46 protein-coding genes and 1 pseudogene (1 of these 47 only partly in view) are annotated in these 56673 nt (G+C 73.6%); 16 read left to right on the forward strand and 31 right to left on the reverse strand.

The features are described 5' to 3' along the window. Positions 1–143 precede the first annotated feature (143 nt). The gene (locus ACZ46W_RS04420; protein ID WP_366132100.1) at positions 144–443 is read left to right on the forward strand and encodes a hypothetical protein; all 300 of its coding nucleotides are present in this window, start codon (positions 144–146) and stop codon (positions 441–443) included. A 58-nt stretch (positions 444–501) separates the two neighbouring features. Here the strand turns inward: ACZ46W_RS04420 and ACZ46W_RS04425 are convergent, their stop codons facing one another. Then, positions 502–1176, reverse strand: a complete 675-nt coding sequence (locus tag ACZ46W_RS04425) for a helix-turn-helix domain-containing protein (protein ID WP_468331100.1) — start codon at positions 1174–1176, stop codon at positions 502–504. 183 nt (positions 1177–1359) lie between these two features. Between ACZ46W_RS04425 and ACZ46W_RS04430 the strand changes: the two genes are divergently transcribed. Then, positions 1360–2550, forward strand: coding sequence for a cytochrome P450 (locus ACZ46W_RS04430; RefSeq protein ID WP_468331103.1), 1191 nt, complete (start codon positions 1360–1362; stop codon positions 2548–2550). Between the two features lie 135 nt (positions 2551–2685). Next, a complete protein-coding gene (gene helR, locus ACZ46W_RS04435) occupies positions 2686–4872 on the forward strand; it encodes an RNA polymerase recycling motor ATPase HelR (protein WP_468331106.1) in 2187 nt (728 codons plus the stop codon). Positions 4873–4891: 19 nt separating this feature from the next. On the opposite strand, the gene ACZ46W_RS04440 is transcribed toward helR, so the two are convergent. The 5 genes from ACZ46W_RS04440 to ACZ46W_RS04460 all read right to left on the reverse strand — a co-directional run bounded on the left by ACZ46W_RS04440 (position 4892) and on the right by ACZ46W_RS04460 (position 12018). Continuing rightward, positions 4892–6301 (reverse strand): FAD-dependent oxidoreductase, encoded by a 1410-nt coding sequence (locus tag ACZ46W_RS04440; protein WP_468331109.1) that lies wholly within the window; start codon positions 6299–6301, stop codon positions 4892–4894. A gap of 30 nt (positions 6302–6331) precedes the next feature. Further along, positions 6332–7504, reverse strand: coding sequence for a polysaccharide pyruvyl transferase family protein (locus tag ACZ46W_RS04445; RefSeq protein ID WP_468331112.1), 1173 nt, complete (start codon positions 7502–7504; stop codon positions 6332–6334). Positions 7505–7571: 67 nt separating this feature from the next. Further along, a complete protein-coding gene (locus ACZ46W_RS04450) occupies positions 7572–8291 on the reverse strand; it encodes an alpha/beta fold hydrolase (RefSeq protein ID WP_468331115.1) in 720 nt (239 codons plus the stop codon). Between the two features lie 24 nt (positions 8292–8315). Beyond that, positions 8316–11246 carry an NACHT domain-containing protein gene (locus ACZ46W_RS04455; RefSeq protein WP_468331117.1) on the reverse strand — a complete coding sequence of 977 codons (2931 nt, stop codon included), beginning with the start codon at positions 11244–11246 and terminating at the stop codon, positions 8316–8318. 127 nt (positions 11247–11373) lie between these two features. Next, entirely contained in the window at positions 11374–12018 is a 645-nt protein-coding gene (locus ACZ46W_RS04460) for a TetR/AcrR family transcriptional regulator (protein WP_468331120.1), read from the reverse strand. Between the two features lie 91 nt (positions 12019–12109). On the opposite strand from ACZ46W_RS04460, the gene ACZ46W_RS04465 reads away from it, so the two are divergent. The 4 genes from ACZ46W_RS04465 (at position 12110) to ACZ46W_RS04480 (ending at position 16633) form a co-directional block, all read left to right on the forward strand. Next, the gene (locus ACZ46W_RS04465; protein WP_468331123.1) at positions 12110–12592 is read left to right on the forward strand and encodes a hypothetical protein; all 483 of its coding nucleotides are present in this window, start codon (positions 12110–12112) and stop codon (positions 12590–12592) included. Between the two features lie 140 nt (positions 12593–12732). Further along, a complete protein-coding gene (locus tag ACZ46W_RS04470; protein ID WP_468331126.1) occupies positions 12733–13533 on the forward strand; it encodes an ABC transporter ATP-binding protein in 801 nt (266 codons plus the stop codon). Between the two features lie 23 nt (positions 13534–13556). Then, positions 13557–14546, forward strand: a complete 990-nt coding sequence (locus tag ACZ46W_RS04475) for an ABC transporter substrate-binding protein (protein WP_468331128.1) — start codon at positions 13557–13559, stop codon at positions 14544–14546. Further along, a complete protein-coding gene (locus ACZ46W_RS04480) occupies positions 14546–16633 on the forward strand; it encodes an iron ABC transporter permease (protein ID WP_468331131.1) in 2088 nt (695 codons plus the stop codon). The genes ACZ46W_RS04475 and ACZ46W_RS04480 overlap by 1 nt, the downstream gene beginning before the upstream one ends. A 15-nt stretch (positions 16634–16648) precedes the next feature. On the opposite strand, the gene ACZ46W_RS04485 is transcribed toward ACZ46W_RS04480, so the two are convergent. Continuing rightward, on the reverse strand, positions 16649–18988 hold the full coding sequence (locus ACZ46W_RS04485; RefSeq protein WP_468331134.1) for a phosphoketolase: 2340 nt from the start codon (positions 18986–18988) through the stop codon (positions 16649–16651). Positions 18989–19008: 20 nt separating this feature from the next. Then, positions 19009–20310, reverse strand: coding sequence for a zinc-dependent alcohol dehydrogenase (locus tag ACZ46W_RS04490; RefSeq protein WP_468331137.1), 1302 nt, complete (start codon positions 20308–20310; stop codon positions 19009–19011). A gap of 146 nt (positions 20311–20456) precedes the next feature. On the opposite strand from ACZ46W_RS04490, the gene ACZ46W_RS04495 reads away from it, so the two are divergent. After that, positions 20457–21107 (forward strand): phosphoribosyltransferase, encoded by a 651-nt coding sequence (locus ACZ46W_RS04495; RefSeq protein WP_468331140.1) that lies wholly within the window; start codon positions 20457–20459, stop codon positions 21105–21107. An 18-nt stretch (positions 21108–21125) separates the two neighbouring features. On the opposite strand, the gene ctaD is transcribed toward ACZ46W_RS04495, so the two are convergent. Then, positions 21126–22868 carry an aa3-type cytochrome oxidase subunit I gene (gene ctaD, locus ACZ46W_RS04500; RefSeq protein ID WP_468331143.1) on the reverse strand — a complete coding sequence of 581 codons (1743 nt, stop codon included), beginning with the start codon at positions 22866–22868 and terminating at the stop codon, positions 21126–21128. Positions 22869–23124: 256 nt separating this feature from the next. On the opposite strand from ctaD, the gene ACZ46W_RS04505 reads away from it, so the two are divergent. After that, complete coding sequence (locus ACZ46W_RS04505; RefSeq protein ID WP_468331145.1) at positions 23125–24450, forward strand: MFS transporter; 1326 nt, start codon at positions 23125–23127, stop codon at positions 24448–24450. Here the strand turns inward: ACZ46W_RS04505 and ACZ46W_RS04510 are convergent. Next, positions 24417–25607 (reverse strand): 4-hydroxybenzoate 3-monooxygenase, encoded by a 1191-nt coding sequence (locus ACZ46W_RS04510; RefSeq protein WP_468331148.1) that lies wholly within the window; start codon positions 25605–25607, stop codon positions 24417–24419. The two genes, ACZ46W_RS04505 and ACZ46W_RS04510, sit on opposite strands and share 34 nt — an antisense overlap. Before the next feature lie 108 nt (positions 25608–25715). Between ACZ46W_RS04510 and ACZ46W_RS04515 the strand changes: the two genes are divergently transcribed. Then, positions 25716–27371: an IclR family transcriptional regulator domain-containing protein gene (locus ACZ46W_RS04515; RefSeq protein WP_468331150.1), complete on the forward strand. Its 1656-nt coding sequence runs from the start codon at positions 25716–25718 to the stop codon at positions 27369–27371. Here the strand turns inward: ACZ46W_RS04515 and ACZ46W_RS04520 are convergent, their stop codons facing one another. From ACZ46W_RS04520 to ACZ46W_RS04585, 14 genes are all read right to left on the reverse strand, one after another. Next, positions 27372–28307: a glutaminase gene (locus tag ACZ46W_RS04520; RefSeq protein WP_468331153.1), complete on the reverse strand. Its 936-nt coding sequence runs from the start codon at positions 28305–28307 to the stop codon at positions 27372–27374. Positions 28308–28324: 17 nt separating this feature from the next. Beyond that, positions 28325–30484: a xanthine dehydrogenase family protein molybdopterin-binding subunit gene (locus tag ACZ46W_RS04525; RefSeq protein ID WP_468331156.1), complete on the reverse strand. Its 2160-nt coding sequence runs from the start codon at positions 30482–30484 to the stop codon at positions 28325–28327. A gap of 96 nt (positions 30485–30580) precedes the next feature. After that, positions 30581–31576: an FAD binding domain-containing protein gene (locus tag ACZ46W_RS04530; RefSeq protein ID WP_468331159.1), complete on the reverse strand. Its 996-nt coding sequence runs from the start codon at positions 31574–31576 to the stop codon at positions 30581–30583. Beyond that, positions 31573–32142: a 2Fe-2S iron-sulfur cluster-binding protein gene (locus ACZ46W_RS04535; protein WP_468332445.1), complete on the reverse strand. Its 570-nt coding sequence runs from the start codon at positions 32140–32142 to the stop codon at positions 31573–31575. The genes ACZ46W_RS04530 and ACZ46W_RS04535 overlap by 4 nt, the downstream gene beginning before the upstream one ends. 77 nt (positions 32143–32219) lie before the next feature. Next, positions 32220–32699, reverse strand: a complete 480-nt coding sequence (locus ACZ46W_RS04540; protein ID WP_468331162.1) for a DUF5709 domain-containing protein — start codon at positions 32697–32699, stop codon at positions 32220–32222. Positions 32700–33067: 368 nt separating this feature from the next. Beyond that, complete coding sequence (locus tag ACZ46W_RS04545) at positions 33068–33238, reverse strand: hypothetical protein (RefSeq protein WP_468331164.1); 171 nt, start codon at positions 33236–33238, stop codon at positions 33068–33070. A 31-nt stretch (positions 33239–33269) separates the two neighbouring features. Further along, positions 33270–33911 carry a phosphodiesterase gene (locus ACZ46W_RS04550; protein WP_468331167.1) on the reverse strand — a complete coding sequence of 214 codons (642 nt, stop codon included), beginning with the start codon at positions 33909–33911 and terminating at the stop codon, positions 33270–33272. A gap of 320 nt (positions 33912–34231) precedes the next feature. Further along, positions 34232–35332: a glutamate--cysteine ligase gene (locus ACZ46W_RS04555; protein ID WP_468331170.1), complete on the reverse strand. Its 1101-nt coding sequence runs from the start codon at positions 35330–35332 to the stop codon at positions 34232–34234. 188 nt (positions 35333–35520) lie between these two features. Further along, the gene (locus ACZ46W_RS04560) at positions 35521–36744 is read right to left on the reverse strand and encodes a GNAT family N-acetyltransferase (protein WP_468331173.1); all 1224 of its coding nucleotides are present in this window, start codon (positions 36742–36744) and stop codon (positions 35521–35523) included. A 99-nt stretch (positions 36745–36843) separates the two neighbouring features. Then, positions 36844–37983, reverse strand: coding sequence for an XdhC family protein (locus ACZ46W_RS04565; protein WP_468331176.1), 1140 nt, complete (start codon positions 37981–37983; stop codon positions 36844–36846). A gap of 38 nt (positions 37984–38021) precedes the next feature. Continuing rightward, the gene (locus ACZ46W_RS04570; RefSeq protein WP_468331179.1) at positions 38022–39464 is read right to left on the reverse strand and encodes an NCS2 family permease; all 1443 of its coding nucleotides are present in this window, start codon (positions 39462–39464) and stop codon (positions 38022–38024) included. Between the two features lie 251 nt (positions 39465–39715). Further along, positions 39716–42124 (reverse strand): xanthine dehydrogenase subunit D, encoded by a 2409-nt coding sequence (gene pucD / locus ACZ46W_RS04575; protein ID WP_468331181.1) that lies wholly within the window; start codon positions 42122–42124, stop codon positions 39716–39718. A gap of 2 nt (positions 42125–42126) precedes the next feature. Beyond that, complete coding sequence (locus tag ACZ46W_RS04580; RefSeq protein ID WP_468331185.1) at positions 42127–42732, reverse strand: (2Fe-2S)-binding protein; 606 nt, start codon at positions 42730–42732, stop codon at positions 42127–42129. A gap of 2 nt (positions 42733–42734) precedes the next feature. Then, positions 42735–43625, reverse strand: a complete 891-nt coding sequence (locus ACZ46W_RS04585) for an FAD binding domain-containing protein (RefSeq protein ID WP_468331188.1) — start codon at positions 43623–43625, stop codon at positions 42735–42737. A gap of 356 nt (positions 43626–43981) precedes the next feature. Here ACZ46W_RS04585 and ACZ46W_RS04590 point away from each other — a divergent pair, with 356 nt between their 5' ends. Together ACZ46W_RS04590 and ACZ46W_RS04595 are read left to right on the forward strand one after the other, a co-directional pair. Continuing rightward, positions 43982–45691 carry a PucR family transcriptional regulator gene (locus ACZ46W_RS04590; protein ID WP_468331191.1) on the forward strand — a complete coding sequence of 570 codons (1710 nt, stop codon included), beginning with the start codon at positions 43982–43984 and terminating at the stop codon, positions 45689–45691. A gap of 41 nt (positions 45692–45732) precedes the next feature. Beyond that, positions 45733–46701, forward strand: coding sequence for a pentapeptide repeat-containing protein (locus ACZ46W_RS04595; protein ID WP_468331194.1), 969 nt, complete (start codon positions 45733–45735; stop codon positions 46699–46701). On the opposite strand, the gene ACZ46W_RS04600 is transcribed toward ACZ46W_RS04595, so the two are convergent. The 4 genes and pseudogenes from ACZ46W_RS04600 to ACZ46W_RS04615 form a co-directional block, all read right to left on the reverse strand. After that, positions 46685–47176: a lasso peptide biosynthesis B2 protein gene (locus tag ACZ46W_RS04600; protein ID WP_468331197.1), complete on the reverse strand. Its 492-nt coding sequence runs from the start codon at positions 47174–47176 to the stop codon at positions 46685–46687. The two genes, ACZ46W_RS04595 and ACZ46W_RS04600, sit on opposite strands and share 17 nt — an antisense overlap. After that, a complete protein-coding gene (locus ACZ46W_RS04605; RefSeq protein WP_468331200.1) occupies positions 47173–47427 on the reverse strand; it encodes a lasso peptide biosynthesis PqqD family chaperone in 255 nt (84 codons plus the stop codon). The genes ACZ46W_RS04600 and ACZ46W_RS04605 overlap by 4 nt, the downstream gene beginning before the upstream one ends. 41 nt (positions 47428–47468) lie before the next feature. Further along, positions 47469–49289 (reverse strand): annotated as a pseudogene (locus tag ACZ46W_RS04610) (lasso peptide isopeptide bond-forming cyclase); the annotation flags it as partial. Between the two features lie 28 nt (positions 49290–49317). Then, positions 49318–49428 (reverse strand): keywimysin-related RiPP, encoded by a 111-nt coding sequence (locus ACZ46W_RS04615; RefSeq protein ID WP_327222643.1) that lies wholly within the window; start codon positions 49426–49428, stop codon positions 49318–49320. A 587-nt stretch (positions 49429–50015) separates the two neighbouring features. On the opposite strand from ACZ46W_RS04615, the gene ACZ46W_RS04620 reads away from it, so the two are divergent. Further along, positions 50016–50777, forward strand: coding sequence for a hypothetical protein (locus ACZ46W_RS04620; RefSeq protein ID WP_468331203.1), 762 nt, complete (start codon positions 50016–50018; stop codon positions 50775–50777). Positions 50778–50813: 36 nt separating this feature from the next. Further along, a complete protein-coding gene (locus tag ACZ46W_RS04625; RefSeq protein WP_468331205.1) occupies positions 50814–52256 on the forward strand; it encodes a hypothetical protein in 1443 nt (480 codons plus the stop codon). A 36-nt stretch (positions 52257–52292) separates the two neighbouring features. On the opposite strand, the gene ACZ46W_RS04630 is transcribed toward ACZ46W_RS04625, so the two are convergent. Together ACZ46W_RS04630 and ACZ46W_RS04635 are read right to left on the reverse strand one after the other, a co-directional pair. After that, positions 52293–53405 (reverse strand): WD40 repeat domain-containing protein, encoded by a 1113-nt coding sequence (locus tag ACZ46W_RS04630; protein ID WP_468331208.1) that lies wholly within the window; start codon positions 53403–53405, stop codon positions 52293–52295. Further along, positions 53402–54145, reverse strand: coding sequence for a GntR family transcriptional regulator (locus ACZ46W_RS04635; protein ID WP_468331211.1), 744 nt, complete (start codon positions 54143–54145; stop codon positions 53402–53404). The genes ACZ46W_RS04630 and ACZ46W_RS04635 overlap by 4 nt, the downstream gene beginning before the upstream one ends. Before the next feature lie 152 nt (positions 54146–54297). On the opposite strand from ACZ46W_RS04635, the gene ACZ46W_RS04640 reads away from it, so the two are divergent. Both ACZ46W_RS04640 and ACZ46W_RS04645 read left to right on the forward strand, forming a co-directional pair. After that, a complete protein-coding gene (locus ACZ46W_RS04640) occupies positions 54298–55149 on the forward strand; it encodes a (2Fe-2S)-binding protein (protein ID WP_468331214.1) in 852 nt (283 codons plus the stop codon). Between the two features lie 208 nt (positions 55150–55357). Then, positions 55358–56458 (forward strand): DUF2637 domain-containing protein, encoded by a 1101-nt coding sequence (locus ACZ46W_RS04645; protein ID WP_468331217.1) that lies wholly within the window; start codon positions 55358–55360, stop codon positions 56456–56458. 29 nt (positions 56459–56487) lie between these two features. Here ACZ46W_RS04645 and ACZ46W_RS04650 read toward each other — a convergent pair whose 3' ends face one another. Next, positions 56488–56673 carry the final stretch of an ATP-binding protein gene (locus ACZ46W_RS04650; protein WP_468331220.1) on the reverse strand. It continues 225 nt past the right edge of the window, so the window shows 186 of its 411 coding nt (coding positions 226–411); its start codon lies beyond the right edge, outside the window — the gene reads right to left on this strand; its stop codon occupies positions 56488–56490.

The following is a 56673-nucleotide window of genomic DNA, read 5'->3' on the forward strand; positions in this document are numbered from 1 at the left end:
CCGCGCTCCCGGGGCGGGGGGGGGAGGGGTGGGAAACACCCGCTCCGTTTTGTGGGGCTTTTTGTGCTAATGTTCGACTCTGGGGGGGGGCGCCGGGCCTCCCGCCCCACCCCGCTCTTCAGCACATCCATGCAGGAAACGGAATGACAGTGACAATCGAGAACCAAAAGGCATTCCTGTGGCTGCGCGCCGCTCTGGCCGCCGGTCTGTACACCGTCGCCGCCATCATGCTGATCCTGAGCCTCACAGCGGTCGGGGTCGAGATGACCCCCACGACCGATCCGGACACGGCGGCCGGCGCGTGGTTCTGCCTCATCCTCTCCACCGTGTTCCTCGCCGCCACGGCGGCGGCGTCCTGGACGTGGAAGACGGCACGGGCGCTGTGTCTGCTGCACCTGGGCATCACGGTCTACGTCTGGACGCAGGTACCCGCTCCGGTCTGATCCCTGGACCTCGGACCGCCATGGCCGACCGCCGTCTCCCGACGGTGGTCGGCCATCGTCATAGAAGGGCCCGCCAGCGGTCGGCGGACTCCATCATGTCCAGAACGACCCGCTCCAGGAACGTCCCTCCCTTGGCCAGCCGCTGCCCCACGGGGCTGTCGGGGCCGAACGTCTCCGCCACCGCCGTCGCGGCCCGCGCCGCCTCCAGCGTCTGGCGGGAGCTGACCAGGATCGAGTGGTACCAGGCGTCGTCGTCGACCACGTAGATGTCGCGCCGCCGCCGGGGATCGCGTTCGCGCCGCACGTACCCGTGCTGGACCAGGAAGTTCACGGCCACGGAGACGGAAGCCGGGCTGACTTTCAGCCTGCGGGTCAGCTCGGCCGCGGTGCGCCTGCCGTCCTCGGACAGCAGCAGGTCGACATGCACGCGCGCCGTTATCCGCGGCATCCCCGACCTGACCGCCAGCTCGACGATCTCCTCTTCGGCCTTCGTGCCGCCCGGCGCCCCGGCCGCGCGCGGGGGTGCCGGCGTGCCACGCCGCGCGCGCCGGACCGTCGCCTGGTGCGCCTGCTGGGGCCGGTAGCCGCCGGGGCCGCCGTTGCGTCCCACCTCCCGGCTGATCGTCGAGGTCGGCCGGTCGAGCCGCCTGGCGATCTCGGCGTACGAGAGCCCGTCGGCGAGTCCGGCCGCGATGCGCTGGCGTTCCTGCTGGGTCAACCGTCCTCCTGGCATGCCGTCAGTATTGCCTTCGCCGCCATTCATTGCAACGCGATATTGCATTAGGCAGCAGCGTCATTGCATCAATTTCTCGCCCTTGACCTGGGTAAATACACTCGGAGCAATTGACGGAGTTTTGAACGCAACGTAGCTTTCGGGGTGTGTTAAACACGCACTATCGCGAGACGAGGAATAGTCATGGGTGAATCCGTCCACACCGTCACGACACTGCCGACAACGCGTCAGCCCGGCTGCCCCTTCGACCCGCCGGCAGAGCTGATCGACGCCCGCCGGCACGGCCCCATCAGCCGTTGCGTCCACCCCGGCGGAAAGCCCGGCTGGCTGATCACCGGGTACGACCTGGTCAGGTCGGTCCTGGCCGACTCGCGGTTCAGCTCCCGCAAGGAGCTGATGAACGTGGGCGACTTCGAGGTTCCGCCGGCGCCGCCCGGCGAGTTCCTCCTCATGGACGACCCGCAGCACCGCCGCTACCGCAAGCCGCTGATGGGCAAGTTCACCGTACGGCGGATGCGCCTGCTCACCGAGCGCGTCGAGCAGATCACCGCCGACTGCCTGGACGCCATGGAGGAGGCCGGGCCGCCGGCGGACCTGGTGACCGCGTTCGCCAAGCCCATCCCCACCATCATCATCTGTGAGCTGCTGGGGGTGCCGTACCAGGACCGGGGCTCCTTCCAGGAGCAGATCGACACGTTCATGGGCGGGGAGACGAGCGACGAGGAGCTGATAGCGGCCTACACCGCGACCCAGGAGTACCTCGCGGAGCTGGTGGCCGCCAAGCGCGCGAACCCCACCGACGACGTGCTCAGCGACCTCACCGACAGCGATCTGACGGACGAGGAGCTGAAGGGCATCAGCCTGATCCTGCTGGCGGCCGGCTTCGACACCACCGCCAACATGCTGTCCCTCGGCACCTTCGCGCTGCTGCGCAACCCGGCCCAACTGGCGGCGCTGCGCGCCGATCCCGCGCTCACCGACGGGGCCGTGGAGGAGCTGCTGCGGTACCTGAGCGTCGCCAAGCAGTTCTGGAGGACGGCCCTGGTGGACGTCGAGCTGGACGGCCACACCATCGAGGCCGGCACGACGGTGGTCCTGTCGTACAACACCGCCAACCGCGACCCCGAGCGCTTCGCCGACCCGCATGCGCTCGACCTGCGAAGGCAGGGCGGCGGGCACCTGGCCTTCGGACACGGCGTCCACCAGTGCCTGGGGCAGCAGTTGGCCCGTGTCGAGATGCGGGTCGCGTTCCGCGCGCTGATCGACCGTTTCCCCACGCTGCGCCTGGCCGTACCGGCCGAAGAAGTCGTGCTGCGCCCGGAAACCGCGGACATCTACGGGGTGAAGAGCCTCCCGGTCACCTGGGACGTGTGACCGCGGGGTCCGGCGAGTACGCACTCCTCGCCACTCTCAACGTATAGCTCACCGGGGGGCTTGCGGCAAGGCCCCGGGGGTGCCGCAGAATCGCTGGCTCGAGGCGGGTACCTGCGGAAACGGGAGATTCACGAAGTGCGTGACGTACGTGCGTTGTTGTCGGCGAAGTCGTCGGCGAACCCTTTGACCACCTCCGCGTTCGGCCTTCCGGACCGGCTCTCCGCCAAGGCCGACCCGGCGCTGATCGCCGGTGACGAGCGGCACTTCGCGGCCGTCGCCACGTGCCTGGAGCAGACGATCGCCGAACTGTCCGAGCGTCTCGACGACTTGCGCAGGGCACCCGGCGGCCTGGGCCGGGAGGCGATGGACCGGGACGTGGAGATCCACCGGCTGACCGGCCGGCTGCGTACCCTGCGCCGGTTCGGTCTGGATCTGTGCCTCGGACGCATCGTCGGCGCGGACGGCGCCGAGCCGGTGTACATAGGCCGGCTCGGCCTCACCGACAGCGCGGGGCGCCGGCTGCTGATGGACTGGCGCTCCCCCGCGGCCGAGCCGTTCTTCGCGGCGACCCACGCCCACCCGATGGGGCTGGTGAGCCGCCGCAGGTACCGCTGGACGCGCGGCCGGATCAGCGACTACTGGGACGAGGTGTTCACCGCCGACGGGCTGGAAGGGCACGCCGCGCTCGACGACCAGTCCGCGTTCATCGCCTCGCTGGGCGGCAGCCGGTCGCCCAGGATGCGTGACGTGCTCGCCACCATCCAGGCCGACCAGGACGCCATCATCCGGGCGGGCTCCCGTGGTGCCCTCGTCGTCGACGGCGGTCCGGGCACGGGGAAGACCGTCGTCGCGCTGCACCGCTCCGCCTACCTCCTCCACTCCGACCCCCGCCTCGGCCACCGTCGGGGCGGCGTGCTGTTCGTCGGGCCGCACCAGCCCTACCTGGCCTACGTCGCCGACGTCCTGCCCGGCCTCGGGGAGGAGGGCGTGCGGACGTGCACCCTCCGCGACCTCGTCCCCGAGGGAGCCGGGGCGACGGTCGAGGCCGACCCGGACGTGGCCGCCCTGAAGTCGTCGGCGCGCATGGTGCGGGCGATCGAGACGGCCGTCAGGTTCTACGAGGAGCCGCCCGCCGAGGGGATGACGGTCACGACCGACTGGGGTGACATCCCGCTGACCGCCGACGACTGGGCCGAGGCGTTCCAGGCACCGGGGCCGGGCACTCCGCACAACGAGGCGCGCGACCAGATCTGGGAGGAGCTGGTCACGATCCTGATGGACAAGCACGACGGCGATGTCCCGCCCGACCTGTTCCGGAGGTCACTGCTGCACGACCGGGAACTGGTGCGGACCCTCGACCGGGCGTGGCCGCTGCTGGAAGCGGCCGATCTCGTCGGCGACCTGTGGTCGGTCCCCGCCTACCTGCGGATGTGCGCCCCCTGGCTCGACCCCGACGACGTCCGCACGTTGCGACGCGAGGACGCCCGGGCCTGGACGGTGTCCGACCTGCCGCTGCTGGACGCGGCCCGGCAGCGGCTCGGCGACCCGGAGGCATCGCTGCGCAAGCGCCGGCACGAAGCCTTCCTCGCCGCCGAACGCGCGCGCATGGCAGACGTCATCGACAACGTACTGGCGGCCGACGACGACGGCGAGGGCGCGGTGACGATGCTGCGCGGGCGGGACCTCCAGGACGGCCTGATCGACGAGTCCGCCCTGCCGGGCGCCGATCGTGAGCCTCTCGCCGGCCCGTTCGCGCACATCGTCGTGGACGAGGCGCAGGAACTGACCGACGCGGAGTGGCAGATGCTGCTGCTGCGGTGCCCGTCCCGGAGCTTCACCATCGTCGGGGACCGCGCCCAGGCGCGGCACGGGTTCACGGAGTCGTGGCGGGAACGGCTGGAGCGGGTCGGGCTCGGCCGCGTGGACGTGACCTCCCTGAGCATCAACTACCGGACGCCGGAGGAGGTCATGGCGCAAGCCGAGCCGGTCATCCGGGCCGCGCTGCCGGACGCCAACGTGCCGGCTTCCGTCCGCAGCAGCGGCATCCCCGTCGTCCACGGCTCCGTCCGGGACCGGGACGCGATCCTCGACACCTGGCTGGCCTCGCACGCCGACGGCATCGCCTGCGTCATCGGCGACCCCACCTTCCGGGCCACGTCCCGCGTCCGGTCGCTGACGCCGGAACTGTCCAAGGGGCTCGAATTCGACCTGGTCGTGCTCGTCGACCCGGACGGGTTCGGCCCGGGCGTCGAAGGAGCGGTCGACCGCTATGTGGCGATGACCCGGGCGACCCGGCGACTCGTCGTCCTGACGACTCCCTAGGGGCGGGGCCCGCCGGGGGTCACGACAGGCTGGCGCCCTGCGAGCGCAGTTCGCGCTGGACCGCGCTCGCCGGGACGTCCTGGGGGCGTTTGCCCTGGGACACGGCGAGCGCCGCGCAGACGCCGGCGGCCTGACCGGTGGCCATCGAGATCGGCATGACGCGGTAGGAGGAGTGGGCCACGTGGTCGCCGGAGATGCAGCGGCCCGCGACCAGGATGCGGTCCGTGTCGCGGGGGAAGAGGCAGCGCAGCGGGATGTCGTAGGACTGCCCTCGTGGGAGCCGTTTGAGCGTGGTGCCGCGGCCGCTCGGGTTGTGGATGTCGACCGGGTAGGCGCCGCGGGCGATGGCGTCGTCGAACTTGCGGGCCGTCAGCACGTCCTCGCCGGTGAGCTGGTACTCGCCGGTGATCCGGCGCGTTTCGCGGACACCGACCTGGACGCCGCTCTGGACGACGTACGAGTCGGCGAAGCCCGGCACACGGGCGCGCAGGAAGCGGGCGATCTGGGCCATCTGGCGGTGGGCGGTGAACTCCGCGCGGGTGAGGTCCCACACGCTGGTGCCGAGCACCTCGGTGACGCGGGTGGAGTTGACCGCTACCTCGCCGGGGTTCGGCGTGGCGAAGAACAGCACGTCCTCACGCGGGAGGTCCAGTTCACCGGCGTCCGTGGCGGCCCGGACGAGGTCCCACAGCCCGTGGACGCCCTTCCACTGGTCCGGGTGGGCACGGGCGTACGCGGTGAATTCGTCGTGGTCGAAGCGGACCATGCGGAACATCAGCGTCATGGGCTGCGTCCAGCCGTCCTCCGGCCGGCCGATCTCGTACGGTGCGCCGGCCGCCGCGGCGATGTCGCCGTCCCCGGTGCAGTCGACGATCACGTCCGCGTCCATGACGAGCGGCCCGGACTTGGTCTCGAACACCGCCCGTGCGCGGTCGGGCAGGCTGACGACACCGGACGCGAAGGCGTGCAGCAGGGTGCGGACCTCGTGCATCTCCAGCAGCTCGTACACCACCAGCTTGAACAGCTCCGCGTCGAAGGGCACCGTGTAGCCGGTCTCGACCGACGGGCGGATCGCCGCTCCCGCGCGCACCAAGTGGTCGAGGAGCATCCACAGCACGCCTCCGACGACCGGTTCGCCCTCGCCGTGATCGGGCGGCAGCAGGCGCCCGGAGTCACCGGTGACGGCCTGCTTGACCTCGTTGTGGAAGCTCATCAGCGGCATCACCAGGGCCGCGGTGGCGTTCCCGCCGAGGAATCCGTACCGCTCCACGAGGGTGACCTGGGCGCCCGCGTTCGCCGCACCGAGGGCCGCGCCGATGCCGGCCGGGCCGCCGCCGATCACGAGCACCTGGGTGGTGCCCGCGTGCAGGCCCTGGCGCGGGGGCAGCTCCACCGTCCGGGGGACGCGTGGCGGCATCAGGTAGGTCACATTTCCTCCCTGGGGAGCGGTGCCGGCGGTTCAGCCGGCCGCGGACGCGGGCGTCGGTGCGGTGTGGAGCACGAGGGGGCGGGGGGCGGTGCGGTCCAGGTAGGCGAGGAGCCGGTCGGCGGTCTCGCCGGCCCGCAGCCGCATCTCCGCGGTACGGGCGGTCGTGTGTGCCACCCGGGCGGGCCGCTCGTCCCACAGGCGGTCCACCTCCGCCAGGAGCAGGCCGGCGGTCTCCCTGACGACGCCGCGCAGCGCGGGCGCGCCGATCTGCTGGGCGAAGTCGAAGACCTTGCCCGCGTAGGGCAGGGGCAGCAGGGGGATCCCGGCGAGCGCGGCGAAGATCAGGAAGTGCAGTCGCATGCCGATGGCGAGGTCCAGTCGCCGGACGATGTCGAGCATCTGCTGGGGGCGGTAGGTGCCGTGCAGGACCGTGCACCGATCGGCGTCGGCCATCCGGGAGACCACCGCGTGGGCGTGGCGCATGTCGTCGCGCTCCATCGGCAGGAACACGACGTGGGCGTCGAGCCGGTGGACGAGGAAGTCGCCCACGTTGGCGAGGAGCTGGTGGTAGCCCTCCTCGTCCAGGTGCTCCGCCGCGCGCCCGGGCTCGCGCACGCTCATCCCGACGAGCCGCACTCCGCGCGGTACGGCTTCGGCCCGCAGCAGGTCCTCGCCGCCGTCGCCGGGCTGGAGGAGCAGCGCCGGGTCGGCGGTGACGGTGATGGGGCGGGTCAGTCCGGCCTCTTCGAGCACGAGTTTCGACTCCTCGTCGCGCACCGTCACCTCGGCCGCCTCCGAGAGGGTCGCGCGGACCCACTCGCAGTCGGCCTCGTCGGTGAGGGGGCCGGCGCCGAGGGCGTAGGTGAAGAGGGGCACGCCGAGGTCCTGGGCGGTCCGGGCCAGCCGCAGGTAGCGGCGCGCCTCGGTGTCGTAGAGGATTCCGCCGCCGCCGAGGACGAGCACGCTCAGGCCCCGGAGGTGCTCGGAGATCCGCTCCCGGCACACGCCTTCCCAGCCGACCACCTCGACGTCCGGATGGGCGGTGCGGCTGTGGTCGGGGTTGCGGGAGAAGACCACCAGGCGGGCGTCCGGGCGGCCGGCCCGGACGCGGTCCAGCATGGCGGTGAGGATCGCCTCGTCGCCCACGTTCCGGCCCCCGTAGGAGCCGAGCACTCCTACGGACACGCTGCTTCGGTCATCCATGATCGGCCAGCCTCACCCGTTCCGCCGCGTTCACGCGCTCCTACACCAGTTCACCGCATGGCGAGATTTACGCATCTCGAAAGCCGGGCCGGCTTCCGGCCTCGTCCACGAGGGCCCTCGCCAGCGCGTGGGGCCGGGAGAACATCGGCCAGTGGCCGGTGCCCATCCGGACGAGCCGCCAGTGCTCGCCGGTCAGCAGCCGGGCCAGGTCGGCGCCGGGTTCGGCGGCGTTGAGCTCGCACCGGACGTACGTTCCCGGCAGCTCGGCGAGCGGGCGGGTCAGGACGGCGGGCTCCGTCAGTGTGGCGCCCGGGTGGGGCGTCGAGCGGCGCGTGATCCGGTCGATCTGCTCGTCGGTCAGGCCCTGCCCGGCGTAGTGGGAGCGCGGGGGCGGCGGCCAGGAGCCCCCGTACGCGGCGATCGTGGCCTCCACTCCCCTGCCTCCGTCCGGCCAGGAGGCGACGACCGGTCGTCCGTGGACGGGGACCGGGCAGTCGATGAGCACCATCCGGACCAGCCGGTCGCCGATGCTCCCGGCGGCCTGGGCGACCGGGACGCCCGCGTAGCTGTGTCCGACCAGGACGACGTGGCGAAGACCGAGACGTCCGACCTCGTCGACGACGTCCCGTACGTGGGTCCGCTGCCCCGCCGGGACGTCCCGCTTCTCGGCGAGCCCGGACAGGGTCAGGGCGTGGGCGCCGTGGCCGGCCGCACGCAGCTCCGGCACCACCTCGTCCCACGCCCACGCTCCGAGCCAGGCGCCCGGGACCAGTACGAAGTCCACCATCACCGACACCGTAACGGCATCCGGTCAGACGGCCCCGTCGGCGGCGGCCGTGTGCCGGGTGGGGTCGGGCGGGCGGGGCGCGCGGGTGCCGGTGTCGGTGGCCGGCGCGGCGAGGCGCTGGTGGAGCCGGAGGTGGCGGAACTCGTAGTGCGCGCCCGACTGGCGCAGCACGCCGCGGCGGTGCGCGTCGGCGAGGAACCGCATGAGCCGCCACGGCGCCCGTCCGGTCACGGCGAGCCACATCCGGGCGACGCCCATCCGCCCCCAGGCGCTCAGCGCGAGCGCGGAGGTGCCGACGGGCACCCACAGTTCGGTGTGCATGGTGCCCAGGGTGCTGCTCCGGATGGTCGCCGCGATGACGAGGCAGACCGCGCCGGCGAGTACGGCGGCGATGGCGCTGCGCGCGAGGGTGGCGGCGCGGTCGGTGCGCAGCGTGCTGCGCGGGCTGACGGCCCGGATGGTGTCGGAGGGTGTGTTCAGGGCGCGGTAGACGCCGGAGGCGGCGCCGCCGATGGTGCCGATGAGCGCGCCGAAGGCCACGAGGGGGACCACCGCGTCGCGGATGACGGTGAGGACGGGGCGGTGCACGAGCCAGAGCTTGACCCGTTCCGGCAGGGCGACCACCACGTTGTGGGCGTCGACGGGCTTGCCGCGCCAGGTGTCCGGCTTCCCCGGCCAGTCGATCACCCACTGTCCGCTCGCCCGGTGGACGCGCACCTCGCCCTTGTACGTCCCGAGGCGGCGGTCCGACGAGATCCGCGCGCCCCTCATCACGGCGAACGGGCTGTCGAGCGCCGCCCGTTCCACCAGCTCGACCTCGTGGGTGCCCGTCGAGCGGACGGACCGGCCGCCGTCGCCCGTCCGCTGGACCCGCCAGCCCTCGACCACCTCGCCGTGCACCGGCGGGCGGGCCGAGTGGATGGCGTACGCGGCGAAGGCACCGGTGACGCAGCCGACGACGGCCGAGCCGGTGACGCCGATGAGCGTGCAGGCGACGAAGCCGCGCAGCAGTCCCCGGCGGAAGCCGCGCAGGACGTCGGCGGGGCCGGTGTAGGGCGCGGCCACCCGTGCTCCCTGCGCCAGCGAGGCGACGACCAGCAGCAGCCCGGCGACGACGCAGGTTCCGGCCGGGACCACCGCGTCGCCGTAGCCGTAGATCGCCAGGCCGGTGAAGACGACGAGCGCGCCCAGGGCGCGGACGGCCGTCGGGCCGCTCGGGCTGCCCGCCCAGGGCAGGGCCAGCGGGAGGGGGCGGCGGGGCAGGCCCGCGACGGCGAACATCATCGACAGGATGAGCCCGAAGCAGCAGCCGTTGAGGAACCAGGTGGGCCGTGGTGTGATCACGGCCCCGAGACGTGAACTGACCAGAGGTGGGGCGAGCACGCCGAGGGCCACCGCGACGGCCGTGGCGGCGGCGGTCATGCTGAGCGCCATGCGGGCCAACCAGGGTGTGCCCTGGCGGGTTTCGGCGGTGGCGGGCAGCAGCCGGGCGAGCCCGAAGCACAGGCCGGTCAGGAGCCCCGCGAGGTTGAGGACGGCTGACAGCGGGCTGTCCCAGTTGGCGACCACCCCGCGCCCGTACATGGCCAGCGGCACCAGCAGCGCGGCGGTGGCGAGGAGTGCGAGGACGGCGGGGCCGATCACCCGCAGCGCCGCGGGCATCACCGCCGGGAGTTCCCACCAGGCCAGCCGCCAGGGGCCGGTGGCCCCGGGGCGGCGGGGTGCCAGGTCGTGGGCGAGGTGGCGGAGCCAGTGGTGTGCCGCGCCCGGGCGCCAGGTGCCGTCCGCGTCGGCGAACGCGGCGGGCACGAAGGCGTCCAGCAGGTGCTCCTCGATGCGTTCGGCGGTCGGGAAGCGTTCGTGGTCCAGGAGTTCACGCGGATCGCGGGAGGTGTCGCCGTACACCGTGCGCGCCAGCGCGACCATCAGCGGTGAGCCCAGGACCTCGGCCAGCGGTGCGGTGGGCGCGGCGAGGACCCGGGTCCACACGGTGGTGCGGTCGGCGTTCGAACGGGCCGTGTTCTCCAGGTAGTCGCGCGCGGCGGAGAAGTCGAGCCGTTCCAGCCGCAGGACTTCGGCGGCGGTCAGCACGTCGCCGCCGCGGGTGGCGCGGGCCCAGTCGGTGGTGCGGCAGGTGAGGAGGACGGGCAGCCGCTCGTCCAGTTCGCGGTTGAGGCGGCGCAGCGCGTCGCGGTGCGCCGCCTCGGGGAGTTCGTCGAAGCCGTCGAGTACGGGCAGGACGAGGCCGGCGTCCAGCAGTTCGCGGGCCAGGGTGCGTTCGCCGCGGACGGCGGCCAGCGGCCGGTACTCGGCGGCCAGGCACTCGGCCAGCCAGCGGCGCAGCGGGAGGTTGGCGGGGTCCCAGCCCGCCAGGGGGAAGATGATCGGCACCGGGTCGCCGGGCCGCCGCGCGGCGAGCATCCCCAGGACGAACTGGACGGCGAGGATGCTCTTCCCGGCGCCGGGCTCGCCCAGGACGACCAGCCGGCCGGAGGGGACCGACCTGTACGTCTCGACGATCCGGTCGAGCCGCTGGTCGCCGTCGCGCGGTTCGGGCACCGGCAGGCCGCGCCGGATGTTGCGCGGGTGGTCGGCGAGCGGGGGGCCGACGCGGGTCCAGGGGACGTTCAGCGGTTCCGGGTCCTGGAGCCGGCGCAGCCGGGCCTCGTCGGACCACTGGTCCCGTACCGCGTCGGCGAGGTCGTCGGCCGCCTGTCCTCGCCGGTCGGGACCGTCCTGGGCGGGTGCGGAGTCGCGCAGCAGGTCGGCAGTGAAGGCGCAGAGGGAGACGAAGGCGGAGACGGCGGAGATCCACATCGATGTCACGTCGGCGCCGCCGTCCCGGCGGGAGAGGGCGGCGGCCAGCGCGATCAGGGACGCGGCGACCGCGCCGAGCCCGATGCGCCGTTGTACGCGTGTCTCCCGGAGCGGCGCCCACATGATCCGCACCCCCATGTCCCTGTCCGTGGCCCGTCGTCGGAGGTGAACGAGGCTTCGGGGGCCCGCGTACCGATGCCATGGGGGGCGCACGGGGGCGTCGCGGGAGCACGCCGCGCCGGTCGATGGACGGGGTGTCGGGAAGCTAGTCGTGGGCTCCCGAAGCGGTGGGCACCGGCGCGGGCGGCAGGCCGAGCAGGCCCCGCACGGCCCGGTCGGCCAGTTGGACGTCGTGGGGGGCGTGCCCGGCGAGCTGGATGCCGACCGCCTCGACGATGCCGAGGTAGGCCGACGCCATCTGGGCGGGCGGCGGCCCGGGCGGGATGGCGCCGCTGTCGCGGGCGGCGGCGATCAGCCCGGCGCAGTCGGCTTCCAGCCGGTCGACGATGTCCGCGACCGCCCGGCCGACCGGGTGGTCCTGGCCGGCGAACTCGACCCGCAGGGTCATCATCACCTGGGCCACGTCACGGCGGCAGTAGACGGCGTGGCCCCGCGCCATCGCCAGCAGCGCCTCCACGGGGGCGGACTGTTCGGCGGCGAGCCGGCCGACTTCGGCGTTCCAGGTCTCCTCGACCCACGTCACCACCGCCAGCGTCAGGTCTTCCTTGTTGGCGAACTGGTGGTACAGGGCGCCGCGCGTGTAGCCCGCGTCACCGGCGACGCGCTCCAGCGACAGATTGGCGTACCCGTACGTCGACAGCCCCCGCGCGGCGGCTTCCAGCAGGGCGCTCCTGGTCCGCGCCCGCCGGTCCGCCTGCGTCCGGCGCGCGCTCCCCCGGCTCTCCGTCATCGTCCTCACCCCTCAGTTACATACATACGCGTATGTACGTTAGCATCGCCGGGCACGGTCGCTTCGCGGCCCGACCGGAGGGGGAGCACGTATGCACACCGATGGGAGGCCGGCCGTCCGCCGGCTGGATCCGGTTCCCGACCGCATCCACGCCCTGAGCACCATGACCGACCCCGGCTACGTCGACGTCTTCACCATGAGCGGCGGCCTCCCCGGCAGGTCGCCGGAGCAGTGGGCCAGGGCGCTGTTCGAAGACGTGGCAGGCCGGTCGGGGCAGTTCATCTGGCGGGCCCTGCTCGGACTGCGCCTCAGGGCGTCGGCGGACCGGGTGGCCGGCTGGCGGGTCGCCGAGCACGGCGCCGACTGGATCAGGCTCGAAGCCCGCTCCTGGTTCCTCACCGGTCACCTCGTCGTCCAGGCCGACGACGAACACGTCTCGCTCGCCACGTTCGTCCACTACGACCGCCCGCTCGCGTCCCGCGTCTGGCCGCCGCTGGCCAAGAAGCACGTCCACTTCGCACCCGACCTGCTGCGCGACGCCCGCGAGGTCCTGACGGCGCGCCCGGCCGGCTGACCGGGAGCCGGGGCCGGGTCAACCCGCCGGGAAACGGGCCGGGTTGCCGTGCATGGTGCCGTACATATCGCCAAGGTGTGCCTTACCTGAGTTGTAGGGTGACGCCGTCGGGCCGGCAGCCGTGAGGGAGCGTGGTGTCCGTGGGTGATGTCCGCCTGGTGGCGAGGGGGCTCGACGTCGGGCACGGTGGGCGCGCGGTGCTGGAGGGGGTGGAGCTGTCGCTGAGGGCGGGGGCGGTCACCGTGCTGGTGGGGCCCAACGGGTGTGGGAAGTCGACGCTTTTGCGCACCGTGGCGGGGCTTCTGCCGCCGCTGGGTGGGGAGGTACGCGTCGACGGCGCTCCGCTCGCGTCCTTCGCCCGCCGTGCGCTGGCCCAGCGGCTGGCGTTCCTGCCGCAGAGCTCGCAGGCGCCCGCCGGGGTGACGGTCCGTGAGCTGGTCCGGCACGGGCGGTACGCGCACCGGGGCGCTCTCGCCCGGCACACGGGCGAGGACACGGAGGCCATCGACTGGGCGCTCGATGTCACGGACGCGGCGCCGCTCGTCGGGCGGCGCCTCGACGAGCTGTCGGGCGGTGAGCGCCAACGCGCGTGGCTGGCCATGGTGCTGGCCCAGCGCGCCGGGGTACTGCTGCTGGACGAGCCGACCACGTACCTCGACATGCGCCACCAGTTCGAGGTGCTCGACGTCGTACGGCGGCTCGCCCGTGAGCACCGCATCGCCGTCGGCGTGGTCCTGCACGACCTGACGCAGGCGGCGGCCTACGCGGACGACGTCGTGGTCGTCGCCGACGGCGGGATCGCCGCCGCGGGCCCGGCCGACGAGGTGCTCACCCCGGAGGTCATCGAGCGGGCCTTCGGGCTGCGCGTCAGCGTCGTGCGCGATCCGGCAACCGGCTACCTCGCCTGCTTCCCCCAGCGGCCGGAGACTTCCGTCCCCTGACGGTACGAAGGAGAGATTCGACCATGCAGAGAATGCTTCGCGCCCTGGCGACGGGCGGTACCGCCGTGGCCCTGGTGCTGACCGCCGCGTGCGGGTCCGGCACGGTCGGCGGGACCACGGACGGCAGGACGGGCGGGGGCGAGGCCGGCGGCGCGATCACCGTCGACACCGCCCAGGGGAAGGTGAGCCTGGACAAGCCCGCGACCAAGGTCGTGGCGCTGGAGTGGACGTACACCGAGGAGCTGATCGCCCTCGGCGTCACCCCCGTCGGCAACGCCGACAACAAGGGCTACGGCACCTGGGTCACCGCCGACGGCGCGGGCCTGCCCGGCGCGGTGACCGACGTGGGCACCCGCAACGAGCCGAGCCTGGAGAAGATCCGCGCCCTCCAGCCCGACCTCATCGTCATCGACAACGACCGGTCGAAAGCCGCCCTCAAGCAGCTCCGCTCCATCGCGCCGGTGCTGTCGTTCACGTACACCACCAAGCCGCAGCTCGCGACGATGAGGAAGAACTTCGGCGAGCTGGCGAAGGCGGTGGGCAAGGAGGACGAGGCCGCCGAGGTGACCCGGCGGATCGACACCAAGGCCGCCGAGCTCAGGGGACGGCTGGACAAGGCGGGCAAGGGCGGCCTGAAGTACGCGCTGGCGCAGGCCTTCACCGCCAACGGCACCGCCTCGATCCGGATGCTCACCGATGACGCGATCGCCCCGCAGGTGCTGGCCCTGGCCGGGCTGAAGAACGGCTGGAAGGGCCGGTCCGACGCCTGGGGCATGACCACGGTCGGCGTCGAGGGCCTGACCCAGGTCGAGAAGGACGCGACCTTCCTGTACGTCGCGGCCGACGACGACAACCCGTTCACCGGCGACCTCGCGGGCAACGCCGTGTGGAAGGGGCTGGAATTCGTCAAGGGGGACAAGGCGCTGCCGCTCGACCCGGGCACCTGGCTCTTCGGCGGCCCGCTGTCGGCGGTGCACCTCCTCGACGAGACCGGCAAGGCCCTGAAGGTCTGATGGCCCCGGAGGGACTGACGACGGCCGCGCCCGCCGGCCGTCCGCCCGGCAGCACGCCCGGCCGCCGCCCACGAGCCGTGCTCGTGGGCGGCGCCCTGTCGCTCGTGCTGTGCCTGGCCGCCGTCGTCCACCTGGGTCTCGGCGCGTCCGGCGTGGGCATCGGCGACATCGCCGGGCTGCTCCTCGGCCACGGCGACGCGCGCACCGAGGACGTCCTGCTCGGCAGTCGCCTGCCGCGCACGCTGACCGGGCTGGTCGTCGGCGTCGCGCTCGGCGTGTCCGGCGTGCTCGTCCAGGGAGCGACCCGCAACCCGCTGGCGGCGCCCGACACGCTCGGCGTGAACGCCGGTGCGTACTTCGCCGTCGTGCTGGTGGCGTTCACCGGGGTCGGTCTCGGCCCGCTGCCGGCCGGCGGCGCGGCGTTCCTCGGCGGGCTCGTCGCGGTCGGCCTGGTCCACCTGCTGAGCGGCACCGGGGTGATGACGCCCGGCCGGGTGCTGCTCGCGGGTGCGACGGTGGCGCTGGCGGGCACCTCGGCGGCCGAGTTCCTCCAGATGCTCGACACGCAGGCGACGCGCGGGCTGTTCTTCTGGGGCAACGGCACGCTGATGCAGTCCGGTCCGGAACGGCCCCTGACGCTCGGTGCGGTCGTCGCCGCCGGCGCGCTGCTCGCCCCGGCGCTGGCCCGCCCGCTGGACCTGCTGGCGCTCGGCGACGAGACCGCCCAGGCCATGGGTGTACGCGTGGAGCGTGTCCGCCCGGCCGCCTTCCTGGTCGCCGTCCTGCTGTCCGCGGCGGCCGTCTCGCTCGCCGGGCCGATCGGCTTCGTCGGGCTCATCGCGCCGGTGATCGTGCGCCAGTTGGGCATCCGTGCGCACGCGCTGCTCATCCCGATGGCGGCGTTGCTGTCCTCCGCCCTCGTGCTGGGCGCCGACGCGGCCGCCCAACTGATCGTCACGCCGTCGGCCACACAGCCCGCCGAGATCCCGGTCGGTGTGGTGACGGCGCTGGTCGGCGGCCCGGTGTTCATGGCGTTGGCGCGCCGGGTGAGCACCGGTGACGCGGACACGGGCGCGGCGGTCGTGGTGTCCGGCCGGCGGCGGGCCCCCGCCTACGCGGTGGCGCTGGGCGGCGGGCTGGTCGCCCTGGCCGTCGCCGTCGCCGTGTCGTTGCGCGTCGGCGACGTCGAGATCACCTGGGGGCAGCTCGGTGCGGCGCTGTTCGGTTCGGCGGATCGGATCACCGAGGCGGTGGTGGACTACCGGCTGCCGCGCGTCCTGGTGGCGGCGCTGGCCGGGGCGTGCCTGGCGGTCGCCGGGGCGGCGGTCCAGGCGGTGGTGCGCAACCCCCTGGCCGAGCCGGGGCTGGTGGGCGTGACCGGTGGGGCGTCGCTCGGCGCGGTCGCGGTCATCCTCCTCGTGCCGTCGGCGCCGCTGGTGGCCCTGCCGGCCGCGGCGGGGGCCGGCGGCGTCCTGATGCTCGCCCTGGTGGTGCTGGTGGCGCGAGGGAGCGCGAAGGGCGGCCGGACCGCGCTGGATCCGACCCGGGTGGTCCTGGTGGGCCTGGGCGCCGCCGCCACGTCGGCGGCCTTGGTCAACATCATGGTCGTGGGCGCGCAGATGAACCTGTCCGCCGCGCTCGGCTGGCTGGCTGGCAGTACGTACGCCCGGGACTTCTCGGCCCTGGGCTGGCTGGCCGTGCCCGCGCTGGTGGCGGTGGGCCTGGTGGTCGCCGCACGGCCGGTGAACCTGCTGTCCCTCGGTGACGAACTGCCGCGCGCCCTCGGCCTGGAGCTGGGCCGCGCCCGGCTGCTCGTGCTCGGCGCGGGCGCGGTGCTGGCGGCGGGCACGGCGGCGGCGGTGGGCGCGGTGGGCTTCGTCGGGCTGGTCGCGCCGCACCTGGCCCGGAAGTCGGTGGGCGGCGGCACGGCCCGCATGGTGCCCATGGCCGCCGTCCTGGGGGCGGTGCTGGTGGTGTGCTCGGACGCCCTGGGCCGCTGGCTGCTCGCCCCGGTGGAGATCCCGGTGGGCATCGTCACGGCCCTGCTCGGGGCCCCCTACCTGGTGTGGCTGCTGCGGAGGCTCTGACCACCTGTCGGGTCTTCAGCCGTTCCACTTCCAGTCGGTGATCTCGGCCGGGTCCATCCCGGTGCGGCGCAGCTCCGCGCGCAGCCGGTCGCGGTGGTGGGCGTAACCGGCGGCCAGGTCGCCGGTGGCGGGTGAGCGGCCGCGCAGGTGCCGCAGCGCGGTGATGGCGAGGTCGTGGCGGGAGACGCCGTTGCCGGCCAGCAGGTCGTAGGGCGTGGTGGTGGTGCCCTCCTCGACGTAGCCGCGGACGTGGAAGCGGGCCGGGTGGGGCCGGCCGTGCAGCAGTTGGTGGACGGCCGCCGGGTAGCCGTGGAAGTCGAACACCACGTGCGTGTCCGTGCCGAACAGCTCCCGGAAGTCGGCGTCCGCCATGCCGTGCGGGTGCCGGTCGGGCGGCGCGAGCACGCACAGGTCGACGACGTTGACGACGCGGACGCGCGCGTCCGGCAGGTCGCGGCGCAGCAGGCCGGCGGCGGCGAGCGTCTCGACCGTCGGGATGCCGCCCGCGCAGGCGAGGACCACCTCCGGGTCCTCGCCGTCGTGCGTGGACGCCCAGCGCCAGGTGGAGGCGCCCGCGGCGCAGTGCCGGCGGGCGTCCGCCAGGTCGAGCCACTGGGCGGCCGTGTGCTTGCCGGCCACGACGAGGTTGATCCGGCCGGTGTCGGCGAGCAGCCGCTCCATGGTGACGAGGAGGGTGTTGGCGTCGGGCGGGAGGTGGACACCGGTGACGGTGCTCTTCTTGGTGAGGAGGTTGTTGATGAAGCCGGGGCCCTGGTGGCTGTAGCCGTTGTGCTCCTGCCGCCATCCCTCGCTGGTCAGCAGGTACGTGAGGCTGCTGACGGGGGTGCGCCAGGGCACCTCGTGGGACATCTTCAGCCACTTGGCGTACTGGTTGAGCATGCTGTCGACGACGGAGGCGAACGCCTCGTACGTCGGGAAGAGTCCGTGGCGGCCGGTCTGGAGGTAGCCCTGGATCCAGCCCTGGCAGTTGTGCTCGGACAGCACCTCCAGGACGCGTCCGTCGGGGGCGAGGTCCTCGGCGTACTCGTCCACGGGCCACGCGTAGGCGCGGCCGCTCGCGCCGAGGACGCTGTCGAGCTTGTTGGAGGCCAGTTCGTCCGGCGACACGATCCGGAAGTCCCGGCCGCGCTCCGTGCGGTGCGTGATCTCCGTCAGCCAGGCGGCGAGCACCCGGTTGGGGCTCGCGGAGGCCGTGCCGGGGCCCGCGCCGACGTCGACGGCGTACGGTTCGAGCGGCGGCAGGTCCAGGGGGCGGCGCAGGCGGCCCCCGTCGGCGGCGGGGTTCATGCCGATGCGGCGCTCGCCCTGGGGGCAGGCGGCCAGGACGTGCGGACGGGGGCGGCCCTCCTCGTCGAACAGCTCGTCCGGCCGGTACGAGCGCAGCCACGCCTCCAGGGCCTTGAACTGCTCGTCGTCCTCGTGGACGCCGGCCAGGGGCACCTGGTGGGCGTGGAAGGTGCCCTCGATGCGGCGGCCGCCGACCTCGTGGGGGGCGCCCTGGCCCTTGAGGCTGCGCAGTACGAGCATCGGCCAGGCGGGCCGGTCCGGCCGGTCGCCGGCGCGGGCGCGGCGCTGGATGCCGGTGATGGCCGTGTGGGCGTCGCGCACCGCGTCGACGACCACGTCGGGGTCCTCGGTCGCGTCGACGATACGGGGGTCCCAGCCGTAGCCGCGGAAGAGCGCCGTCAGTTCACCGTCCGTCATGGTGGCGAAGAGCGTCGGCGAGGAGATCTTGTAGCCGTTCAGGTGGAGCACGGGCAGGACCGCGCCGCCGGTGACGGGGTCGAGGAACTTGGTGGAGTGCCAGGCGCCGGCGGTCGGGCCGGTCTCCGCCTCCCCGTCGCCGACGATGCAGGCCACGAGGCGCCCCGGGGCGTCGAAGGCGGCTCCGAAGGCGGTGGACAGGGCGTAGCCGAGCTCGCCGCCCTCGTGGATGGTGCCGGGCACGGCCGGTGAGAGGTGGCTGGGGAAGCCGTCCGGGGCGCAGTAGCGCCGGGCCAGCTCCTTCAGGCCGCTTCCGGTGCGTGCGAGCGCGGGGTCGTGGTGCTCGTGGGTGCCTTCCAGCCACAGGTTGGCGTGGTTGGCCGGGGCGCCGTGGCCGGGGCCGGTGACCAGGAGAACGTCGGTGCCGCGTTCCCTGATGAGGGTGTTGAGCGCCGCGTACACCATGGTGATGCCGGGGCACGATCCCCAGTGGCCGAGCAGGCGCGGCTTGAGGTGCTCGCGGCGCAGCGGCTCACGGAGCAGGACGTTGTCCCGGAGGAAGATCAGGGTGGCGGCGACATAGTCGGCGGCGCGCCGGTACGCCCGCGTTCCGTGGGTGTCCCGCTCCATGAGGCACCTTCCCTCGTCCGTCAGCTCGCGGTCTCGTCGCCGACGCTGCCCGCCGTGGTGGCCGCTCCGGTGCCGGCCGCCTCGCCGAGGCCCGGGGCGATGGAGCCGCGTTCGCTGACGCCGAGGGCCACCTTCGTCCAGCCGCTCTCCCGGCGGTCGAACGTCCGGTACGCCTCGACGGCGTCCTGGACGCCGGCCCAGCGGGTGATCAGCGGGGTCGGGTCCAGCGTGCCGGAGGCGACGAGGGACACCAGGTGGGGCAGGTAGCGGCGGTGGTTGCAGTTGCCCGACTTCAGCGTGAGGTTCTTCATGAACGCCTCACCGAACGGGTAGTGCTGGACCTGCGGCGGGTAGACGCCGACCGTTCCGACGGTGCCCGCCTTGGCGGCCATTTGGACCGACCAGCGGGCCGCCAGCGTGGGTGCGTCGCCGGGCACCCAGGTGTCGCCCTCGGGGTGTGCCTCGGGGGCCGCCTCGGCGCGCTCGTGGTCGAACTCCTCCGCCTGGTCGCGCAGTGCCTCGGCGGCCGGGCCACGGGTGGGGCGTTGCGCGTCCACGCCGACGGCGTCGATCACCCGGTCGACGCCGATGCCGCCGGTCAGGTCCCGTACGGCCGCGACGGGGTCCTCGGCGTTGAAGTCGACGGTCTCGGCGTGCTGGCGCCGGGCGAGCTCCAGCCGGTCGGCGAGGCCGTCGACCACGATGATCCGGCCCGCGCCCTGGAGGCGTGCGCAGGCCACGGCCGCCTGGCCGACCGGTCCGGCCCCGACGACGGCGACGGTGTCGCCGGTGCCGACCTCGGCGAGTTTCGCGCCGAACCAGGCGGTGGGGTAGATGTCGGAGAGGAGGATCGCCTGGGCGTCGTCGACGGTGTCGGGCAGCGGCACCAGGCCGACGTGCGCGTACGGTACGCGTGCGTACTCGGCCTGGAGTCCGTCCAGGCCGCCCGCCGCCTCCGGGCCGCCGAAGAAGACGGTGCCCGCGCCCGGGCCGCCGGGGTTGGCGTTGTCGCACTGCGCGTAGTACCCGGCGCGGCAGTAGCTGCAGGTGCCGCACGCCACGGTGGAGGGCACGACCACCCGGTCGCCCGGCCTGAAGTTCCGTACGCCGGCGCCCGCCTCCTCGACGATGCCGACGGCCTCGTGGCCGAGCACCCGGCCCTCGCGGAGGCCCGGCATCGTGCCCCGGATGAAGTGCAGGTCCGTCCCGCAGATGGCGGACGAGGTGATCCTCACGATCGCGTCCTGGTCGTCCTGGATCTTCGGCTCCGGTACGTCGTCCAGGCGTACGTCGCCGATGGCGTGCCACACCACGGCCTTCATGAGCACTCCCCTGGTGTCCCGATCTTTCCGAACAGGGCCGCGAGTGCCCGGCCCGGGACGGGCGAAACAACCGGTGCGGGCGGGGTACCCGCAGGGCGGCAGACGGGCTCCCACCCGGTGCGACGTGACGGAAGCGAGGCAGCACGATGCGTTTCCAGGACCGCAGGGAGGCCGGTCGTGAACTGGCCGCCCGGCTTGTCGAGCGGCAGCGGCAGGGCAGGCTGGACGATCCGGTCGTGCTGGCGCTGCCACGCGGGGGCGTACCGGTGGCCGACGAGCTGGCCCGGGCGCTGCACGCGCCCCTGGACGTCCTCGTCGTCCGCAAGATCGGCGCCCCGTACAACCCGGAGGTCGGCATCGGGGCCGTCACCGGGGACCAGCCGCCCATCTTCGACGAGCGGGCGCTGGCGGTGCTCGACCTGACGCCCGAGCGGATGCGCGGCCAGGTCGACGCCGAGCGGGCGGAGTTGCGCCGCCGGGAGGGGCTGTACCGGGGCGGCCGCCCGGCCCCGGCGCTGGCCGGGCGCACCGTTGTGATCGTCGACGACGGGCTGGCCACCGGGGTCACCGCCCGGGCCGCGTGCCGCGCCGTGCGCGCCGCCGGCCCCGCCCATCTGCTGCTGGCGGTGCCGGTGTGTTCCAGCCAGGCGGTGGCGGCGTTGCGCGGCGAGGCGGACGAGATCGTGTACGTGTACCAGCCGCCGCACTTCGAGGCGGTGGGCCAGTGGTACGACGACTTCGACCAGCTCACCGACGACGAGGTGATCCGGACGCTGAGCGCCGCGCACGGCGGCTGAGCGGGGCGGCCGGCGCGGTCAGGTGTGGCCCTCGCCCCGCTCGTCCGCTTCCCCCGGCGGGGAGGCCACGCCCCGGCCGGGTTCGACGACGTCGCGGCGGCCCGCGGTGTGGGCCTTCTCCAGGGCGGCGATGTCCGGGTGGTGCAGGTCGAAGGCGGGGGATTCGGAGCGGATGCGGGGCAGCGCCGTGAAGTTGTGGCGGGGCGGCGGGCAGGAGGTTGCCCACTCCAGGGAGCGGCCGTAGCCCCACGGGTCGTCCATGTCGACGCGCTTGCCGTACTTGGCGGTCTTCCAGACGTTGTAGAGGAACGGCAGGGTCGACAGGCCCAGCAGGAAGGACCCGAGCGACGAGAGGGTGTTGAGCGCGGTGAATCCGTCGGCGGCGAGGTAGTCGGCGTACCGGCGCGGCATGCCTTCCGCGCCCAGCCAGTGGTGGACGAGGAACGTCAGGTGGAAGCCGGCGAGCAGTGTCCAGAAGTGAATCTTCCCCAGGCGTTCGTCGAGCATCTTGCCGGTCATCTTGGGCCACCAGAAATGGAATCCGGCGAATGTCGCGAAGACGATGGTGCCGAAGAGCACGTAGTGGAAGTGGCCGATGACGAAGTAGGTGTCGGTGACGTGGAAGTCCATCGGCGGCGACGCGAGGATGACGCCGGTCAGGCCGCCGAAGAGAAAGGTGACGAGGAATCCGATGGACCACAGCATGGGGGTTTCGAAGGTGATGGAGCCCTTCCACAACGTACCGATCCAGTTGAAGAATTTCACGCCGGTCGGCACGGCGATGAGGAAGCTCAGGAAGGAGAAGAACGGCAGAAGTACCGCTCCGGTGACGAACATGTGGTGCGCCCACACCACCATCGACAGGCCGGTGATGGCGATGGTGGCGCCGATCAGCCCGATGTAGCCGAAGAGCGGTCTACGGGAGAAGACGGGCAGGATCTCGGTCACCACTCCGAAGAACGGCAGCGCCACGATGTACACCTCGGGGTGGCCGAAGAACCAGAACAGGTGCTGCCACAGCAGTGCTCCGCCGTTCGCGGCGTCGAAGACGTGGGAGCCGAACTGCCGGTCGGATTCCAGGACCAGGAGCGCGGCGGCCAGCACCGGGAAGGCCATCAGTACCAGGACCGAGGTGAGCAGGACGTTCCAGGTGAAGACGGGCATGCGGAACATCGTCATGCCGGGGGCGCGCATACCGACGATGGTGGTGATGAAGTTGACGGCGCCGAGAATGGTTCCGAACCCGGAGAGCGCGAGCCCCATGATCCACAGGTCGGCGCCGATACTGGGCGTGCGTTCCAGCCGGTTGAGGGGTGCGTAGGCCGTCCAGCCGAAGTCGGCGGTTCCGTTGGGGGTCAGCACGCTGCCGACGACCATGAGGCCGCCGAAGAGGAACAGCCAGTACGAGAACATGTTGAGCCGCGGGAAAGCGACGTCCGGCGAGCCGATCTGCAAGGGCATCACGGCGTTGGCGAATCCCACGAAGGTGGGCGTGGCGAACAGCAGCAGCATCACGATCCCGTGCAGCGTGAACGCCTGGTTGTACTGCTCGTTGGAAATCAACTGCATGCCCGGCCGGGCGAGTTCGGCGCGCATCAGCATGGCGAGCGCGCCGGCGAAGAGGAAGAAGGCGAACGACGTGACCAGATACAGGTGACCGATCTTCTTGTGGTCCGTCGTGGTCAGCCAGTTCACCACGGCCCGGCCCCTGCCTCGCCGCGTCACCGGTACCGGGGAGACCGGCTCCGTCGATGTCACCATACGAATCCTCGTCAACGCACACGCACGGGCAGGACGCGCGGCAAAGTACCCCCTTACCGCCCTCGGAAACGCTATGTGTTTTCGCGTTCACGCCGTGTGCTTTGCACCCGTACAGCGCTGGATACGTCACTCGTATTGGGCAGCGCCCTTCGCGTTACCGCTTGTTGACAGGCGCCCCCGGCGCCCCGACACTCGTCGCACCCAGGCGGGTGAACAGAGTTTCACCACGCGAACACGTCGTTCCCCAGGGGCTGATATGACGTCACCGCCGCACACGTTCCGCACGGTCTTCCCGGTCCTGGCCCTGTGCTGGCTGGCCGTCTTCTTCGACGGGATGGACGTCAACATCTACGGCGCCGTCATGCCGCACATGCTCGACGACCCCGGGCTCGGGCTGACTCCGGGGAGCGCGGGCACGATCGGGAGCTGGACGACGTTGGGCATGCTCATCGGGGCGCTCGTCGCCGGGAACGTCACCGACTGGCTGGGCCGGCGGCCGCTGCTGGTCGCCAGCATCACGCTGTTCTCGTTCGGCTCGGCGCTGTGCGCCCTCGCCGCGAGCCCGGCGTTCTTCGGCGCCGGGCGGTTCGTCGCGGGGCTCGGGCTGGGCGGTCTGATGCCGCTGTGCCTGGCCATGGTGCTGGAGTTCGCGCCGCCGCGCCGGGCCGCCCTGACGACGGGTCTGCTGATGACCTCGTACCACGCGGGCGGTATGGCCGCGACGGGCCTCGGGCTGACGGTGGCGCCGGCCGCCGGGTGGCGCTGGGTGTTCTGGGCGGGCGCGCTGCCGGCGGTCGTCGCCGTACCGCTGCTGCTGAAGTCGCTGCCCGAGTCGCCGGGCGTGCTGCTGGCGCGCGGTGAGCGGGGGCGGGCGGACGCGGTCGCCGACCGGTACGGGCTGCCGCGGCCGACGCCCGTCGAGGCCCCGGCCGCCGGGGCGAGGGGCCGGCTGGACGCGGTGCGCGCCCTGTTCGCGCCCGGGTCGCGGTGGGCGACGCCGCTGCTGTGGCTGGCGTCCTTCAGCGGGCTGCTGCTGGTGTACGGGGTGTCCACCTGGCTGCCGCAGATGATGCGGGCGAACGGCTACGACCTCGGCTCCTCGGTCAGTTTCCTGCTGGTCATCAACGCGGGCGGCATCGTCGGCCTGCTCATCGCCGGGCGCACCGCCGACCGGTTCGGCGCCGTGCGCGTCTCGGCGATCTGGTTCGTGCTCACCGCGGCCGGGGCCCTGCTGCTGAAGTCGCAGCTCCCGCTGGGGTGGACGTACGTGGTGGTGGCGGGCACCGGTGTGGTGCTGTTCAGCGCGCAGGTCATGGTGTACGCGGCCACGAACACCCTCTACCGCGACAGCGAGCGCGCCGCGGGCATCGGCTGGGTCGCCGGAGTGGGCCGCACCGGTGCGGTGTTCGGCCCGTGGCTGGGCGGGGTACTGGCGGCGAGCGGCCACGACACCTGGGGGTTCACCGCCTTCGCGCTGGCCGGGCTGCTGGGCGCCGCGGCCATGGCCTGTGTACCGCTCGCGTCCCGGGCGGGCGGGTCCGGGGAGCCTCAGCCGGCGGCGGCGATGGGCAAGCCGGTGTAGTTGGCGGCCAGTTCGGCGGCGGCGTGCGGCGAGGAGGTGATCCGGTCGAGCTGGGAGAGCTGGAGGCGGGTCCCGAACGGCGAGCCGTCCGGATCGGTGTGGAGGGTCGTCGTCATGAAGGACGAGAAGTGCTGGGCCCGCCACACGCGGCGCAGGCAGGTGTCGGAGTACGCCTCCAGGGCCTCCTCCGAGCCGTCGGTGTGCCACCGCTCCAGGGCGCGGGCGAGCACGACCACGTCGGCGACGGCCAGGTTGAGCCCCTTGGCGCCGGCCGGGGGCACGATGTGCGCGGCGTCCCCGGCGAGGAACAGCCTGCCGTGGCGCATCGGCTCGGTCACCCAACTGCGCATGGGCAGCACCGACTTCTGGGTGACCGGGCCGCGCTCGAGCCGCCAGTCGGGCTCGGCGCGCAGCGTGAACCGGGCGTCGAGCTCGTCCCAGATCCGCTCGTCGGGCCAGTCGGCGGGGTCGGTGCCGTTGGGCACCTGGAGGTAGAGGCGGCTCACCGCGGGCGTGCGCATGCTGGCGAGGGCGAAGCCGCGCTCGGAGTGGGCGTAGATCAACTCGTCGTACACCGGCGGCGCTTCGGCGAGGATGCCGAGCCAGGAGTACGGATAGGTCCGCTCGTAGGTCCTCCGCAGCGCCTCCGGGACGGCCCCGCGGGCGATGCCGTGGAAGCCGTCGCAGCCGACGACGTAGTCGCAGGTGAGGGTCTGCTCGCGGCCCTCGTGGGTGTAGCGGACGAGGGGCCGCGCGGTGTCGGCGCCCTCGATGGCGTGGACCTCGGCCCCGAAGAACAGGGGCCCGCCCTGGTCGAGTTGGAGGGCGATGAGGTCCTTGACCACCTCCGTCTGGGCGTACACCACCACCCGTCGCCCTTCGGTGCGGGACGGGAAGTCGAGGCGGTGGGCGCGCCCGTCGAAGCGCAGCTCGATGCCGTCGTGGACCAGGCCCTCGCGCGCCAGCCGGGCCCCGGCGCCCACCTCGTGCAGGATGTCGACGGTGGCCTGTTCCAGGATGCCCGCCCGCTGGCGCCGCTCGACGTACGAGCGGTCCCGGCTCTCCAGGACGACGCTGTCGATGCCCGCGCGGTGGAGCAGCCGGGCGAGCAGCAGTCCGGCCGGGCCGCCGCCGACGATCCCCACGGTGGTGTGCATGGAGGGCTCCTGTTCGTATAGTGAAGTAAACTTCACAGCATTGGGTGGGGTGAGTGTGCGCCCGGTGCCCGATGCTGTCAACGCCCGTGTGCCACCGACGGAGAGCCGATGTCTGCCACCAGCCCCGCGGACCCGCCGCCCGAGGCCGTCGCCCCGCTGATGCGCGGCATCGCGGTTCTGCGCGCGCTCACCGACGCCGCCGGGACGCTGAGCCTGAGCGAACTGGAACGCGCCACCGGGCTCGCCCGCGCCACCGTCGACCGGGTCACCGCCACCCTCGCGCGGATGGGGTACGTCCGTCTCGACGGCCGTGACGCCGTCCTCGCCCCGCGCCTGATGGAGCTGGGCAACGCCTACCTGGCCGCGATCCGCCTGCCCGGCCTGCTCGGCGGCCACGCCGACGCCCTCGCCGACGAGCTGGACGAGTCGGTGTCCCTGGCGGTCGCCGACGGGGACGGCATCCGCTTCATCCACCAGGCGACCCGGCGCCGCGCCATGTCCCTCAGCTTCCGCATCGGCGACCTGCTGCCCGCCGAACGCACCGGACCGGGGCCGCTGTTCGCCGCCGACTGGACGGACGAGGAGTGGCAGCGGTGGCGCGAGTGGCGGGCCGCCGACCCCGACGAGCGCCGCTTCCCCGCCGTACCGCCGCGCGCCCGGCCCCACGAGGACGGCTTCGAGCAGCGCGCGGCCGAGGCGCGGACGCGCGGCTGGGCGCTCGACGACCAGCGCATCGAACCGGGCCTGGTCGCCCTCGCCGTGCCGGTGCGCGCGCCCGGCGGGCGGGTGGCGTGCGCGGTGAGCGTGGTGAGCCACACCAGTCGGCACAGCGCCGAGTCCCTGCGGGAGGTGGCGCTGCCCCGGCTTCGCGCGGCCGTGCGCGAGATGGAGCGGGAGCTGCGCGAGGCGCCGCCGCCGGTGGCCGGCGAAACGCCGGGAGAGGGCCTCGCCGCCTGGACCGGGGCGTCCAAGCAGGAACTGGGCCGGGACTTCATCGAATCGCTGGCCCGCGGGCTGACCGTGATCACCGCGTTCGGCGAGGGCCGGGACGCCCTGACGCTCACCGCGGTCGCCGAGGCCACCGGCCTCGCCCGCGCCACCGCCCGCCGTGCCCTGATCACCCTGGAGCACCTCGGGTACGTCACCGCGCACGAGCGCACCTTCCGCCTCACCCCGCGCGTCCTGGGCCTCGGGTATCCCCCGCTGTCCCGCACCACCCTGAGCGCCATCGCGTCACCCCACCTGGCGGCGCTCGCCACCCGGGTGCACGACTCGGCGTCGCTCGCGGTCCTGGACGGCGACGACATCCGGTACACGGCCCGCGTGGCGACCAGCCGGATCATGAGCGTCAACATCACCGTCGGGACGCGCTTCCCGGCGTACGCGACCTCGATGGGCCGGGTGATGCTGGCGGCGCTCACGCCGGCCGAGCGCGCCGAGCGGCCGGCCCTCACCGCGCTGCGCCCGCTCACCCCGCACACCGTCACCGACCCCGCCGAACTGGCCGCCGTCCTGGACTCCGTCGCCCGCTCCGGGTACGCCCTGGTCGACGAGGAGCTGGAGGAGGGGCTGCGCTCCATCGCCGTACCGGTCCGCGACCGCGCCGGGACGGTGGTCGCCGCCGTCAACGTGGCCATGCACAGCGTGCGGCGCACCGCCGAGGAGTGCGTGCGCGAGCTGCTGCCCGAGCTGCGGGCGACGGCCGACCGGATCGAGGCGGACCTGGCGGTCTCTGGCCGCTTCACCCGGATCGCGACGGCCTGATCAGAAGATGGACAGGCCGGTGAGCGTCGTGAAGCGGTCCAGCGCCGCCACGCCCGCCACCGAGTTGCCGCGCCGGTCCAGGCCCGGGCTCCACACGCACAGGGTGCAGTGGCCGGGTACGACGGCGATGATGCCGCCGCCGACGCCGCTCTTGCCGGGCAGGCCGACGCGGTAGGCGAAGTCGCCCGCCGCGTCGTAGGTGCCGCACGTCAGCATGACCGCGTTGATCTGCTTGGCCTGGCTGCGGGTGAGCAGCGTCGAGCCGTCGGCCCGTATGCCGTGCCGGGCGAGGAACCCGGCGGCCAGCGCCAGGTCGCCGCAGGACGCCTCCACCGAGCACTGGCGGAAGTACTGCTCCAGCAGGTCCGGCACCGGGTTGGTGATGTTGCCGTAGGACGCCATGAAGTGGGCGAGGGCGGCGTTGCGGTCGCCGTGGGCGGTCTCGGAGGCGGCGACCTTCTCGTCGAAGTCCAGGGCGGGGTTGCCGCTCTCGGCGCGGAGGAAGTCCAGCAGGCTGCCGGAGGCGTCGCCGGTCAGGGTCTGGAGCCGGTCGGTGACGACGAGGGCGCCCGCGTTGATGAACGGGTTGCGCGGGATGCCGTTCTCGTACTCCAACTGCACCAGGGAGTTGAACGGGTTGCCGGACGGTTCGCGCCCCACGCCCTCCCACAGGGTCTCGCCGTCCGCCGCGAGCACCAGGGCGAGGGTGAAGACCTTGGTGATGGACTGGGCCGAGAAGGGCTGCTGCCAGTCCCCCACCCCGTAGACCGTGCCGTCGAGCCCGGCGACGGCCATCCCGAAACGGTCCGGGTCGGCCTCGGCGAGCAGCGGGATGTAGTCGGCGGGGCGGCCGCGGCCGGGGGTGGCGGCGATGTCGGCGGCGATGCGGTCCAGGACGGGCCGGAAGTCCGTGACGGGCTGGGAGGAGCGTGACACGGCCCCCACATTACGGGTTAGGCCAGGGCCGGCAGCACCCGGTCGGGGGTCAGCGGCAGCTCACGGAAGCGGACGCCGGTGGCGTGGTGCAGGGCGTTGCCGATGGCGGCCGGGGTGCCGACGATGCCGATCTCGCCGATGCCCTTGCTGCCCATCGGATTGAGGTGGGTGTCGTGCTCCTCGACCCAGTGCGCGTCGATGTCCGGCACGTCGGCGTGGCTCGGTACGTGGTAGGACGCCAGGTCCCGCTCGGCGAAGTCCCCGAAGGCCGGGTCCAGGGTGCTGTGCTCGGTCAGCGCCATGCCCAGCCCCATGACCATGCCGCCGATGAGCTGCGAGCGGGCCGTGCGCGGGTTGAGGATGCGCCCGGCGGCGTACACGCCGAGCAGCCGCCGCACCCGTACCTCCCCGGTGCCGGTGTCGACCTGGACCTCCGCGAAGTGGGCGCCGAAGGCGTGCCGGGCGAACGGCGGGGTCTCCTCGGCCTCCTCGGTGGTGTCCGCGGAGACGGACAGGCCCTCGGCGGGCAGCGGGCCCACGCGGTGGGCCAGCCGCTCGGCCAGGCCTGTGCACGCCCGGTGCACGGCCCAGCCCCAGGAGGCGGTGCCGGAGGAGCCGCCGGCGAGCGGGGCGTACGGCAGGCGGGTGGAGCCGATGCCGATGTGCACGGAGGCGAGGGGGGCACCGAGGGCGTCGGCGGCGATCTGGGCGAGGACGGTCCGGGCGCCGGTGCCGATGTCGGTGGCGTTGACGCGGATGTCGTAGCCGCCGTCGTGACGGGCGGTGGCGGTGGCGGTGGACGGGGAGACGAGCACCGGGTAGGTGGCGGCGGCGACCCCGGTACCGGTGAGCAAGGCGCCCTCGCGGCGGATGCCGGGGCGCGGGTCGCGGTCGGACCAGCCGAAGCGGCGGGCGCCCTCGCGGAGGCAGGCGACGAGGCCCCGGCTGCTGAAGGGCAGGCCGCTGTCCGGCTCGGTGGCGGGCTCGTTGCCGATGCGCAGCTCGACGGGGTCGGCGCCGAGGGCGTCGGCGAGTTCGTCCATGGCCGACTCCAGCGCGTACATGCCGGGTGCCTCGCCGGGGGCGCGCATCCAGGAGGGGCTCGGGACGTCGAGGCGGACGACGTGGTGGTCGGTGAGGCTGTGCCGGGAGGCGTACATGACGCGTGCGGGCAGGGCGCCGTACTCGACGAACTCCTTGACGCGTGAGGTGTGGGCAGTGACCTGGTGGCTGACGCTGAGGAGGGTGCCGTCGCGGTCGGCGCCGAGCCGGACGCGCTGGATGGTGGGCGCCCGGTGGCCGACGACGGCCGCGAGGTGGCCCCGGGGGAGGGCGAGTTTGACGGGCCGGCCGGTGTGGCGGGCGGCCATCGCGGCGAGCACGACGTGCGGGCGGGGCGTGCCCTTGGAGCCGAACCCGCCGCCCACGTGCTCGGACACGACCGTCACCCGGTCCTTGGGGAGGCGGAAGAGCCTGGCCAGCGCGCTTCGGACGGGGTTCGCGCCCTGGCTGGAGTCGTAGACCGTCAGGTGGGCTCCGTCGCCCTCGCCGTCCCAGCGGGCGTAGGCGGCGTGCGGCTCCATCGGGTGGTTGTGCAGCGGCGGAACGCGGTACGTGGCGTCCACGCGGACGGGTGCGGCGGCGAAGGCCCCCTCGGCGTCGCCGCGCTCGCGGCGGGCGGGCTGACCGCCGGCCTCGTCGGGGCGGTAGGCGTCCGGGTGGCCGGTGGTGAGGGTGACGTCGTGCGGTTCGGTGGCGTACGTGACGTGGACGGCGGCCGCGGCGGCGCGGGCGTCCTCCAGGGTCTCGGCCACGGCGAGGGCGACGTACCAGCCCCGGTGCGGCACGGTGGCGTCCTGGAGGACGGCGAGCGTCGGGTCGTCGGCCTCGCCGAGGCGGGGTGCCGTGTCAGGGGTGAGGACGGCGAGGGTGCCGGGCAGGGCGAGGGCGGCGGCCGTGTCGACGGCGGTGACCCGGCCGCGGGCGATGGTCGCCGGCACGGGCCAGGCGTAGGCGCAGTCGGGTGGGGTGCGGGCCAGTTCGGTGGCGTAGCGGGCGGCGCCGGTGACCTTGTCGCGTCCTTCGAGGCGCTCGGTGGCGGTGCCGAGCGCGGGGGCGGGCGCGGCGGGGACCCGGGCGTGGGTCCGGCCATGGGTGGAGGGCGCGGTGGGAGGCATCGCTGGTCTCCGGTTCTCCGGTTCTCCGGGTCAGGGGCGGCGGCTTCTCCGGTTCAGGGGCGGGCGGCTCCGGTTCAGGGGCGGGCGGCGGTGGCTTCAGGGGCGGGCGGCGGCGGCCAGCTCGGACAGGACCCGGCAGGCCAGGTTGTGGGCGAGCGGCACCTTGAAGGCGTTGTCCCGCAGCGGCTGCGCCGGCCCGAGTTCGGCGTCCACCGCGTGGGCGATGGCGTGCTCGGTGGGCGCGGTGCCGAGCAGCGCGGTCTCGGTGAGGCGGGCCCGCCACGGGCGGTGGGCGAGGCCGCCGAAGGCGAGGCCCACATGGCGTACGGTCCCGTCCTCGGCGAGGTCGAGGACGGCGGCGACGGAGGCGAGCGCGAAGGCGTACGAGGCGCGGTCGCGGGCCTTGCGGTACGCGGACGGGAGCCCCGCCGTCCTGGGCGGCAGCACGACCGCGGTGATCAGCTCGCCGGGCCGGATGACGGTGTCGCGCTCCGGGTGGTCGCCGGGCAGCCGGTGGAACTCGGCCACCGGTACGGACCGTTCGCCGTCGGGTCCGTGCAGTTCGACGGTGGCGTCGAGGGCGGCGAGGGCGACGGCCATGTCGGAGGGGTGCGTGGCGATGCAGTGCGGGGAGTGGCCGAGGACCGCGTGGTCGCGGTGGACGCCCTCGCGGGCGCCGCAGCCGGTGCCCGGCTCGCGCTTGTTGCAGGGCTTGGCGGTGTCCTGGAAGTACGGGCACCGGGTGCGCTGGAGCAGGTTGCCGCCGGTGGTGGCGATGTTGCGGAGCTGCCCGGACGCCCCGGCGAGCAGCGCCTGCGACAGGACGGGATGGCGGTCGCGTACGAGGGGGTGGGCGGCGAGGTCGCTGTTGCGCACGGTCGCGCCGACGCGCAGGGCCCCGTCGGGCAGCTCCTCGACGGTGTCGAGCGGCAGGCGGCTGACGTCGACGAGGGTGTCGGGCGCCTCGACCCCGTGCTTCATCAGGTCGACGAGGTTGGTGCCCCCCGCGAGGTAGCGGGCGCCGGGGCGGGCCGCGTGGGCGGTGGTCGCCTCCTCGACGCTGGTGGCGCGTACGTAGGCGTAGGGCTTCACCGGGTCACGTCCTGAACGGCGGCGACGATGTTGGGGTAGGCGCCGCAGCGGCACAGGTTGCCGCTCAGCCGCTCGCGGATCTCCGCGGGCGTGAGCTCCACGGGGCCCTGGCCGGAGGGCCGGCCGGGGTCGGTGACGTGGGAGGGGTGCCCGGCGGCGGCCTCGGCGAACACGCCGACGGCCGAGCAGAGCTGGCCGGGCGTGCAGTAGCCGCACTGGAAGGCGTCCCGGTCGAGGAAGGCCTGCTGGACCGGGTGCAGCTCGCCGCCGGCGGCCAGGCCCTCGACGGTGATCACCTCCGCCCCGTCCTGGGCGACCGCGAGGAGCAGGCAGCCATTGGCGCGCCGCCCGTCGACGAGCACGGTGCACGCCCCGCACTGCCCGTGGTCGCACCCCTTCTTGGCCCCGGTCAGCCCGAGGTGCTCGCGCAGCAGGTCGAGCAGCGTGGCGCGGTGGTCGACGGTGAGGCTCCGGGGCTCGCCGTTGACCTGGAGGGTGACGCGCGACCGCGTGGCGTCCGGGTCCGGCGCGTGGGGCGGGTCCGGGAGGGGACCCGGGTCCGGCATCGGTTCCGGGGCCGGGTCGGGCGACGGCGTGGGGTCCGGGATGGGGTCCGGGATCGGAGGCGTGTGCGCGGTGCTCATCAGCGGATCTCGTCGGCCTCGTCGGGGACGGTGTGCACGGCGGCCTCCTCGGCGGACGCCGCCGCTCCGGCGATGCCGACGTCCCGGGCGACCACGTCCTTCTCGTCGTCGGCGCGTACCCCTTCGTCCGGGGCGACGAGGCGTCCGGAGCGGTCGCGGCCGACCTGGTCGTCGAGGGGCTCGCCGTCGCCGCCGGGGAGGTCGCCGATGCCGTTGGAGTCGTCGGGCTCCTGGAGGGCGGGGTCGGGCACCTCCTCGGAGAGCCGCTGGTCGAGGGTCTCGCCCTCGCGCTGCTCGCGGGCGGTCGTTCCCACGTGGTTGACGGCCAGCGGCCGCTCGGGGGGCGACCAGCCTTCGTCGTAGGGGTCCGCCTCCCGGTCCGACAGGGTGTCCTCGGGGTCGAGGATGCCGTCGTCCTCCCTGCCCTCGGCGTCGTCCGGCTGGTAGACGTTGTCGCCCATCGCTTCTTCGGTTCCCATGGCGTGGCTCCCGTGTGCTGCTCCTGCTCGTGTGCCGGCATATTCCGGCGTATGCCTGCGTATGCCTGCGTACGCCTGATCGCGTATCCAGCCTGGAACAGGTCACACATCCTGGCATTCCGGACAGCACGGCGGCCCGGCGGAGGGTGTCCGCCGGGCCGCCGGGCCGCCGGGAGGGGATGCCCCTTACCGAACGCGTCCTTCACCGTCCTGCCCGCCCGGCTTCTCGCCCGCCCGGCGCAGGTCGCCCTTGGCGCGCTCCGCGCGGCCCTGGCCTCGAACGCTCGTTGCCGACCGCCCGGCCGACGTTCTGCTCATCGGCGTCTGCCGAGCGCGCGCCCGGCGCCGCACGGAGCGATCAAGGACGCTCAGGACTGTTCCCGGTAGTCCCCTCCGAACGTGGACACATCCCACGCCAGGACCCGTTCGGCCTCCCGGTGGGTCTGTTCGGCGAGCCTTCTCGCCTCGTTGAGCACGTCTCCGTGCTCCTCGACGAGCTGGTCGTATATCGGCGAGCCGGGAGGGCTGTGGCGCGGCATCACGTGCGGTTTCTCCTTCGAGCGCGGGCGGCTACGGGGCGCCGGGGCGGTCCCGGCGCACCGGCGCCTGCCCACGGCGCACGGGATCATGCGGAATCCGTGCTACCGCTTGGCGGCCATGACGTGAGCCGCTGTAGGCGGCGGCACGCAGGCCGTGCAGCCGCTCGGTGGGGCGCAGCCCGGGGATGCTGTGGAGGTACGGATCGTAGGTGGGCGTCGTCCCCTCCGGGCACGGCCTCGGCGGGCCGACGGTCAGGGTCGCGAAGGTCCGCCAGGGCTCGCCGGGCCCGGCAGCGCGCAGTTCGAAGCGGACCGGGGCGCTCCGCAGTGCCTGGCGCAGCGCGGCCACGTCACCGCGCACCCGCCGCCGTCCGCGGGGCACCGGGAACGCGGCGATCACCCGTTCCCGGCCGCCCATCCGGTACGCCAGCAGGGTGGAGTACGGCCCGGCCAGGGCGTCGCGCCTCGGACGCGGCACATGGCGGCCGAGGCGGCCCGTGCCGCTGGAGGTCAGCAGCAGGTCCAGCGGGGCGCCGTGCCCGCCCGCGTCCTCGGCGCGCAGGGCGAGGCCCAGGCCGTCCGGCCACCGCGCCGGCAGCCCGGCCGCCCTCGACCACCGCACGCTCACCTCGTACCGCCCCGCCCGGTCCAGGAACGGCACGCCCCAGGGCACCCCGCCCACCCCTCGCGGCTGTTCGCCGCCCCCGGGCAGACCCGGCGCGCCCTCGCCCCCGGATCCGCCTCGCGGCCCGGCGTCCCACTCGCCCCCGGGCAGGCCCGGCGCGCCCTCGCCCCCGGGCAGGCCCCGGGGGTCACCGCCGCCCTCCGCCCCCGGTATCTCCAGTACGCCCGCGCAGGTCAGGCCCCACGGGTGGAGTGCCGGGGCGGAACGGCGCCGGGCGATGCGGCGCGCTATACCGAAGGCCCGCTTCTCGATCGCCACACCGGCTCCCTTCCGTGTCGGGAAGGCCGGGTACCCATGCGGCACCGGGCCTAATGCCGGCGCTCCTGGGTGAGGCGTACGCACGCGGCGACGACCTCGCGGAGGCTGCCGGTGCGGTGCAGGAGACGGCGCTGGACGCGGGCGCCGTTGCCGTCGCGCAGCACTTCGACGAGGCCCTGGCGGGCGTAGTCGAGGTCGCCGTTCTCGTCGAGGGCCTTCTCTATGTGGCCGAGCAGGGCGTACACCACGTCTTCGGCGGGGGCGGGGCGCATGGTGAGCGGGTGGACCAGCACGTCGTCCACACCGGAGCGGCTGGCCCGCCAGGCCGCGGCGCGCAGCAGGCCGACGCCGTGGCGGGCGGGGGGCTCGCCCTCGCGCCACTCGCGCGCGGCGGTGTCCACCAGCCCACGCGTCAGGGTGGCGAGGAGCGCGGTGGTGGACGCGTCGAGGCAGACGTCGGCGGCGCGGACCTCGACGGTGGGGTACTTGCGGGAGAGCCGGGCGTCGAAGTAGATCATCCCCTCGTCGTGCAGGACGCCGGTGCCGATCAGATCGCTGACCTGCTGGTGGTAGCGGCGCGCCGAGCCGAAGGTCTCCACGGGGCCGGCCGACGGCCAGCGGCCCCACACCCGGCTGCGGTAGCTGTTGTACCCGCTGTCGTGGCCCTGCCAGAAGGGCGAGTTGGTGCTCAGCGCGAGCAGGACGGACAGCCACGGCCGTATCCGGTCCAGGACGCCGACGCCCTCCTCGTCGGACTCGACGGACACGTGCACGTGGCAGCCGCAGGTGAGCTGCTCCAGGGCGGTGAGGCCGAAGTGCTCCTGGATCCAGCGGTAGCGCTTGCCCTCGGTGAGGGCCGGGCCTGCGGGCAGCGGCGAGGTGGCGAGGGCCACCACGGCCGCCCCGGCCTCCGCGGCGTGCCGGGCGGCCACCGCGCGCCAGCGTTCGACCTCGGCGGCCAGCTCACGCATCCCGGTCTGCGGGTGCGTGGCGAACTCGAGCTGCTGGCCCTGGAGTTCCTTGGTGAAGGCGTGGGCCCTGCCCCGGCTCTCCTTGGCCGCGATGGCCAGCACGGCCATGGACAGGGCGCGTGGCTCGCCGGTCCGCGGGTCCACGAGGAGGAGCTCCTCTTCCACTCCGACAGTGCGCAACGGAAACCACCTTTCCGATCGCATCCAGCGGGGACTGGTCCGGCGAGGACGTGCGCGGGACGCACCATCATCCCGGCTCGGCAGGCTCAGCGCACCGGTCCGCCGGGCCTGGGCCGGGGATGTGGCGGGTTCCCGACGCCTTCGGCTTGAACCGCTCCGGGTACCCCGGCCCCGGACGGCTCACCCGCTCAGAACTCGTCGCCCGTGTTCGGCTGCAGCTCCGTCCGCAGCGCGGCGTCCAGTGCGGCCGCGGCGCCCTCGGTGTGCTCCACCACGAGACCCGCGCGCACCAGGTGCCGCACCTCCGTGCCGCCCAGGTAGCAGGCCGCCAGGTCCCGGACGTCGAAGCTCAGGTCGGGGGCGCTGTCCGCCGGCTCGTACGAGCAGGTCCCCGGGGCGGCGGTGAGGCGGAAGCGGCCGGTGTTGGCGAGCAGGTGGTCGTCGTGGACGTCCAGCACCACGTCCACGGGCGCGGCCCAGGAACGGCCGGTGAGCGCCGCAGCGACGTCGACCAGCCGCACCCACAGGCCCGGGAACCTGCCCGTGACCCGTACCTGGTCGCGGTCGGCGGCGAACAACGGCAGCGGGTCGTCCAGGGGGCGGCCCCAGGCGCGGACCGTGCCGGTGAGGTCGATGGACGCCACGTACCGCCACAGGGCGGCGGCCGCGGGGGCGTCGTCCGCCTCCAGCTCGTCGACCCGGACCACACCGGGCGTGCCGCTGTCGTCGTTGCCGGGCTTGGTGCGGTAGACGGCGTACCCGGCGATGGGCTCGCCCTCGGCGCCGAGGGCGACGATCCTGGGCGGGGACAGCTCGTCGTCCTCCTCGTCCTCCTCGGTCAGCCACTCGCCGCTCCAGCGCTCCGCGTCACGGGCGATCCGGCCCGCCCTGGACGCCCGGGTGGCGTCGTAGTAGGGCCCGACGACCGCCGGGGCGTCGGCCGGGGCGATCAGCCGCAGGGGCCGTTCGTCGGGCGCGACGCGCAGCGCGAGCGGGCGCCGCGAGTCGATCTCGACGCTGAGGCACTCCATCGCGGGGCTGAAGCCGAAGCGGCCGTAGATGGCGTCCTCGGACGCCCACAGCGCGGCCAGCGGGCGGCCCTGCCGGGCCGCGCGCCGGAACAGCTCGGCGATCATCGCGGACAGGACGCCGCGCCTGCGGTGGGTCGGCGCGACGGAGACGAACGTCAGCCCGGGGCAGGGCAGCTCCCCGCCGGGCACGGAGAGCGTGAAGGGATGGGCGGCGACGAACCCGACCAGCATCTCGCCGTCGTACGCGCCGATGCGCTCGCACTGGAGCACAAGCTCCCGGTGGTGCTTGCGCCGCTCCTCCTCCGGATTGTCGTGGAAGACCAGGTACACGAGCTCCATGGCCCGGTCCACATGGGCCTCGGGCACACTGCGGATGTCCATGCCTCCGGACTCTAGTCGCCGGATAACGGACAGGTCACGGGGGTTTTCCGCCGCCTTGACCGGGGGCTTTCCCCCATGCCGGAGCCCGCCGCGGCCGGCTCAGGCCACCGATCCGATGCGGCCGGCCGGGGAGGAGTCCGGGCCGTCGTGGTGGATCGGGGTGTGGGCGCCCGTGAGGGAGACGCCGCTGCCGCCGCGCCGGTTGGCGACGATCTCCGCGCCGATCGACAGGGCCGTCTCCTCCGGCGTGCGGGCGCCGAGGTCGAGGCCGATCGGGGAGCGGAGGCGGGTCAGCTCCAGTTCGGTCACGCCGACCTCGCGGAGGCGCTTGTTGCGGTCCTCGTGGGTGCGGCGGGAGCCCATCGCGCCGATGTACGCGACGGGAAGCTTGAGGGCCAGTTCGAGCAGGGGGATGTCGAACTTGGCGTCGTGGGTGAGGACGCACAGCACGGTGCGGCCGTCCACTTCGGTGCGCGCGAGGTACTCGTGCGGCCACTCGACGACGACCTCGTCCGCCTCGGGGAAGCGGGCGGGCGTCGCGAAGACCGGGCGGGCGTCGCACACGGTGACGTGGTAACCGAGGAACTTCCCCACCCTTACCAGCGCCGCCGCGAAGTCGATCGCCCCGAAGACGATCATGCGGGGGGCCGGCACGCTGGACTCGACCAGCAGGGTGAGCGGCTGCCCGCAGCGGGAGCCGTCCTCGCCGATGGTGACGGTGCCGGTGCGGCCGGCGTCCAGCATGGCGCGGGCCTCGCCCGCCGCCGTGCGGTCCAGTTCGGGGTGGCCGCCGAGGCCGCCCTCGTACGAGCCGTCGGAACGGACCAGCAGAGCCTGCCCCAACAGGTCTGCCGGCCCCTCCGTGATTCTGGCCAGAGCCGCCGCCTCCCCTCCGGCGGCGGCTCCGAGCGCGGCGGGGTAGATGCCGCCGCGGACCGGGGTGACGAGGATGTCGATGATGCCGCCGCAGGTCAGGCCGACCGCGAAGGCGTCCTCGTCGCTGTAGCCGAAGCGCTCCAGGACGGTCTCGCCGTCCTCCAGCGCCTGCCGGCACAGGTCGTACACGGCCCCCTCGACACATCCACCGGAGACCGACCCGATCGCCGTACCCTCGCTGTCCACGGCGAGGGCGGCGCCCGGCTGCCGGGGCGCGCTGCCACCGACCGCCACCACGGTGGCGACGGCGAAGTCACGTCCCTGCTCGACCCACCGGTGAAGCTCTTCGGCGATGTCCAGCATGTCGGCCTCCTTACAGGCGGATGTGTGAGGGGGTCCCGTCAGTGCGCGGTACCCGTGGCGAAGTAGAAGATGAACACCGCGGACAGCACCCACATGAGGATGCTCGGTTCGCGCCACTTGCCCTGCGCGGCCTTGATGGCGCAGTACGCGATGACACCCGCGGCGACACCGGTGGTGATGGTGTACGTGAACGGCATCAGCACGACCGTCAGGAAGACGGGGACGGCGACGGACCAGTCGGTCCAGTCCACGTGCCGGGCGTTCTGGAGCATCATCGCGCCGATGACGACCAGGGCGGCGGAGGCCACCTGCCCCGGCACGAGCTGGGTGAGCGGGGTGAAGAACAGACACGCGGCGAAGAACAGACCGGTGACCGAGGCCGACAGGCCCGTACGCGCGCCTTCGCCGACGCCCGTGGCGGACTCGATGAAGACGGTCTGGCCCGAGGCTCCGGCCGCGCCGCCGATCGCGCCGCCGGCGCCGTCGATGAACAGGGCCTTGTTGAGGCCGGGCATCTTGCCCTGGGCGTCCGCGAGCTTGGCCTCCTGGCCGACGGCGATGATGGTCGCCATGGCGTCGAAGAAGCCCGCCAGCACCAGGGTGAAGACGATCATGCCGACAGTGGTGTAGCCGAGCTGCTCCCAGCCGCCGAATTCGACTTGGCCGAAGAGCGAGAAGTCCGGCATGGAGACGAAGCTGCCGTTCAGGATCGGCGCCTTGCCGCCCCACTCCGCATCACTGATGAGGCCGGTCGCGGTGGCGACGACGGAGATGATCGTGCCGACCACGATGCCGAGGAGGATGGCCCCGGGCACCTTGCGGGCCTGGAGCATGAAGATCAGCAGGAGCGTGACGGCGAACAGCACCACCGGCCAGCCGGTGAGCGAACCGCCCACACCGAGGGTGACGGGACCGCCGCCCTCGCCCTTGCCGACGAAGCCCGCGTTGACGAAGCCGATCATCGCGATGAAGAGGCCGATGCCCATCGTGATGCCGTGCTTCAGCGCCAGCGGGATGGCGTTCATGATGACTTCACGAACACCGGTGACGACCAGCAGACAGATCACGGCGCCGTAGACGACGCACATGCCCATGGCCTGCGGCCAGGTCATTTCCGGGGCCACCTGGGTGGAGATGACGCCCGCGACACTCAGACCCGCCGCGAGGGCGAGCGGGACCTTGCCGATGAAACCCATCGCCAGAGTGGTGACCGCTGCCGCGAGGGCGGTCGCGGTGATGAGGGCGGGCTGGCTCAGCTTGTCGCCGGCCGCGTCCGGACCGCCGAGGAGCAGCGGGTTGAGCAAGAGGATGTAGGCCATCGCCATGAAGGTGGTGATGCCGCCGCGCACCTCACGCGCGACCGTGGATCCTCTGTGGGTTATGTGAAAGTACCGGTCGAGCCAAGACCGTCCGGCGGGAACACGGGAACCGGATCCCGCGTCTTCGGCGACGGTCTTCGGCTCCACTGACGACTGGGTCATGGTGCCTACTCCCAAGGTTCAAAGGGGCACCCGCATGCCCGTGGGGCAAAAGACTGCGGGATTTGGGATGGTGCGTTGGCTGCACGACCCGGGGGACGGCCCGAGACGAACGGGGTGAAGCGGGGTTGAGCGGTACTGCGGTACTTCGTGGGGGGCGGTTATGGGGGGTTGGGGACGGGTGGGGGGATGCTCCGGGCGGTGCGGGCGGTGGAAGTGTGACGTTCCCGGGAGGCACGCACCGCCCGGAGGGCTTACAGGGTGCCGGTGAGGTGCTCGGGGCGTACCGGCGTCTTGTTGAGCTCCAGACCCGTCGCGTTCCGGATCGCCGCGAGGACGGCCGGGGTGGACGACAGGGTCGGGGCCTCTCCTATGCCGCGCAGACCGTAGGGCGCGTGGTCATCGGCGAGCTCGAGCACGTCGACCGGGATGGTCGGGGTGTCGAGGATGGTGGGGATCAGGTAGTCCGTGAAGGAGGGGTTCTTCACCTTCGCGGTCTTGGGGTCGACGATGATCTCCTCCATGACCGCCACGCCCAGGCCCTGGGTGGTGCCACCCTGGATCTGGCCGACGACGGACAGCGGGTTGAGGGCCTTGCCGACGTCCTGGGCGCAGGCCAGCTCGATGACCTTGACCAGACCCAGCTCGGTGTCCACCTCCACCACCGCGCGGTGCGCGGCGAAGGAGTACTGGACGTGGCCGTTGCCCTGGCCGGTGCGCAGGTCGAAGGCCTCGGTCGGGCGGTGCCGCCACTCGGCCTCGATCTCGACGACCTCGTCCTCCAGGACGTCCACCAGGTCGGCGAGGACCTCGCCGCCGTCGGTGACGACCTTGCCGGCTTCGAGCAGCAGCTCGGCGGTGGCCCACGCGGGGTGGTACGTGCCGAACTTGCGGCGGCCGATCTCCAGCACCTTCTCGCGGACGAGCTCGCAGGAGTTCTTGACCGCGCCACCGGTGACGTACGTCTGCCGGGAGGCGGAGGTGGAGCCGGCCGAGCCGACCTGGGTGTCGGCCGGGTTGATCGTCACCTGGGTGACGCCCAGCTCCGTGCGGGCGATCTGCGCGTGGACGGTGATGCCGCCCTGGCCGACCTCGGCCATCGCGGTGTGGACGGTGGCGACCGCCTCACCGTTGATGACCTCCATGCGCACCTTGGCGGTGGAGTAGTCGTCGAAGCCCTCGGAGAAGCCGACGTTCTTGATGCCGACCGCGTAGCCGACACCCCGGACGACGCCCTCGCCGTGGGTGGTGTTGGACAGGCCGCCGGGCAGCGCGCGGACGTCGGCGCCCGCGGTGGTCTCCCACTGGCGCTCCGGCGGCAGCGGGCGCGCCTTGATCCGGCGCAGCAGCTCGGCGACCGGGGCGGGCGAGTCGACCGGCTGGCCGGTCGGCATGAGCGTGCCCTGTTCCATGGCGTTGAGCTGACGGAACTCGACCGGGTCCATGCCCAGTTTGGCGGCCAGCTTGTCCATCTGGGCCTCGTACGCGAAGCACGCCTGGACCGCGCCGAAGCCGCGCATGGCGCCGCACGGCGGGTTGTTCGTGTAGAGCGCGATGGCCTCGATGTCGACGTCGTCGATGACGTACGGGCCGACGGAGAGCGAGGAGGCGTTGCCGACGACCGCCGGGGAGGCCGAGGCGTAGGCGCCGCCGTCCAGGACGATCTTGCACTTCATGTGCGTGAGCTTGCCGTCCTTGGTGGCGCCGTGCTCGTAGTACAGCTTCGCCGGGTGCCGGTGGACGTGCCCGAAGAAGGACTCGAACCGGTTGTAGACGATCTTGACCGGCTTGCCGGTGCGGAGCGCCAGGAGGCAGGCGTGGATCTGCATGGACAGGTCCTCGCGGCCGCCGAAGGCGCCGCCGACGCCGGAGAGCGTCATGCGGACCTTCTCCTCGGGCAGGCCGAGGACCGGGGCGATCTGGCGGAGGTCGGAGTGCAGCCACTGGGTGGCCACGTACAGGTCCACACCGCCGTCCTCGGCGGGGACCGCGAGGCCGGACTCGGGGCCGAGGAAGGCCTGGTCCTGCATGCCGAAGGTGTACTCGCCCTCGACGATCACATCGGCGCGCTTGCGGGCCTCCTCCACGTTGCCGCGGACGATCGGCTGGCGGTGCACGATGTTCGGGTGCGGGACGTGACCGGCGTGGTGGTCGTCCCGGCCCGGGTGCAGGATCGGCGCGTCGGGGGCGAGCGCGGAGGCCTCGTCGGTGACGACGGGCAGCTCCTTGTACTCGACCTTGATCTTCGCGGCCGCGCGGCGGGCGGTCTCCGGGTGGTCGGCGGCGACCAGGGCCACCGGCTCACCGTGGTGGCGTACCCGGCCGTGGGCCAGGACCGGGGTGTCCTCGATCTCCAGGCCGTAGTTCTTCACCTCGGTGGGCAGGTCCTCGTAGGTCAGGACGGCGTAGACGCCGGCCTGGGCGAGGGCCTCGGAGGTGTCGATGGAGACGATCTCGGCGTGGGCGACGGTGGAGCGCAGGATCTGCCCCCACAGCATGTCCTCGTGCCACATGTCCGAGGAGTACGCGAACTCGCCGGTGACCTTCAGGGTGCCGTCGGGGCGCAGCGTCGACTCACCGATGCCGCCCTTCGTCTGGGAACCCTGGGTGACCTTGGTGGGAGTGCCGGCCGGGGCGGCGGCGACTCGGGTGTTCTGGGACATGGTCAGACCGCCTCTCCCTGACGTTCCTGACGGGCGGCCGCGAGGCGGACGGCGTCCAGGATCTTCTCGTAACCGGTGCAGCGGCAGAGGTTGCCGGAGAGCGCCTCGCGGATGTCCTCGTCGGACGGGGAGGGGTTGCGCTCCAGCATCTCGTCGGCCGCGACCAGCAGGCCGGGGGTGCAGAAACCGCACTGGACGGCGCCCGCGTCGATGAAGGCCTGCTGGATCGGGGAGAGCTCGGTGCCCTCGCCGGTCTGGGAGTCGGTGCCCTTGGCGGACCACTGCTGGGCGTCCTGGAGCGAGGTACCGGAGGAGCCGCACGCGCCGGTGCCGCACGTGCCGCTGTGCTCGGCACGCTGCTTGGCGTAGTCGGCGAGGCCCTCGACGGTGACGACCTCGCGGCCCTCGACCTGGCCGGCGGCCACGAGGCAGGAGCAGACCGGGACGCCGTCCAGGCGGACCGTACAGGAGCCGCACTCGCCCTGCTCGCAGGCGTTCTTCGAGCCGGGCAGGCCCAGGCGCTCACGCAGAACGTAGAGGAGGGACTCACCCTCCCAGACGTCGTCGGCTTCCTGCGGACGTCCGTTGACCGTGAAATTCACGCGCATGGTTATGCAGCTCCTTCAAGGGTGCGGCCGGTGCCGCGGTACTGCTCCCAGGTCCAGCCGAGCGTGCGGCGGGCCATGATGCCGACGGCGTGGCGGCGGTACTTGGCCGTGCCCCGCACGTCGTCGATCGGGTTGCAGGCCCCGGAGGCGAGCTCCGCGAACTGCTTGGCGATCGAGGGAGTGATGATCTTGCCGCTGTCCCAGAACCCGCCCTCTTCGAGCGCGGCGTTCAGGAAGTCCTCGGCCTCCTTCGCCCGTACGGGCGTGGGGGCGGCCGAGCCGATACCGGTCCGCACGGTCCGGGTCTCCGGGTGCAGCGCCAGACCGAACGCGCACACCGCGATCACCATCGCGTTGCGGGTACCCACCTTGGAGTACTGCTGCGGCCCGTCCGCCTTCTTGATGTGGACCGTCTTGATGAGCTCGTCCGGAGCGAGCGCGTTGCGCTTGACGCCGGTGTAGAACTCGTCGATCGGGATGAAGCGGGAGCCGCGCACGGACTCCACCTCCACCTCGGCACCCGCCGCCAGGAGGGCGGGGTGCGCGTCGCCGGCCGGGGACGCCGTGCCCAGGTTGCCGCCGACACCGCCGCGGTTGCGGATCTGCGGCGAGGCCACGGTGTGCGAGGCGAGCGCCAGGCCGGGCAGCTCGGCCCGGAGGTGCTCCATGATCTGGGTGTACGGGACGGAGGCGCCCAGCCGGACGTTCTCCTCGCCGATCTCCCACTCGCCGAGCAGCTCGATGCGGTTCAGGTCCAGCAGGTACTCGGGCCGCCGGTGGTCGAAGTTGATCTCGACCATGACATCGGTGCCACCCGCGATGGGCACAGCCGTGGGGTGCTCGGCCTTGGCGGCGAGCGCCTCCTCCCAGCTTGCGGGGCGAAGGAAGTCCATGAGTGGCTCTCTTCTACGTGATCCGGTGATCAGAGGCCCGGCGGTCCGTGATCCTGGTGATCGACGTGTTCCGGGTTCCGTGTGATCAAGTGGTTCGCTGGGGCTCGGGGGACGGCCGGCCCACGTCTTCGTCTTCATGTTCATGTGCTGTTAACGCGTTGTGGCCCCAGTACACCCAGCGGTGCTCCGCCCGGTGCAGTCACCGAAACCATGAAGGAGTTGGCTGGCCGCCCTCCTCGTCTTGTAGATTCGAACGAAAGGCGAGGAGCAGTAACCTCTCCGTTTCCCCCCGGAAACGGTGGCCACGGGTCACCGGCAACAACGAGACACCCACGAGACAGATCGGCGGCGATCACATGCGGCTGCGCGCACTGCTGGAAACCGATGCGCTGGGGCTGCGGCTGCTCGGCGGCGAGGACGAGCTGGACCGCACGGTCCGCGGCGTGATGACGACGGACCTCCAGGACCCCAGCAGGTACCTCTCCGGCGGCGAGCTGGTGCTCACCGGCCTCGCCTGGCGGCGGGACGCGGCGGACTCCGAGCGCTTCGTCCGGATCCTCGCGAGCGCGGGGGTGGCGGGCCTGGCGGCCGGTGAGGCGGAACTGGGTTCGATCCCCGACGATCTGGTTCAGGCGTGTTTGCGCCATCGCCTCCCACTGTTCGCAGTGAACGAATCCGTTGCGTTCGCAACGATCACCGAGCATGTTGTTCGACAGGTGTCGGGTGAGCGGGCCGGTGATCTCGCGGCTGTCGTCGATCGCCACAGGAGGCTGATGACCTCCGGCCCGGCGGGCGGCGGCCCGGAGGTCGTTCTCGACCTGCTCGGCTCCGACCTGGACCTTCGCGCTTGGGTGTTGTCACCGACGGGACGTCAGATCGCAGGTGCCGGGACACCGTTGCCCGCGGACGTCGGCGCCATCCTCGCCGGTGAGCACCTGGCCGCCACCCGCACCGGGCGGCGCGGTCCGCACCGGGCGGTCGCGGGCGGAACGACGTACTCGCTCTTCCCGATCCGTAACACCGGGCGCGGTGCCGCCCCGGCCTCCCGGGACGTGCGCGAGACGGTGCTGTCCGACTGGCTGCTGGCCGTCGAGGCGGACGCCGGCGACTGGCCGGCTGCCCGGCTGGACCTGCTCCAGGGCGTCACCCAGCTCATCGCCGTGGAGCGGGACCGGCGCGACGCGGCGCGTACGGTACGGCGGCGCCTGGCCCAGGAGGTCCTGGAGCTGGTCCAGACGGGTGCCGCCCCGGCCGAGATCGCCGCGCGGCTGAGGGTGGCCGCGCCGGTGCTGCTGCCGGGGCTCGGCACCGCGCCGCACTGGCAGGTCGTGGTGGCCCGGGTCGAGTGGGGCGAGGGCGGTACGGGCGCGCCGGGCATCGAGGCCGGGCCGGTCGCCCAGTCGCTGCTGGAGGAGATCCTGGTCGACCCGTCGACGGCCGGCCCCGACTCGGCCGACCGCATCGCGGTGGCCCACACCGGGGACGAGGCCATCGCCCTGGTGCCGCTCCCGGCGGTGCCCGGCCCGTCGGAGCCGGAGGAGGAGGGCGAGGCGGGCCCCGCCGGCGGCGACGGACTGCACGCCGACGCCCTGCTCGCCGCCGTACGGGCGCCCCTGTCGGCGGGCCTCGACGGCGACGGGCGCCTCACCCTGGGCGTGAGCGCCGCCGTGCACTCGGCCGACGGACTGCGCGGCGCCCTGGAGGAGGCCCGGCACGCCCGGCGCGTGGCGGCGGCGCGGCCGGGCCGGGTGTGCGCGGCGGGCCACCACGAGCTGGCCTCGCACGTGCTGCTGCTGCCGTTCGTGCCGGACGACGTGCGGCGGGCGTTCACGGCCCGGCTGCTGGACCCGCTGCGCGACTACGACCGGCGCCACCGGGCGGAGCTGATCCCGACGCTGGAGGCCTTCCTCGACTGCGACGGCTCCTGGACCCGCTGCGCCAGCCGCCTGCACCTGCACGTGAACACCCTGCGCTACCGGGTGGGCCGCATCGAGCAGCTCACGGGACGCGACCTGTCGCGGCTGGAGGACAAGCTGGATTTCTTCCTGGCGCTGCGGATGTCCTGACGTAACGTCACCACGACCGAGAGAAAGCGGTACACGACACGATGTCCGGACGAACGGACACGGGGGCGGACGCCCGGCCGAAGCCCCACCCCGACGGCCGGCCGGGTGCCCGCCCCGACGCCCGGCCGGGTGCCGGCGCGGACGACCGGCCGGATGCCGGCCCCGACGCCCGGCCGGGTGCCGGCGCGGACGACCTCCGCGGCGACTGTGCGAACTGTTTCGGTCTGTGCTGCGTGGCGCTGCCCTTCGCCGCGTCGGCGGACTTCGCCGCCGACAAGCCCGCCGGCACGCCGTGCGGGAACCTGGCCGCCGACTTCCGGTGCGGGATCCATGAGCGGCTGCGCGACCGGGGGTACTCCGGCTGCACGGTGTACGACTGCTTCGGCGCCGGTCAGAAGGTCTCGCAGGTCACCTTCGGCGGCCTCGACTGGCGGCGGGACCGGGACACGGCGCAGCGGATGTTCGCCGCGTTCCCGGTCGTACGGCAGTTGCACGAGCTGCTCGCGTACCTCACCGAGGTGCTGGCGCTGGAGCCCGCGCGCCGGCTGCACGGGGAGGCCCGGCGCCTCCTCGCCGAGACCGAGCGGCTCACGTTCCTCCCGCCCGAGGAGCTCACCGCGCTGGACCTGGACGCGCACCGCCGGGTCGTGGGCGACCTGCTGTCGCGGGCGGGCGAGCTGGCCCGCTCGGGCGTCCCCGGCGCCCTCGGGCGGAAGAAGAACCGCCGGGGCGCCGACCTCATGGGCGCCCGGCTCAAGGGCGCCGACCTGCGGGGCGCGAGCCTGCGCGGCGCGTACCTGATCGCGGCCGACCTCACCGGCGCCGACCTGCGCGAGGCCGACCTCCTCGGGGCCGACCTCCGCGACGCGCGGCTCGCGGGCGCGGACCTCACCGGCGCGCTGTTCCTCACCCAGCCGCAGCTCAACGCCGCGCGCGGTGACGCCCGCACGGTGCTGCCCGAGCGCCTGGACCGCCCGGCGCACTGGACGGCGACTACGTCTGCGCCGTAGGCCCCGACGTCGTAGGAGGCTCCGACGTCGTGGGCCCCGGCGCCGCACGCCGTGACGCGGCGGGCCCCACCGCGAGCAGCGTCGCGAAGTAGCCGTCGGGCATCGGTTCCCCGATGGGCCGCCCGTCCGCCTCGATCCAGGCGTGGGCGTTGAAGGGCGGCACCACGCTCACCCCCGTGCACCAGGTGGGCCAGGTGCCGGTCAGCCGGCACAGCAGCGCGGCGCCCAGCGAGCGGGGCAGGCACCCGCGCGGCCCGGCGCACCGCAGGCTCACCGCGCACAGGGCGTCGCGGGCGGCCTGGGCGCGGGCCGCGGTGGCGGGCCGGGCACCGCGCCGGACCACCTTCAGCACGGCCCGGATGCGGTGCGGCGGCAGCAGTGACAGCGCGACGGCGGGCACCAGGACCAGCCGGGCGGCCAGTTGGCGGGAGAAGGGCACTCCCACGGGGATGTCCAGGGCGCTCGGGGTGGTCATGCGGCCAGCCCCGAGGTGCGCAGTTCGGCCACCAGGGCGGCGACGTCCTCCTCGGCCCTCGCCCGGTCGATGTCGTACTCCCCGACCAGCGCGTCGGCGGCGGCCGCTTCGTCGCCGCCCGCCATCAGGACGCGGACGATCAGTGTGCCGGCGGGGTTCAGCTCCCAGTACTGTCCCCGGCGTTGGTCGAGGAGGACCGTGCCGTAGCCGGTTTCGGCGGTGGAGACGTCGGCTCCGAAACGCAGTGCCATGGTGACTTCCCTTCCGGTACGGGTGAGGGGGCCGTCCGGCGCGCCAGGCCGCGCAGCCACACCTCGCAGGCGATCGTCGAGTAGAGGATGGCGTCGCGCAGTCCGGGCGTGGACGGCCGCTGGGCGAGGCGGCGCAGGGCGGCGCCGTCCACTAGGCCGAGCCGTTCGAGGTGCGAGTCCTCCCACAGCGCCAGCAGGTCGGCGCGGTGCGCGCGCAGCCCGTCGGCGGCGTCCATGGAGGCGGCGGCCTTGTTGGTGCGCCGCAGGCACGCGTCGGGCACGATCCCGCGCATGGCCGCGGTGAGGAGCGGCTTGTACGCCCAGGGGGTGACGCGTTCGGCGGGGCGGACCGCGAGGCACGCCTCGATGACCCGGTCGTCGAGGAAGGGCGAGGCCATCGGGACGCCGGTGCGGGCGGCCATGCGGTCCCACTGCCGGATGATGCGGGTGCAGGAGCGGATCTGTTCGAGGTCGGCGTGCAGGCCGCGGTCGGGGTGGTGCGGGACGGCGTGCGCGGCGGCCCGGTCCAGCGCCTGCCGCGCCATCCGCGCGGCGTCGGGGGTCACCCAGTCGAAGAGGCGCGGGGGCATGCCCCAGCCGAGGCTGGTGCTGACGGTCGCGGGCACCGGGTCGCGCAGGTGCGCGCCCGCGTCGGCCAGCCAGCTCCCGTACGGGCGGGAGTCGGCCAGGGCGCGGAGCGTGCCGCCGAGCGGCCACTGCCACAGGGCCCGGAAGCCGCGCAGTTGCCGCAGCGCGAACAGCGGGCGGGTGCGGGCCAGTCGGTGGTAGTACGCCTCGGAGCACCAGGCCACGTGGTCGCCGCCGATGCCCGTCAGGTGCAGCCGGCTGCCCCGCTCGGCCATGGCCGGCAGGTGGTGCAGGACCCGTGAGCGGTCCATGACGCCGATGGTCGGTTCGTCCAGCAGGTCGTCGATGGCGAGGAGGTCGGTGTAGACGAGCGGGGAGGCGTCGGCGTCCCACACGACGTGCTCCACGTCCGGCAGGGACCGTGCGGCCAGCGTGGCCCAGTGCAGGTCGGTGTCGGCGGGGTCGCGTCCCGGCCAGGTGCTGGCCACCACCCGGGCGGGTGAGCGGTCGGCCAGGAAGCAGACGCTGGTGGAGTCCAGACCTCCCGACAGGTCGCAACTGACCACGCCGCCCCGGCGGGTGCGGACCGCGACGGACTCCACGAGGGCCTCGCGCACCAGCGGTGCCCCGTCGGCGAGCGGCCGCGTCGGCTCGGGCGGGGTCCACCAGCGGGTGTGGCGTACGGTGTGCCCGTCCTCCGCCACGATCAGCGCGTCCTGCGGGGCCACGGCGGTGACGCCGCGCCACATCGGCGCCTCGCCGAGCGGGTGGGGAACCGGCCACAGGAGCCGGACGGCCAGTTGTTCCTCGTCCGGTTCGCGGCCCAGTGCGGCGGCGAGGACGTCGGCGCGGGTGGCGGCCACGGTCACGCCGCCGATCCGGGCGTGGAAGACCAGCCGGAGCCCCGACGCGGTGCCCTGCGCGCGGAGCCGGCCGTCGGCGGCGGCCAGCAGGTGGCAACTGCCCGGCAGCGTGCGGGCCAGGGCGTCGAGTTGGGCGAGGTCCCGCAGGCGGGCGGCGTGACGCCGCAGTCGGGCCGCGTCGAGCGAGGAGCACCCGACGACGGCGAGGGAGGTGGAGCCGGCGCGGGCGGTCACGATGTCGTCGTCGTGCCAGTGGCCGACCAGCCAGGGGCGCCCCGAGGGGTGGGGCAGCGACCGGGTGCCCGGGCGGGCGAAGAACCGGGCCACGGCGGCCGCGTCCTCGCGGTCGGGAAAGACCGCGAAGTGCGCGTCGCCGGGGCCCGGGCCCGCACTCGTGTGCGTGGGCGTCATGACGTCGGACGGATCGAGCCGTCGGCCGTCAGTTCTTGCTCAGGACCAGGCGGTCGTTGCCCGAGCTCTGGAGGAGGCCGGTCTTCTTCCGGAAGGACCCCAGTCGGACGAGCGTCGGTGCCTCGTAGGCCTTCTTCATGACGTCTCCTTCTGTTCGGTTCACCACCCGCCCCGACATGGACGGGAGGCCTTGGTTCGGAAGGTAGACGCGGGTCACGGGGGCACCGCAACAGCGGGTCGCCTGCTCATATTGTATGAAGTACCGCCCGGCGTCAGCCGAAAGCGGAATTGTCACCTCCGTGACCGTGGAGGGGGTCTACGGTCTCGTCCTCGCCCTCGACCCGGGAGAAACCTTCCCACCGGCACGTTTTGCGGCCCGTGCGGCGCCCATGCGTCGCGCGTCCCGGATTCCGGGGCGTCGCCGCCCGGCGCGAACGCGCGTCGGCACGCGCCCGGCCCATGCTTCACCGTCGCGGGCCGCGCTCCGGCGTGAACGCGGCCCGGTCACGGGGTCCGTCGCGGTGTCACCCCTTGGTGTGGATCTTCGCGGGGAACGGCGGCGGTCGCCGGGAGCCACCCGGCCCCGTACTCCGGGCCGATGCGCGCCCACTGATTGTGAATCAATTCACCTGACCCTCTTGGCCGGGCGTGCCGTTCCGTGCTGAGATTCTCCGGACTCAACAGCTCAATGGCGCGCTCGGGGAGGGCAATGTGGCGCATACCGCCATGTCTGGTTCCGGAACGACCGCAAGCGACGATCCCCTCCAGACCGCGGTATGGCGGCTGCGTTCACGCGGCTGCTGGAGCGACGCGGCCGCCCTCCTCGTACCCGGCGCGCACGACCCCGCCGTCGCGCTCCAGCGCGCGTCCCTGCTGATCGAGCGGTGCCTCTACACCGAGCAGGGGTGGGCCGAGGCGGAGGACGCGCTGCGCTCGGCGGAGGCGATCGCCCAGGAGGACGAGGAGCGGGGCGCGGCCGCCTGCGAGCGCGGCTACCTCGCCTACGCGTCGACCCTGCTGGGCGTACGGGACCGGGCCGACGAGGCGCGGGCGGCGCTCGGCCGGGCGGCGGCGCTCATCGCCCCCTCCGCGCCCGGCCGCCCGCTGCTGGACTTCCGCCGCGGCCTGCTCGCCCAGAACCTCGGCGACTCCCCCCAGGCCGCCCGCGCGGCGTACCACCGCGCCCACGCGGGCGCCGCCGCCCAGGGCGACGACCTGCTGCTCTCCTCCACCTGGCGGCACCTCAGCGGACTGGCGCTCCGCGACGGCGAGTTGGCGGAGGCGCGGCACGGCTTCGCCGAATCCCTCCGGCTCCGCGAGGAGCTCGGCTACCTCGTGGGGACGGCCCCGGCCCTCGCGGCCCTGGCGGACACCGAACCGGAGCCCGAGGCGACGCGGCTGCGCGCGGAGGCGCGGCGGCTGTTCCAACTGCTCGGCGGCGTACCGACCTGGCTGGCCGCGCGGCTGGCGCCGACGGCGGCCGCCTGAGGGCGTTGTCAGAGGGCTCTGCCATGATCGGGTGTCATGAGCGACACGACCCTTGACCAGGCACGCGCGGCGACAACGGCCCTCCGCACCCGGGGACTCGACCTCCTCGACGGCGTCCCCGACGCCGAGCTCGACCGGTGGCCGGTCGCGGTGCCCGAGGCGGTACGCGCCGTGCTGCGCGAGATCGGCGGCGTACGGCAGGGCGACGTCCGGTACGAGTTCGGGCCGCGGGGCTTCGCGGACGGCTCCTGGGTGATCGGTGAACTCCCCCATGGCGAGGGGCCCGTGGTCGTCGGTGTGGGCGGGGCGGACTGGGGCCCCGTGCTGCGGGCCCAGGGGTGGGGCGAGGATACCGAGTTCGTGGTCGAGGCCCCCTCGTTCACGTCCTGGCTGCTGGGCCTCGGCGCCGAGCGGTCCGCCCCGCGGGCGTCCGTCGCCGCCGTCCCGTCGATCGAGGTCGCCGAGGGCCCGGACACGGAGCTGGCCGCGCTGGTCGACGGGGGCGATTCGCTGACCGACGTGGTCGACCTGCGGGCGCTGCCGGCGTATCCGTGCCGGGTGGCGTGGGAGCCGTACTACTCCCTGGATTACGAGACCGCCGACACCGGCGGCAGCGACACGGAGTGGGAGCTGGTCGGCGGCGGCCGGGCGCTGCTGCTGCGCAGCCTCCCCAGCGGGGACTTCCTGGACCGCCCGGTGCGGCGCCACCGCGTCCCGGCGGACGCGGCCCGGCGCGCCGTCGCCGAGCTGCGCGCCGTGGCCGGGGAACACCCGGCGCACGTGACGCTCGAAGCGGGCTGCGACGACGCGGAGATGGACACCTGGGCGGTGCCCGTACCGGAGGACATCCGCACCGTGCTGCGCGAGATCGGCGGCGTACGGCTGGCGGGCCTGCCGCCGCTGCGGCTGCTGCCGGGAGCGCCGGAGCACGCCGTCGACCCCGAGGTGCACCGCATGCTGGGCGGCGACGGCACCTACTGGCCGGTCGCCCGCGTGGAGCGCCCCCACAGTACGGCGCTCGCGCAGATCCGTATCGACCCGGACACCGGCGAGTGGGGGTACGTCGTCTCCGTCCCCATCGACCACCAGCTCGTCCAGGACCCGGAGCTGTCCCTGCTCGCCGAGTCGTTGCCCCACCTCCTGCTGACGGTCGCGCGCGTCGCCCGTGAGGCGGCCGCCACGGACGACGTCGCCCGCCGTGTCCGCACCGCCACCGACTGGTTCACGCCGAACACCGGCGAGCCCTGGACACGGCCCGTACCCGTCGAGGAGTGGTCCGGCTCGTCCGACCCGCTGCGCGCCGGCCTGACCGGCCTGCCGCCGGGTACGCACGTCGCCGACCTGCGCGACTCCCCCATCCCGACCGACCTGTGCTTCTACCGCTCGGACAAGTGGCGCTTCGGCGCCGACTGCCTGGACCGGCTCCATTTCACGGCGGCCGGGCGCCTGGTCGCGGCGATACCGAAGAACGCCGGGTGAGGGGTCACCGGGCCGCACGGGGCGTGTCCGGCCGGCTCAGGCAGCGCGACCGACGCGCGCCCAATCGCACGACAGGCACACCACCGCGTCGTCCAGCCCGACGACCAGGGACCCGTCTGCCGTGACGGCGACCGCGCGGACGCGGGGGCCGGGGCGGAAGGGGACGGACCGGCGCGTGCCGAGGTCGTGGAGCTCGGCCAGGCCGTCCGCCCAGGCGACCGCCAGGAGGTGACCGGTGGCGTGCAGGGCGACGACCGGGTACGGGCGGGTGGTCACCGTGGTCGCGCGGTCGGGGGCGTGGCCGGGGCGCCAGGCGCGTACCGTGCCGTCCGTTCCGCCGCTGTAGGTCGTCGACGGGGTGGCCGTCAGCGCGGTGACGCGGCCGGTGTGCAGCGCGGCCTGGTCCACTCCGGTCAGGCTGAAGGCGTGGACGGTGCCCATCCGGTCGCCGGTCAGGACCGTGTCGCCGGCGGCGGCGAGGGCGGTGGCGGGGTGGCTCGCGAGGGTTGCGGCCACCGCGGCCGTCAGCCGGGTGGGCGGGCCGCCGCGCCCGGTGTGCAGGTGGCCCCGTTCGTCGAGGGCCGGCTGTGTGCCGTCGGGGAGGCAGGTGACCGCCCGGACGCGGTCCTCGCGCACGACCAGCCGCCCGTCGGGCGTGGTCGTCAGGGCGGTGCACGTCCGGCGGGAGGTCCACGAGAGGCGCCACGGCGCCCCGGCGGCCTGGGCGGTGAGCGCCGGGCCCAGTCGGGGGTCCGCCGTGTCGTCGAGGGCGGCGAGCAGCACGAGGGCGCGGTCGGCGGGGGTCTGGTCGCGGAGCAGGGACTGGCCGGCGCGCAGCCAGGCGGGGCGCAGGCCGCCGCGGGGGTCGGGGTCGGCCTCGTACGCCTCGGTGACGCGGAGGGGGTCGGACGCGCAGACGGCGGCCGGGTCGTCCAGGTCGACGGGGGCCTGGAGCGGGGGCTCCGGAGCCCCGTCGGCGACGACGTCGATGAGGGGCCCGAGGCTCCGCACGAGGTCGTGGTCGGGCGGCAGCGGGACGCGTACGGTCCGGCGCGGACCGGCCAGCAGCGCCGAGAGCAGCTCGCCGGGCGTGGACGCCACGACGCCGAGCCGGTTCGCCACCTGCCACACGGCGGCGCGCATGCTCATCTGCCGCCCGTGAAGTGCTCGCGTACGAGTGCCTGGACGACCGGCAGGTCCTGGGCGATCAGCGCGTCCAGCAGGGCCGAGTGCTCGGCCGCGTCGGCGACCAGGTCGGCCCGCCGGGTCGCGGGGCCCGCCACGAGGGGCCACTGGGAGCGGCGGTGCAGGTCCTCGGCGATGGCGACGAGCTGTTCGTTGCCGGCCAGGGCGAGGACGGCGCGGTGGAAGGCGCGGTCGGACTCGGCGTAGTGCGCCCGGTCGCCGCGGGCGGCGGCCGCGGAGGTGGCCTCGGCGAGGGGGCGCAGCTCGCTCCAGCGGTCGGCCGGGACGGTGCGGGCCAGCCGCAGCATGACGGGCACCTCGATCAGGGCGCGGACCTCGGCGAGCTCGGCCAGCTCGCGCGGGGTGCGTTCGGCGACGCGGAAGCCCCGGTTCGGTACGACCTCGACGGCGCCCTCGATCGCGAGTTGCTGCATGGCCTCGCGCACGGGGGTGGCGGAGACGCCGAAGCGGGCGCCGAGGGCGGGGGCGGAGTAGACCTCGCCGGGGGCCAGCTCGCCGCTGACCAGGGCGGTGCGCAGGGCGTCGAGGATCTGGCCGCGTACGGAGTGGCGCTGGACGAGGCGGGGGGCGGGGGGCTCGCTGTGGGTGTGTTCGCCACGGGTCTGCTCGGGTACGCGCACGCCGGCGTGCGGCTCCGGCGCCGGGTGCGGCGGCGCGGTGTCGCGCGTTCTGCCCTGCTCCACTCGGGTCCTCCTGCCCGTTCGTACCGAGGCCCCGGCTCGCGGTGGAGGAGGCCCCTGTGCACGATAGGCGCACCGGGTTGGAGTTCACACATCGATCAGATCGGGTAAGGTAAGGCTTACCTGCTAACGATCGCGATTCGGTGGTCCCCCGCATGTCCACTCCCGCTCTGCTCCCCGCCCTGAGCTCGCCCGTCGCGGACGCGTACACCCGGCTGACCGAGGTCTTCCCAGGGCTGCGGGTGCGGGAGCTCACGGAGGGCGAGCCGGCCCCCCGGGGCGCCGGCTGGGTGGGCGCGGACGAGCTGGCCGCCGGCGGTGCCGCCCTGGACGCGTTCCTGGCCTGGGACAACGCGCAGGTGCTGCGCGACTACGGGCAGCAGGCCCGCCCCGATGTCGTCGCCAGCTTCGGTCTGCACCGGTACGCCTGGCCCGCCTGCCTGCTGATCACCGTGCCGTGGTTCCTGCACCGCCGGGTGCCGCGCCTGCCGGTGGCGGACGTGGCGTTCCAGCGGGCGCTCGGCCGGATGACGGTACGGGTGCGCGAGTTCGCCTGCCTGCCCGGTGACCGGGCCGCCGCGCTGCCCGGCGCCCGGGTCGTACCGGACGAGGAGGCGCTGCGCGGCGAGGTGCGGGCGGCCGTCGCCGAGCACCTGGGGCCGGTGCTGGAGGGCTTCGGGCCCCGGATGCGGCGCGGCAAGCGGGCCCTGTGGGGCATGGCGACGGACGAGATCGTCGAGGGCCTGTGGTACGTCGGGCACCTGCTGGGCGAGGAGCCCAGGGCCATGGCGGAGCTGGCGCTGCTGCTGCCGGGGTCGGGCGCGGCCAAGCCGTACGTCGGCACGGCCGGCTTCCGGGAGCTGACCGGCCCGGACGGTACGCCGCTGCCGACCCGTGACCGGGCGAGCTGCTGCCTCTTCTACACGCTGCGCCCCGAGGACACCTGCGTCACCTGTCCGCGCACCTGCGACGCCGACCGCGTACGCAGGTTGAGCGCATCCGCGTGACCTCCTCCCGACCTCCACGCCACCCTCCCGGGTGACGCGAATCGAACGCAACTCCCTTCCCACATAAGGCCGTTCGAGCAGATCGCACCTATTCGTATGCTCATCGGCCCCAATGGCGTTCTCTTGCCAGGAAAACCCGTGAGGCTCCGCGGGCTTCGGCCAATATGGCGCCGAAACGCCCTACCGCGAGCGATGCAAGGGACACCGCATGAGACTGACCGACATATCGCTGGACTGGCTGCTTCCGGGTGGCGTGATGCTGGTGGGAGTCCTGGTGGCGGTTGCGGTGCTCACGCGCGGCAAGCGCGCCGGCGAGAAGGCCGCGGCCGACGACTCCTGGGAACGCAGCGAGGAGCGCCGCCGCCGCAAGGAAGCGGTCTACGGCACGGCCTCCTACCTGCTGCTCTTCTGCTGCGCGGCGGTCGCCGCCGCGCTCTCCTTCCACGGCCTGGTCGGCTTCGGCCGGCAGAACCTGAGCCTGTCCGGCGGCTGGGAGTACCTGGTCCCCTTCGGCCTCGACGGCGCCGCCATGTTCTGCTCGGTCCTCGCGGTGCGCGAGGCCAGCCACGGTGACGCGGCGCTCGGCTCCCGCCTGCTGGTGTGGACCTTCGCGGGCGCGGCCGCCTGGTTCAACTGGGTCCACGCGCCGCGCGGCGCGGGCCACGCCGGCGCCCCGCACTTCTTCGCGGGCATGTCACTGTCGGCCGCCGTGCTGTTCGACCGGGCGCTGAAGCAGACCCGCCGCTCCGCGCTGCGCGAGCAGGGCCTGGTGCCCCGGCCGCTGCCGCAGATCCGGATCGTACGGTGGCTGAGGGCGCCCCGAGAGACGTTCGGCGCCTGGTCGCTGATGCTCCTGGAAGGCGTCCGCACCCTGGACGAGGCCGTCGACGAGGTCCGCGAGGACCGGCGGCAGAAGGAGCAGGCCCGGCGCAGCCGCCGCGAGCACCAGAAGATGGAACGGGCCCGCCTGAAGGCGTTCAACCGTCAGCACCGGGCCTGGGGGCTCGGGCGCGGCGGCCGCCAGGTCGACGTCCAGCCCATGAACACCGCGCCGGTCGACGTCCAGCCCATGAACTCCGGTGGTTCCATGGGCAGCTCGGCCCCGGCCGCCGTGGGGGCGTCCGTCGCGGAGCCCGTCATATCCGAGCGGGGACGCCTGCCGTCTCGGCACCGGCCCTCCCTCCAGGCCGTGAAGGGGACTGATCCGCCCCGTACCGTCGACCTCACCGCCGAGGACGACACCCAGACGCTGCCCCGTCTCGACTCGCTGGAGCAGAAGCTCAAGGACCTGGAGCAGCAGTTCGGCTGACCGTGCTCACCTACGGCCGGGCCCGCCGCTCAGGCGGGCCCTCCGGACAGTTCGAACCAGACGACCTTCCCCACGCCGTGAGTGAGCACCCCCCACGCGTCGGCGAGCGCCTGCACCAGGACCAGGCCCCTGCCGTGCGTACCGTCGTCGACGGACGGGGCGTACGGGGAGGGCAGCGCGGTGGTGAAGTCCCGTACCTCCACCCGTAACGCCGC

The sequence above is a fragment of the Streptomyces sp. NPDC031064 genome (genome assembly GCF_055570965.1).

Bases quoted from the DNA above. Each gene is read 5' to 3' on its own strand.
- ACZ46W_RS04420 (WP_366132100.1), top strand. From the start codon at position 144: ATGACAGTGACAATCGAGAACCAAAAGGCATTCCTGTGGCTGCGCGCC.
- ACZ46W_RS04425 (WP_468331100.1), bottom strand. From the start codon at position 1,176: ATGCCAGGAGGACGGTTGACCCAGCAGGAACGCCAGCGCATCGCGGCC.
- ACZ46W_RS04430 (WP_468331103.1), top strand. From the start codon at position 1,360: ATGGGTGAATCCGTCCACACCGTCACGACACTGCCGACAACGCGTCAG.
- ACZ46W_RS04445 (WP_468331112.1), bottom strand. From the start codon at position 7,504: ATGGATGACCGAAGCAGCGTGTCCGTAGGAGTGCTCGGCTCCTACGGG.
- ACZ46W_RS04450 (WP_468331115.1), bottom strand. From the start codon at position 8,291: ATGGTGGACTTCGTACTGGTCCCGGGCGCCTGGCTCGGAGCGTGGGCG.
- ACZ46W_RS04455 (WP_468331117.1), bottom strand. From the start codon at position 11,246: ATGGGGGTGCGGATCATGTGGGCGCCGCTCCGGGAGACACGCGTACAA.
- ACZ46W_RS04460 (WP_468331120.1), bottom strand. From the start codon at position 12,018: ATGACGGAGAGCCGGGGGAGCGCGCGCCGGACGCAGGCGGACCGGCGG.
- ACZ46W_RS04465 (WP_468331123.1), top strand. From the start codon at position 12,110: ATGCACACCGATGGGAGGCCGGCCGTCCGCCGGCTGGATCCGGTTCCC.
- ACZ46W_RS04475 (WP_468331128.1), top strand. From the start codon at position 13,557: ATGCAGAGAATGCTTCGCGCCCTGGCGACGGGCGGTACCGCCGTGGCC.
- ACZ46W_RS04480 (WP_468331131.1), top strand. From the start codon at position 14,546: ATGGCCCCGGAGGGACTGACGACGGCCGCGCCCGCCGGCCGTCCGCCC.
- ACZ46W_RS04485 (WP_468331134.1), bottom strand. From the start codon at position 18,988: ATGGAGCGGGACACCCACGGAACGCGGGCGTACCGGCGCGCCGCCGAC.
- ACZ46W_RS04490 (WP_468331137.1), bottom strand. From the start codon at position 20,310: ATGAAGGCCGTGGTGTGGCACGCCATCGGCGACGTACGCCTGGACGAC.
- ACZ46W_RS04495 (WP_468331140.1), top strand. From the start codon at position 20,457: ATGCGTTTCCAGGACCGCAGGGAGGCCGGTCGTGAACTGGCCGCCCGG.
- ctaD (WP_468331143.1), bottom strand. From the start codon at position 22,868: ATGGTGACATCGACGGAGCCGGTCTCCCCGGTACCGGTGACGCGGCGA.
- ACZ46W_RS04505 (WP_468331145.1), top strand. From the start codon at position 23,125: ATGACGTCACCGCCGCACACGTTCCGCACGGTCTTCCCGGTCCTGGCC.
- ACZ46W_RS04510 (WP_468331148.1), bottom strand. From the start codon at position 25,607: ATGCACACCACCGTGGGGATCGTCGGCGGCGGCCCGGCCGGACTGCTG.
- ACZ46W_RS04515 (WP_468331150.1), top strand. From the start codon at position 25,716: ATGTCTGCCACCAGCCCCGCGGACCCGCCGCCCGAGGCCGTCGCCCCG.
- ACZ46W_RS04525 (WP_468331156.1), bottom strand. From the start codon at position 30,484: ATGCCTCCCACCGCGCCCTCCACCCATGGCCGGACCCACGCCCGGGTC.
- ACZ46W_RS04535 (WP_468332445.1), bottom strand. From the start codon at position 32,142: ATGCCGGACCCGGGTCCCCTCCCGGACCCGCCCCACGCGCCGGACCCG.
- ACZ46W_RS04540 (WP_468331162.1), bottom strand. From the start codon at position 32,699: ATGGGAACCGAAGAAGCGATGGGCGACAACGTCTACCAGCCGGACGAC.
- ACZ46W_RS04545 (WP_468331164.1), bottom strand. From the start codon at position 33,238: ATGCCGCGCCACAGCCCTCCCGGCTCGCCGATATACGACCAGCTCGTC.
- ACZ46W_RS04560 (WP_468331173.1), bottom strand. From the start codon at position 36,744: ATGGACATCCGCAGTGTGCCCGAGGCCCATGTGGACCGGGCCATGGAG.
- ACZ46W_RS04565 (WP_468331176.1), bottom strand. From the start codon at position 37,983: ATGCTGGACATCGCCGAAGAGCTTCACCGGTGGGTCGAGCAGGGACGT.
- ACZ46W_RS04570 (WP_468331179.1), bottom strand. From the start codon at position 39,464: ATGACCCAGTCGTCAGTGGAGCCGAAGACCGTCGCCGAAGACGCGGGA.
- pucD (WP_468331181.1), bottom strand. From the start codon at position 42,124: ATGTCCCAGAACACCCGAGTCGCCGCCGCCCCGGCCGGCACTCCCACC.
- ACZ46W_RS04580 (WP_468331185.1), bottom strand. From the start codon at position 42,732: ATGCGCGTGAATTTCACGGTCAACGGACGTCCGCAGGAAGCCGACGAC.
- ACZ46W_RS04585 (WP_468331188.1), bottom strand. From the start codon at position 43,625: ATGGACTTCCTTCGCCCCGCAAGCTGGGAGGAGGCGCTCGCCGCCAAG.
- ACZ46W_RS04590 (WP_468331191.1), top strand. From the start codon at position 43,982: ATGCGGCTGCGCGCACTGCTGGAAACCGATGCGCTGGGGCTGCGGCTG.
- ACZ46W_RS04595 (WP_468331194.1), top strand. From the start codon at position 45,733: ATGTCCGGACGAACGGACACGGGGGCGGACGCCCGGCCGAAGCCCCAC.
- ACZ46W_RS04600 (WP_468331197.1), bottom strand. From the start codon at position 47,176: ATGACCACCCCGAGCGCCCTGGACATCCCCGTGGGAGTGCCCTTCTCC.
- ACZ46W_RS04605 (WP_468331200.1), bottom strand. From the start codon at position 47,427: ATGGCACTGCGTTTCGGAGCCGACGTCTCCACCGCCGAAACCGGCTAC.
- ACZ46W_RS04615 (WP_327222643.1), bottom strand. From the start codon at position 49,428: ATGAAGAAGGCCTACGAGGCACCGACGCTCGTCCGACTGGGGTCCTTC.
- ACZ46W_RS04620 (WP_468331203.1), top strand. From the start codon at position 50,016: ATGTCTGGTTCCGGAACGACCGCAAGCGACGATCCCCTCCAGACCGCG.
- ACZ46W_RS04625 (WP_468331205.1), top strand. From the start codon at position 50,814: ATGAGCGACACGACCCTTGACCAGGCACGCGCGGCGACAACGGCCCTC.
- ACZ46W_RS04630 (WP_468331208.1), bottom strand. From the start codon at position 53,405: ATGAGCATGCGCGCCGCCGTGTGGCAGGTGGCGAACCGGCTCGGCGTC.
- ACZ46W_RS04640 (WP_468331214.1), top strand. From the start codon at position 54,298: ATGTCCACTCCCGCTCTGCTCCCCGCCCTGAGCTCGCCCGTCGCGGAC.
- ACZ46W_RS04645 (WP_468331217.1), top strand. From the start codon at position 55,358: ATGAGACTGACCGACATATCGCTGGACTGGCTGCTTCCGGGTGGCGTG.